The organism is Acinetobacter sp. YH16031 (assembly GCF_013417335.1).
GTDB lineage: Bacteria > Pseudomonadota > Gammaproteobacteria > Pseudomonadales > Moraxellaceae > Acinetobacter.
Genome location: NZ_VPED01000007.1, coordinates 57,672 through 115,342, shown reverse-complemented (window position 1 = coordinate 115,342; position 57,671 = coordinate 57,672). Strand labels below are relative to the sequence as shown.

Annotated in this window: 57 protein-coding genes (2 of these 57 cut by a window edge); 22 read left to right on the top strand and 35 right to left on the bottom strand. The window is 41.1% G+C overall.

Translation table 11 applies throughout. The features are described 5' to 3' along the window. Positions 1 to 220, bottom strand: the 5' portion of a protein-coding gene (gene crcB, locus FTV31_RS05445; protein ID WP_180013501.1) for a fluoride efflux transporter CrcB. The gene continues 161 nt to the left of window position 1, outside the view; the window shows 220 of its 381 coding nt (coding positions 1–220); the start codon lies at positions 218 to 220; the stop codon falls past the left edge of the window. Positions 221 to 384: 164 nt separating this feature from the next. Here crcB and FTV31_RS05440 point away from each other — a divergent pair, with 164 nt between their 5' ends. Further along, positions 385 to 717 (top strand): HopJ type III effector protein, encoded by a 333-nt coding sequence (locus FTV31_RS05440; protein WP_180013499.1) that lies wholly within the window; start codon positions 385 to 387, stop codon positions 715 to 717. A 221-nt stretch (positions 718 to 938) separates the two neighbouring features. Here FTV31_RS05440 and FTV31_RS05435 read toward each other — a convergent pair whose 3' ends face one another. Then, complete coding sequence (locus tag FTV31_RS05435; RefSeq protein WP_004787012.1) at positions 939 to 1,502, bottom strand: hypothetical protein; 564 nt, start codon at positions 1,500 to 1,502, stop codon at positions 939 to 941. A gap of 180 nt (positions 1,503 to 1,682) precedes the next feature. Between FTV31_RS05435 and FTV31_RS05430 the strand changes: the two genes are divergently transcribed. Next, positions 1,683 to 2,309: a class I SAM-dependent methyltransferase gene (locus tag FTV31_RS05430; RefSeq protein WP_180013512.1), complete on the top strand. Its 627-nt coding sequence runs from the start codon at positions 1,683 to 1,685 to the stop codon at positions 2,307 to 2,309. On the opposite strand, the gene FTV31_RS05425 is transcribed toward FTV31_RS05430, so the two are convergent. Then, positions 2,306 to 2,890: a hypothetical protein gene (locus FTV31_RS05425; protein ID WP_180013497.1), complete on the bottom strand. Its 585-nt coding sequence runs from the start codon at positions 2,888 to 2,890 to the stop codon at positions 2,306 to 2,308. The genes FTV31_RS05430 and FTV31_RS05425 overlap by 4 nt on opposite strands. A gap of 26 nt (positions 2,891 to 2,916) precedes the next feature. Next, positions 2,917 to 3,384, bottom strand: coding sequence for a Holliday junction resolvase-like protein (locus FTV31_RS05420; protein WP_004787020.1), 468 nt, complete (start codon positions 3,382 to 3,384; stop codon positions 2,917 to 2,919). 123 nt (positions 3,385 to 3,507) lie between these two features. Between FTV31_RS05420 and FTV31_RS05415 the strand changes: the two genes are divergently transcribed. The 5 genes from FTV31_RS05415 (at position 3,508) to FTV31_RS05395 (ending at position 8,817) form a co-directional block, all read left to right on the top strand. Next, positions 3,508 to 4,152 (top strand): ParA family protein, encoded by a 645-nt coding sequence (locus tag FTV31_RS05415; protein WP_180013495.1) that lies wholly within the window; start codon positions 3,508 to 3,510, stop codon positions 4,150 to 4,152. A gap of 132 nt (positions 4,153 to 4,284) precedes the next feature. Beyond that, on the top strand, positions 4,285 to 5,433 hold the full coding sequence (locus FTV31_RS05410) for an AI-2E family transporter (RefSeq protein WP_034701496.1): 1,149 nt from the start codon (positions 4,285 to 4,287) through the stop codon (positions 5,431 to 5,433). Positions 5,434 to 5,543: 110 nt separating this feature from the next. After that, complete coding sequence (sodC, locus tag FTV31_RS05405; protein WP_180003255.1) at positions 5,544 to 6,086, top strand: superoxide dismutase family protein; 543 nt, start codon at positions 5,544 to 5,546, stop codon at positions 6,084 to 6,086. A 142-nt stretch (positions 6,087 to 6,228) separates the two neighbouring features. Continuing rightward, the gene (gene yccS / locus FTV31_RS05400; RefSeq protein WP_180013493.1) at positions 6,229 to 8,394 is read left to right on the top strand and encodes a YccS family putative transporter; all 2,166 of its coding nucleotides are present in this window, start codon (positions 6,229 to 6,231) and stop codon (positions 8,392 to 8,394) included. Between the two features lie 126 nt (positions 8,395 to 8,520). Then, positions 8,521 to 8,817, top strand: coding sequence for a DUF3817 domain-containing protein (locus tag FTV31_RS05395; RefSeq protein ID WP_004787034.1), 297 nt, complete (start codon positions 8,521 to 8,523; stop codon positions 8,815 to 8,817). A 205-nt stretch (positions 8,818 to 9,022) separates the two neighbouring features. Here FTV31_RS05395 and FTV31_RS05390 read toward each other — a convergent pair whose 3' ends face one another. The 4 genes from FTV31_RS05390 to FTV31_RS05375 all read right to left on the bottom strand — a co-directional run bounded on the left by FTV31_RS05390 (position 9,023) and on the right by FTV31_RS05375 (position 13,280). Next, on the bottom strand, positions 9,023 to 10,252 hold the full coding sequence (locus FTV31_RS05390) for an MFS transporter (RefSeq protein WP_180013491.1): 1,230 nt from the start codon (positions 10,250 to 10,252) through the stop codon (positions 9,023 to 9,025). Positions 10,253 to 10,430: 178 nt separating this feature from the next. Next, positions 10,431 to 11,276, bottom strand: a complete 846-nt coding sequence (locus FTV31_RS05385; RefSeq protein WP_180013490.1) for a hypothetical protein — start codon at positions 11,274 to 11,276, stop codon at positions 10,431 to 10,433. A gap of 74 nt (positions 11,277 to 11,350) precedes the next feature. After that, entirely contained in the window at positions 11,351 to 11,728 is a 378-nt protein-coding gene (locus FTV31_RS05380) for a hypothetical protein (protein WP_125279696.1), read from the bottom strand. A gap of 142 nt (positions 11,729 to 11,870) precedes the next feature. Beyond that, positions 11,871 to 13,280, bottom strand: coding sequence for an FAD-binding oxidoreductase (locus tag FTV31_RS05375; RefSeq protein WP_125279697.1), 1,410 nt, complete (start codon positions 13,278 to 13,280; stop codon positions 11,871 to 11,873). A 354-nt stretch (positions 13,281 to 13,634) separates the two neighbouring features. Between FTV31_RS05375 and serA the strand changes: the two genes are divergently transcribed. Together serA and FTV31_RS05365 are read left to right on the top strand one after the other, a co-directional pair. Then, positions 13,635 to 14,867 carry a phosphoglycerate dehydrogenase gene (gene serA, locus FTV31_RS05370; protein ID WP_180013488.1) on the top strand — a complete coding sequence of 411 codons (1,233 nt, stop codon included), beginning with the start codon at positions 13,635 to 13,637 and terminating at the stop codon, positions 14,865 to 14,867. A 126-nt stretch (positions 14,868 to 14,993) separates the two neighbouring features. Beyond that, entirely contained in the window at positions 14,994 to 15,860 is an 867-nt protein-coding gene (locus FTV31_RS05365; RefSeq protein ID WP_180013486.1) for a DMT family transporter, read from the top strand. A 46-nt stretch (positions 15,861 to 15,906) separates the two neighbouring features. Here FTV31_RS05365 and FTV31_RS05360 read toward each other — a convergent pair whose 3' ends face one another. Continuing rightward, positions 15,907 to 17,055 (bottom strand): hypothetical protein, encoded by a 1,149-nt coding sequence (locus FTV31_RS05360; RefSeq protein WP_180013483.1) that lies wholly within the window; start codon positions 17,053 to 17,055, stop codon positions 15,907 to 15,909. A 332-nt stretch (positions 17,056 to 17,387) separates the two neighbouring features. Here FTV31_RS05360 and FTV31_RS05355 point away from each other — a divergent pair, with 332 nt between their 5' ends. Further along, positions 17,388 to 18,272 (top strand): DMT family transporter, encoded by an 885-nt coding sequence (locus tag FTV31_RS05355; protein ID WP_180013481.1) that lies wholly within the window; start codon positions 17,388 to 17,390, stop codon positions 18,270 to 18,272. Positions 18,273 to 18,334: 62 nt separating this feature from the next. On the opposite strand, the gene FTV31_RS05350 is transcribed toward FTV31_RS05355, so the two are convergent. The 3 genes from FTV31_RS05350 to truB form a co-directional block, all read right to left on the bottom strand. Beyond that, on the bottom strand, positions 18,335 to 18,802 hold the full coding sequence (locus FTV31_RS05350; RefSeq protein WP_180013479.1) for a hemerythrin domain-containing protein: 468 nt from the start codon (positions 18,800 to 18,802) through the stop codon (positions 18,335 to 18,337). 127 nt (positions 18,803 to 18,929) lie between these two features. Continuing rightward, positions 18,930 to 19,697: a TSUP family transporter gene (locus FTV31_RS05345; RefSeq protein ID WP_004787054.1), complete on the bottom strand. Its 768-nt coding sequence runs from the start codon at positions 19,695 to 19,697 to the stop codon at positions 18,930 to 18,932. Between the two features lie 15 nt (positions 19,698 to 19,712). Then, entirely contained in the window at positions 19,713 to 20,618 is a 906-nt protein-coding gene (truB, locus tag FTV31_RS05340; protein ID WP_180013477.1) for a tRNA pseudouridine(55) synthase TruB, read from the bottom strand. A gap of 153 nt (positions 20,619 to 20,771) precedes the next feature. On the opposite strand from truB, the gene FTV31_RS05335 reads away from it, so the two are divergent. From FTV31_RS05335 to FTV31_RS05325, 3 genes are all read left to right on the top strand, one after another. Further along, complete coding sequence (locus FTV31_RS05335) at positions 20,772 to 21,800, top strand: lipase secretion chaperone (RefSeq protein ID WP_180013475.1); 1,029 nt, start codon at positions 20,772 to 20,774, stop codon at positions 21,798 to 21,800. A 508-nt stretch (positions 21,801 to 22,308) separates the two neighbouring features. Next, positions 22,309 to 23,319, top strand: a complete 1,011-nt coding sequence (locus tag FTV31_RS05330; RefSeq protein WP_180013473.1) for a triacylglycerol lipase — start codon at positions 22,309 to 22,311, stop codon at positions 23,317 to 23,319. A gap of 169 nt (positions 23,320 to 23,488) precedes the next feature. Next, on the top strand, positions 23,489 to 24,469 hold the full coding sequence (locus FTV31_RS05325) for a triacylglycerol lipase (protein WP_180013510.1): 981 nt from the start codon (positions 23,489 to 23,491) through the stop codon (positions 24,467 to 24,469). Between the two features lie 62 nt (positions 24,470 to 24,531). Here the strand turns inward: FTV31_RS05325 and rplS are convergent, their stop codons facing one another. The 12 genes from rplS to ispH form a co-directional block, all read right to left on the bottom strand. Next, positions 24,532 to 24,903 carry a 50S ribosomal protein L19 gene (gene rplS / locus FTV31_RS05320; RefSeq protein ID WP_004787066.1) on the bottom strand — a complete coding sequence of 124 codons (372 nt, stop codon included), beginning with the start codon at positions 24,901 to 24,903 and terminating at the stop codon, positions 24,532 to 24,534. 171 nt (positions 24,904 to 25,074) lie between these two features. Beyond that, a complete protein-coding gene (gene trmD / locus FTV31_RS05315; protein WP_180013471.1) occupies positions 25,075 to 25,824 on the bottom strand; it encodes a tRNA (guanosine(37)-N1)-methyltransferase TrmD in 750 nt (249 codons plus the stop codon). A gap of 42 nt (positions 25,825 to 25,866) precedes the next feature. After that, positions 25,867 to 26,415: a ribosome maturation factor RimM gene (gene rimM / locus FTV31_RS05310; protein WP_004787070.1), complete on the bottom strand. Its 549-nt coding sequence runs from the start codon at positions 26,413 to 26,415 to the stop codon at positions 25,867 to 25,869. Positions 26,416 to 26,436: 21 nt separating this feature from the next. Beyond that, entirely contained in the window at positions 26,437 to 26,688 is a 252-nt protein-coding gene (gene rpsP, locus FTV31_RS05305) for a 30S ribosomal protein S16 (RefSeq protein WP_180013469.1), read from the bottom strand. Positions 26,689 to 26,830: 142 nt separating this feature from the next. Next, a complete protein-coding gene (locus FTV31_RS05300; RefSeq protein ID WP_180013467.1) occupies positions 26,831 to 27,289 on the bottom strand; it encodes a type IV pilin protein in 459 nt (152 codons plus the stop codon). Further along, positions 27,283 to 27,729 carry a type IV pilin protein gene (locus FTV31_RS05295; protein ID WP_180013465.1) on the bottom strand — a complete coding sequence of 149 codons (447 nt, stop codon included), beginning with the start codon at positions 27,727 to 27,729 and terminating at the stop codon, positions 27,283 to 27,285. Before FTV31_RS05295 ends, FTV31_RS05300 begins: the two co-directional genes overlap by 7 nt. A gap of 10 nt (positions 27,730 to 27,739) precedes the next feature. Beyond that, positions 27,740 to 31,279 carry a PilC/PilY family type IV pilus protein gene (locus FTV31_RS05290; protein ID WP_180013463.1) on the bottom strand — a complete coding sequence of 1,180 codons (3,540 nt, stop codon included), beginning with the start codon at positions 31,277 to 31,279 and terminating at the stop codon, positions 27,740 to 27,742. Between the two features lie 15 nt (positions 31,280 to 31,294). Continuing rightward, positions 31,295 to 32,062: a pilus assembly protein PilX gene (locus FTV31_RS05285; protein WP_180013461.1), complete on the bottom strand. Its 768-nt coding sequence runs from the start codon at positions 32,060 to 32,062 to the stop codon at positions 31,295 to 31,297. Further along, positions 32,059 to 33,081 (bottom strand): PilW family protein, encoded by a 1,023-nt coding sequence (locus FTV31_RS05280; RefSeq protein WP_180013459.1) that lies wholly within the window; start codon positions 33,079 to 33,081, stop codon positions 32,059 to 32,061. Before FTV31_RS05280 ends, FTV31_RS05285 begins: the two co-directional genes overlap by 4 nt. A gap of 1 nt (position 33,082) precedes the next feature. Then, positions 33,083 to 33,589 carry a type IV pilus modification protein PilV gene (pilV, locus tag FTV31_RS05275; protein WP_373686976.1) on the bottom strand — a complete coding sequence of 169 codons (507 nt, stop codon included), beginning with the start codon at positions 33,587 to 33,589 and terminating at the stop codon, positions 33,083 to 33,085. Further along, the gene (locus FTV31_RS05270) at positions 33,589 to 34,035 is read right to left on the bottom strand and encodes a GspH/FimT family pseudopilin (protein ID WP_180013455.1); all 447 of its coding nucleotides are present in this window, start codon (positions 34,033 to 34,035) and stop codon (positions 33,589 to 33,591) included. The genes pilV and FTV31_RS05270 overlap by 1 nt, the downstream gene beginning before the upstream one ends. A 162-nt stretch (positions 34,036 to 34,197) precedes the next feature. Next, a complete protein-coding gene (gene ispH / locus FTV31_RS05265) occupies positions 34,198 to 35,148 on the bottom strand; it encodes a 4-hydroxy-3-methylbut-2-enyl diphosphate reductase (RefSeq protein ID WP_180013453.1) in 951 nt (316 codons plus the stop codon). Positions 35,149 to 35,283: 135 nt separating this feature from the next. On the opposite strand from ispH, the gene gmk reads away from it, so the two are divergent. The 6 genes from gmk (at position 35,284) to bfr (ending at position 40,155) form a co-directional block, all read left to right on the top strand. Then, positions 35,284 to 35,907, top strand: a complete 624-nt coding sequence (gene gmk, locus FTV31_RS05260; RefSeq protein ID WP_180013452.1) for a guanylate kinase — start codon at positions 35,284 to 35,286, stop codon at positions 35,905 to 35,907. Between the two features lie 77 nt (positions 35,908 to 35,984). Further along, complete coding sequence (rpoZ, locus tag FTV31_RS05255) at positions 35,985 to 36,266, top strand: DNA-directed RNA polymerase subunit omega (protein WP_004650579.1); 282 nt, start codon at positions 35,985 to 35,987, stop codon at positions 36,264 to 36,266. A gap of 217 nt (positions 36,267 to 36,483) precedes the next feature. Then, positions 36,484 to 38,589: a bifunctional (p)ppGpp synthetase/guanosine-3',5'-bis(diphosphate) 3'-pyrophosphohydrolase gene (locus FTV31_RS05250; protein ID WP_180013450.1), complete on the top strand. Its 2,106-nt coding sequence runs from the start codon at positions 36,484 to 36,486 to the stop codon at positions 38,587 to 38,589. A 75-nt stretch (positions 38,590 to 38,664) separates the two neighbouring features. Then, positions 38,665 to 39,048 (top strand): RidA family protein, encoded by a 384-nt coding sequence (locus tag FTV31_RS05245; RefSeq protein ID WP_005233608.1) that lies wholly within the window; start codon positions 38,665 to 38,667, stop codon positions 39,046 to 39,048. Positions 39,049 to 39,269: 221 nt separating this feature from the next. Then, a complete protein-coding gene (locus FTV31_RS05240) occupies positions 39,270 to 39,464 on the top strand; it encodes a bacterioferritin-associated ferredoxin (RefSeq protein WP_004787097.1) in 195 nt (64 codons plus the stop codon). 226 nt (positions 39,465 to 39,690) lie between these two features. Further along, the gene (gene bfr, locus FTV31_RS05235) at positions 39,691 to 40,155 is read left to right on the top strand and encodes a bacterioferritin (RefSeq protein ID WP_175966220.1); all 465 of its coding nucleotides are present in this window, start codon (positions 39,691 to 39,693) and stop codon (positions 40,153 to 40,155) included. 54 nt (positions 40,156 to 40,209) lie between these two features. Here bfr and FTV31_RS05230 read toward each other — a convergent pair whose 3' ends face one another. The 4 genes from FTV31_RS05230 to FTV31_RS05215 all read right to left on the bottom strand — a co-directional run bounded on the left by FTV31_RS05230 (position 40,210) and on the right by FTV31_RS05215 (position 44,371). Then, positions 40,210 to 41,844: a PglL family O-oligosaccharyltransferase gene (locus FTV31_RS05230; protein WP_180013448.1), complete on the bottom strand. Its 1,635-nt coding sequence runs from the start codon at positions 41,842 to 41,844 to the stop codon at positions 40,210 to 40,212. Between the two features lie 61 nt (positions 41,845 to 41,905). Beyond that, positions 41,906 to 42,652 carry an SDR family NAD(P)-dependent oxidoreductase gene (locus FTV31_RS05225; RefSeq protein WP_180013446.1) on the bottom strand — a complete coding sequence of 249 codons (747 nt, stop codon included), beginning with the start codon at positions 42,650 to 42,652 and terminating at the stop codon, positions 41,906 to 41,908. A gap of 6 nt (positions 42,653 to 42,658) precedes the next feature. Beyond that, entirely contained in the window at positions 42,659 to 43,954 is a 1,296-nt protein-coding gene (locus tag FTV31_RS05220) for an FAD-binding oxidoreductase (RefSeq protein WP_180013444.1), read from the bottom strand. Positions 43,955 to 43,963: 9 nt separating this feature from the next. Continuing rightward, positions 43,964 to 44,371 carry a GtrA family protein gene (locus tag FTV31_RS05215; protein WP_180013442.1) on the bottom strand — a complete coding sequence of 136 codons (408 nt, stop codon included), beginning with the start codon at positions 44,369 to 44,371 and terminating at the stop codon, positions 43,964 to 43,966. A 26-nt stretch (positions 44,372 to 44,397) separates the two neighbouring features. On the opposite strand from FTV31_RS05215, the gene FTV31_RS05210 reads away from it, so the two are divergent. Genes FTV31_RS05210 through FTV31_RS05200 form a run of 3 tightly spaced genes read left to right on the top strand, consistent with a single transcriptional unit; the run spans position 44,398 to position 47,314 of the window. Further along, positions 44,398 to 45,276, top strand: coding sequence for a decaprenyl-phosphate phosphoribosyltransferase (locus FTV31_RS05210; RefSeq protein ID WP_180013440.1), 879 nt, complete (start codon positions 44,398 to 44,400; stop codon positions 45,274 to 45,276). 11 nt (positions 45,277 to 45,287) lie between these two features. Continuing rightward, positions 45,288 to 45,698, top strand: coding sequence for a divergent PAP2 family protein (locus FTV31_RS05205; protein WP_180013508.1), 411 nt, complete (start codon positions 45,288 to 45,290; stop codon positions 45,696 to 45,698). A 14-nt stretch (positions 45,699 to 45,712) separates the two neighbouring features. Beyond that, positions 45,713 to 47,314 (top strand): hypothetical protein, encoded by a 1,602-nt coding sequence (locus tag FTV31_RS05200; protein WP_180013438.1) that lies wholly within the window; start codon positions 45,713 to 45,715, stop codon positions 47,312 to 47,314. Positions 47,315 to 47,362: 48 nt separating this feature from the next. Here the strand turns inward: FTV31_RS05200 and FTV31_RS05195 are convergent, their stop codons facing one another. The 7 genes from FTV31_RS05195 to gltB form a co-directional block, all read right to left on the bottom strand. Beyond that, entirely contained in the window at positions 47,363 to 49,222 is a 1,860-nt protein-coding gene (locus tag FTV31_RS05195) for a hypothetical protein (protein ID WP_180013436.1), read from the bottom strand. Positions 49,223 to 49,274: 52 nt separating this feature from the next. Continuing rightward, a complete protein-coding gene (locus FTV31_RS05190; RefSeq protein ID WP_373686977.1) occupies positions 49,275 to 49,709 on the bottom strand; it encodes a pilin in 435 nt (144 codons plus the stop codon). A gap of 219 nt (positions 49,710 to 49,928) precedes the next feature. After that, a complete protein-coding gene (locus FTV31_RS05185; RefSeq protein ID WP_180013432.1) occupies positions 49,929 to 50,489 on the bottom strand; it encodes a TPM domain-containing protein in 561 nt (186 codons plus the stop codon). Continuing rightward, entirely contained in the window at positions 50,483 to 51,526 is a 1,044-nt protein-coding gene (locus FTV31_RS05180) for a TPM domain-containing protein (protein ID WP_180013430.1), read from the bottom strand. Before FTV31_RS05180 ends, FTV31_RS05185 begins: the two co-directional genes overlap by 7 nt. A 36-nt stretch (positions 51,527 to 51,562) precedes the next feature. Then, a complete protein-coding gene (locus FTV31_RS05175) occupies positions 51,563 to 52,156 on the bottom strand; it encodes a LemA family protein (RefSeq protein ID WP_004787108.1) in 594 nt (197 codons plus the stop codon). 271 nt (positions 52,157 to 52,427) lie between these two features. Next, positions 52,428 to 53,849: an FAD-dependent oxidoreductase gene (locus tag FTV31_RS05170; RefSeq protein ID WP_104425619.1), complete on the bottom strand. Its 1,422-nt coding sequence runs from the start codon at positions 53,847 to 53,849 to the stop codon at positions 52,428 to 52,430. Between the two features lie 72 nt (positions 53,850 to 53,921). Beyond that, a protein-coding gene (gene gltB, locus FTV31_RS05165) for a glutamate synthase large subunit (RefSeq protein ID WP_180013506.1) crosses the window boundary here: on the bottom strand, positions 53,922 to 57,671 show its 3' portion. 726 nt of this gene lie beyond the right edge of the window; only the last 3,750 of its 4,476 coding nucleotides appear in the window; its start codon lies beyond the right edge, outside the window — the gene reads right to left on this strand; its stop codon occupies positions 53,922 to 53,924.

The window sequence follows — 57,671 nt, the reverse complement described above, 5'->3', positions numbered from 1 at the left end:
CGCCCAAGATGCCTACCATCAAAAATAACCGTGCTTCAGTTTGCAGGAAACTGTATTTCTGGCTAAAGGCAAAGAAAATCCCGGCAAACAGACAGCCTATAATATTGATCCACCAGGTCGGCCACGGAAATAGCATGTGTGGCTTGGCAATTAGCATTCCTGTTCCATAACGCAGTGTTGCCCCAATCGCGCCGCCCATTGCCACCAAAAGCCAGTTCATATCTACACCATCCTTATCCGATCTTAACTTTCGTCAGCCACCATGGGGGACGAGAATAATGAATAACATCATGCACCTAAAATTGCAGAATGAACATGGATCTTTGCCAAAAAATTGGTATATTCGACGCCATTCAAATTGATTTAAGTCTAGAGGGAATCCACATGGCTCAGGAATTACTGGCTCAATTTGCTGCGGGCGAAGCTAAATTTGTAGATGTGATTGCATATATCGATGCGCGCTATGCTCATACACCCACTGCTTTTAAAAATGGCCAACAGGTTAATGCTGCCACTGAAAACCAAGGCAGTGCCAAAGTATTTTCATTTGCCCAACTGAATGGTCTGGATCAGGCACAAACCTTGAGCCTGTTTGCAGAACACTATGCGGCTGTACTGGCTACACCAGAAGCAACGGATCACCAGAATATCCGCCAGTTCATGCAAAATGGCTGGGATGGCATTGCCTTTGAAGGTGAAGCACTGGCTGCCAAATAAGTTATTCTGCCAAATAAAAAACCGCCTATTTCTGGCGGTTTTTTATATCAAAATAACAGAACAAGATGACATTCATATTTAAGATTAAATTTTTTTTGGAAGAAGTAATTCACTTTAAAAATGAAAAACTATAAGGCTAAAAATAAATTAAATATCAATAAAGCCTGGTCACCCTGAAGCACTCCAAGCAACCCTTTCAGAAAGCCATAAGTTTTCCAGTTTTAACCTTTACCCACTTTCTCAATCCACTTGATTGAGCTGACCCGAAACACTTCACAAGCACCATCACCGGTATCGGTTGGAGTTAAAGAAGATTTCCAGACAAGGTCTTTATCACGTACCTCAACCAGTTCACCTTGCAAACGTACCAGATCACCACGTTTCACCTGTTTAATCGCTTTGGCAATTTGTGGATTGGCAGGAATGATGTGCATATTGGATACCATCTGTTTGGCCTGTTCAATGGGCACTGGCACGCGATCCATTTTCCAATTCAAATAACGGTTATACTGGTTGACTGTAATGTGCCGGGCAATTTCAGGCTGTGCAAACAGCCCCCAACTCACCGCATAATCGATCGGAGAGAACTTGGCCTGCTCATCGTCGGTATAAATTTTTGATCCCAGAATGCGGAAATCACCTTTAAACGGCTGCAAGACTGAAATAGATTGGTCTTTAGCCATCGGTGGCAGTCCTTTGGCAACATTATGGTCTACAGAAGTGTGACCATAAAGCGGTAGTAAAAGACTGGCCGCCAAAGCATAGTATCGAAGATGTTTGAACATAATTCTGTCTTTATTCCATCAAATCTTTTCAAGAATATCTTGTTTGATAGTACGATTTTTTTAATGAATAAATAGTTGAAATTAGTAACAAGTTGATCAATTTTGGTGAGCAGAGATCTTTAGCTAATCTAATTATTTTCGGTTAATCTAGGCTTGTCTAAAAATCATTTGAATGCGACCATGCTGTATAAATTCTATCAACAACATATTTTTCCGCATCTGCTGAATCAGGTCATGCAGACTCCATCCCTGATGGATTTACGCCGTGAATTATTATTACCTATTACAGGTGAAGTTCTGGAAATTGGCTTTGGTACAGGATTGAATCTGCCTTTTTATCAGGCCGTCGATAAAGTCTATGCGCTGGAACCTAATCCGGACATTTTTAAACTGGCTGAGCAGCGTATCAGTCAAAGCCCTTTTGCAGTCGAACAGATTCAGGCTCGTGCAGAAGCCCTGCCTTTCGCAGAAAATAGTCTGGAAAATATTGTATCAACCTGGACCTTATGCAGTATTCCGGATCTGCATCAAAGTCTGCATGAAATTTACCGGGTTCTGAAGCCAGACGGCCATTTTCATCTGGTTGAGCATGTATTAAACCGAGAGCATCTCAACATTCAGCGCTTGCAGCATTTACTCACCCCGATTCAGAAGAAAGTGGCAGATGGCTGTCATCTTAACCGGGATATTGAAACCGCTCTTTTAGAGGCCGGGTTTGAACTGGATGAAGTTCATTATATCGATGCAGAAGGTATTCCAAAGATTGGTCAGCGTATGCTGCTGGCACGAGTACATAAACCGCTTTAATCTAGCACTTTTAAATCAGTTATTCTAAACAGCCGGCATTGGGCTGATCTTGGATTGCCTTTTCCAACCTGAAATTCTTGCTGGCTGGCCGCTGATTTGACCTGTACCCAGTCCCCTTGCAGCCAGATCCGCTGATCTGCTTTTAAACGGCGAACCTTATTGGCAACAGCTTCGCTGGCGGCAATCACACTCAGGTTCAGCAGATGAGGTTGAATATTCGCAGGATTGGCCTGTGCGTCTGTAGCGGTCATATTAAAACAACGCCTGTCCTGCTCAAGCTTGAATGGTTTAAATACAGCACTGGATACTTCCGGTACTGCCAGTAACAGATCAATATTGCTGACATAGGCTAGATCATTAAAACTTCCCACCACCGGACTGGCTGGATGAATGGTACGGCGCTCAGGCCCATAATACTGTTTGGCCAGTACGCGATATTCAGCCTGATGCGGCTCAATCGATTCTACTTGAAAATTTTTGAGTACTCCGGCCTGCTCCAGATTCGGAATCGCCCGAAAGTATTCCGACCAGATCCATAGTCCAAGCGCAAACAGTGCTGCGGCAATAATCAGTTTATCCATAGTGTAGAGTTGAAGCTTGCTGTCCTTCAATCTTCAAAATCAATCCGGATGGTCTCAAAACGTACCCGCCCTTCCTGAATGGCTTGAGCAATTGCCATCTGGCCTTTGGTCAGACGTGCACCCCCACTTTTAATATCAATCAAAACCACTTCAATATCTTCAGCCAGCCCTTCACCATCACGAAAATCGGTATAACCATCAAAAACCACATAATCTACCGGATCGCCCAGAAATTTGGCATCACTAGGCAGATATTGAAACTCTGGCATGATCGGTGCCAACTGCTCGGCCATTTTGCCTTTGAGTACCGCACGACTGGTATTCACACTGCGTTTTTGTGCAGCAACTAAAGCTTGCTGATGTTCCAGCTCCAGCTCGGCAATATATTGTTCATATTCTGCTTTAATTCGACCATTTCGCGTCTGGCCCAGAATCAGGGTAGTTAAAACTACTCCAATACAGGCACCAATCAGCATAGCCATTCCAATGGACATTCAATCTTCCTAATCTGCTTTATTTTTCTGCCTACCTTCGACTGAAGTTGAAAGGGTCTGCCATCCAGTAAGCCTGCAAAGAATGATATGCTAGGCGGGAGCAGAATTAAATCATTCCGGGTCATGAAAACTATTTTAGTTGCAAATCAGAAAGGTGGCTGTGGTAAAACCATTACTGCGATTAGCCTGGCAGCTGCCCTGGCACAAAAGGGTTATAAAGTTGCTCTGGCTGATGCGGACAGCCAGAAATCGACCTTGCAATGGCTGAAACATCGCCCAAAAGATGCCGCACCGATTCAGAGTCTGGACTGGCGAAATGCCAAATCGATTGGGGATGCGCCTAAAAACTTGGAATATCTGATTATCGATGCACCCGGAGCGCTGAATGAAGATCATGCCGAACAGCTAATTAGTGAAGCAGATGCCATCATTACCCCGTTGCAGCCTTCATTTTTTGATATCGATTCTACCCGCCGTTTTCTCAAGCACTTGCAGGATATTAAACGCATCCGTAAAGGCAAGGTTGAAATTCTGCTCCTCGCGAACAGAACCAAACCTAATGCAGCCAGTAATCAGGACATTCAGCAATTCTTTAATAAAATTAATCAGCAACCGGTTGCCTGGATTTCTGAACGTGCACCCTATAGCCGGCTGGCCATGCAAGGCCTGTCTATTTTTGATAAACAGCAGAAGATGTACCGGGAATTACAGGATCAATGGCAACCTTTATTGAATGCCATTATTGACGATCCAAGCCAATGGTTCTAGTTCTGTTATTTTTAGCCTCTTCTTTTTATTCTTGGGAAAATAATCGTACTACTTCCTGCACTATCGTTTTCGATCGCTTTTTTTTCAGTTAATATGCCTGACACGACCTAAAAAAATGAGCTTCTAAATTCAGTGCAACAATACGCGCCTACACTACAAAAAGTCTTATTATTTGGACTATTTTTCATTCTGATTTTCTTGAGTTTTCACATACTCAAGTATTTCATCATTCCTGTAGTTTGGGCAGCCATTATTGCGTACATGACCTGGCCGCTGTATCAGTCGATCTTAAGAATGAGTGGCAATCGGCCGACACTGAGTGCAACCATTATGATTCTGGGCGTGATTCTGGTATTTGGTTTGCCTTTTATTTTTGCCATTTTTATGTTGCAACATGAAGGCCGGAACCTATATTTTGAATTGCAGAAACAGGTGTTCTCAGGTCATCTCAGCGTTCCAGATTTTATTCGTGGCCTGCCGCTTGTGGGTAAAGAAATTACCCGCACCCTGAATGAGATTAATGCCGATCCAAACAGCATTGCACAGACCATTTCCGTCTGGATTCAGGGTCATCTGAATTACGGTAAAGTTGTGCTGAATGAAATCAGTAAAAATGTCTTCAAGCTGTGTTTTGCCGTGCTATCATTATTCTTCTTCTACCGTGATGGACATACCATTCTGAATCAGGTGCGTAAAGCCTTTGAGATGGTAGTCGGTCCACGTATTCACCATTATCTGGCGACAATTTCAGATACCACACGTGCGGTGGTCTATGGGGTAGGTTTAACGGCGATTGCCCAGTCTTTACTGGCAGGTATCAGCTACTTTGTAGCTGGCGTACCGAACCCGATGGTACTGACCATTATCACCTTTATTTTTGCTTTAATTCCTTTTGGTCCTCCAGTCGCTTATGGTGCAGTTTCGCTATGGCTGTTCTCGCAAGGACAAACCATTGAAGCTGTTGGCGTCATGGTCTGGGGTGTCTGTATTGTGAGTACAGCGGATAACGTGATTCGTCCACTGGTCATTTCAGGTGCAACACAAATTCCATTCCTGCTGATCATGTTTGGTGTCTTAGGTGGCATTGCCAGTTTCGGTCTGGTCGGTGTCTTTATTGGACCGGTGATTCTGGCCGTACTACTGGCCATCTGGCGTGAATGGCTGCATGAAAGCAACCTGAATGAACCTTTGATGATGCCTAAAGCCACTATGGCGCATGAGGTTGAACCAAAGAAAAAATTCCGTCTGCGCCGCAACAAGACACCGAAATCACAAGACTGACTGGCTTAAACAAATTAAAACATTTAAGTACCGATTTTCCATAGTGCTTTTGGTCTTGCTCTGTTTCAATAGATTCCGAAAAGCAGAATAAAGATCAAGGTGTGATAATTATGTCTTCATTGTTTAAACTTACAGCTTTGTGCGCAGTCAGTGCCGCACTTTTTACCGGTTGCGCTTCAACCTCTACTTCGACTGAAAATGTTAAAACCGTGACCCTGAATGCAGTCTCTGCACAGGGCGTCGGTGAATCAATTGGTACCGTATTATTGAGTGACAGCCCGGCGGGCCTGGTGATTCGTACTAACCTGAAACAGCTTCCTGCGGGTGAGCGTGGTTTCCACATTCATGAAAATGGTTCATGTGCACCGGGTGAAAAAGATGGCAAACCAGGTGCTGCACTTGCTGCCGGCAGTCACTACAACCCGAATCAGGCACCTCATCATGGCACACCCATGACGGGTCATCTGGGTGACTTACCAGCCCTTAAAGTAAACACTGATGGTACAGCACGTGTGACTCTGCTTGCGCCACGCCTGAAACTGGCAGATGTTCAGGGTCGTGCCATCATGGTCCATGCAGGCGGTGATAACTATTCAGATGAACCGCAGCCATTAGGCGGTGGCGGTGAACGTATTGCATGTGGCGTAATCTGATTTATTACAGATTATTAGCATTTAAAAACGGGCTTATTGCCCGTTTTTTAGTAGACATTTCTTCTGAAATTGGCGCTTAAATTGCATTCAAAACCGGCAGTCAAATACCACGGATCATATTCTTGTGAATAGCTCAGATTCCATGTTGCATCCTCTTCATCACATACTTAAAAAAGCCCTGTTACCTTTTCAGTCCAGTGCTTTGATGACTTATTGTTTGCAGATGTTTATTGTGCTTTCAGGAACGACTTTTGGTCTAAAACTTCTCGGCTATGAGACTTTGATTGTTCCGGTTACTTTAGGAGCAATTGCCACTGCCCTGACCGATTTTGATGACCGTTTAAGTTTAAGGCTGCGTAATCTGGGGCTGGTCATGCTGCTGTTTTTTGCAGTCAGTAGCATGCTGGAATTTCTGCATCTCTATAAAATCTGGTTTGCACTGTGGTTATCACTTTCTAGTGCCGTATTTATCTTGATGGGGGCTTTGGGACAGCGCTATGCCACCATTTCTTTTGGCACTGTATTGCTGTCCATTTACACCATGTTTGGCTTGGGAGAATATGGACACTGGTATGAGCAGCCGTTGTATTTTGTAGTTGGGGTGCTGTGGTATGGCCTGACTTCGATTCTGTTTTACCTGATTCGCCCAACTTTACAGGTTCAGGAAAATCTGTCCATCAACCTGCAACAGATGGCGGAGCTGCTATCGACCAAAGCCAAATTATTTGATCCCGATAATCAGAATAATGTCGAGCCGCTGCTCTACGAGCTTTCCTTAAAAAATACCCAAGTCATTGAAAGCTTTAACCGCACCAAAGATTCTTTACTGACCCGACTCAAAGCCTCACGTCCGAATCATAAAACTATTTACTGGCTGAATCTTTATTTTCTGACCCAGGATATCCATGAGCAGGCAACTGCCAACTATCTACATTATGAGCAGATTCACCAGCATTTTAGCCGTACCGATCTGATCTTTCGGATTCAGAAAAATATCCATTTACAGGCACTTGCCTGCCAGCAATTGGCTGCTTGCGTATTGCGTAATGAAACTTATCAGCTTCCTGAACAGCATCAGCTGGCACTCAAAGCATTAGAAGCTTCCATGCAGGACTGGATTGCCCAGCATCCACAGAATATTGAGGTAAAAAACTTACAGCTCATTCTGAGCAATCTGCTGAGTGTGCATGAGCAGCTGCAACATTTGCAGGATGGACAAGCCATTTACCGTCCAGATTATCCAAAGCATTTTGATGATTCCAGCCTGTTTGATGATGATCTGCGTGGACCTGCGGATTTCTGGCTGAAATTAAAACCCCATTTGGGACCGCAATCGGCGCTGTTTCGTCATGCGGTGCGGATCGCTTTGGTCTTTCTGGTTGGCTATGCGATTTCCCTATTACCCTTTGCCAAAAATGGCTACTGGATATTGCTGACCAGTCTGTTTGTCTGCCAGATCAGTTATTTCGCTACCAAAAGCCGTTTAAAACTGCGGACTTTGGGTACATTGCTCGGCGTCATTCTGGGCATTCCAATCCTGTATTTTGTGCCAAGTATTGAAGGCCAATTGCTGCTCACAGTTATTTTCGGTGTCGGCTTTTTCTATTTGCGTTCCAAGAAATATGCCATGGCCACATTGATGGCAACCTTAGTGGTACTGCTGATTTTTAATCTGAAAGGTGCAGGCTATGCAGTCATTTTGCCAAGAATTATCGATACCCTGATTGGCTGTCTGATCGCCTGGCTGGCGGTCAGTTGTATCTGGCCTGACTGGAATTTCCGTAATATTTCCAGCAATATTAAAAAGTCTTCCCAAGCGACGCTGAACTATTTACTGGCTATTCTGGAGCAATATCAGCATGGCAAAAATAACAGCATTGCTTATCGGACAGCACGTCGTTTGGCCCATAATGCCCAGATTGACCTTTCCAATATGATTTCCAGTCTGAGTACCGAACCAAATCCAGATCCAGTGCTGATTCGTAATGCGTTTCGCTATCTGGTCTATAGTCACAGTCAGCTCAGTTATATTTCCGCATTGGGTAGTCATCGTGAACAGGTATCTGATCCACAAATTCTGCAACTGCTCTCTGCCTGTCAGCAGACCTTAACCTCTGCCCTATCAAATCCTGAAAATGTATCGCAGCAGGACATTCAGGCTCAACTGGTTGAAATCCGGCAACTGAGCCAGCAGGAACATATTTCCACCCACTTGCTGCTGGTGCTTAAACAGATCAGTCTGTTACTGGAAACCTTGCCTGAATTATTGTCTTTAAGACAGCAATTACTAGCTGTTGAAATCAAATAACCAAGCAGATTACTAGGATATAAGTATTTAAAATAATTCATTTTATTCTATAAATTTCTTTTGCTTAAATCGGCAGATTGGGTACACTCAAGCCTGATTGAATAGAACATAGAAGAGTGAGCGCGCGTGAATATTAAAACTTTACGTCTGGTTGGATTGCTTGAAGGTATTTCATTTCTGCTGCTGTTATTTATTGCGATGCCGGTTAAGTACATGATGGATAACCCGATTCTGGTGAAATATATCGGCATGGGTCACGGCGTTCTTTTCGTGCTTTTTCTTGTGGTGTTATTTGCGGTCTGTGAAAAACAGAAATGGTCTCTGAGTATGTTTATTCTGGGCTTGATCGCGTCGATTCTGCCGTTTGGACCATTTATCTTTGATATGAAATTAAAGAAGTTGGAGCAGCCGGCTGAAGCTTAACTTTTGGATTCTAATCATTATTAAATCAATCATGGATGTTTTCTCTCCTTTTAGGAGATGAGTAGCACTGCTGCGCAAAGGTAAGGTTATTTTATTGATATTTCCCTCTCTCTCCCATAGGGAGAGAGAACATTCAATACTTTTATTTGAGGCAAATAAAGTAAATAGCTTCATTCGATTAAATATTTAAGAGAAAGGAATTCTTTTAAAACTCCCCTCGCCCTTTTCTTTCCAACATCACCTGTTTCAGCTGCATACGTGGCAAGCTAAACCACAGCGCAATTAAAATAAACGAGGCACCGCAATAAGCCCAAAGATCAAAAGCTTCATAAGCGATTCTGACCACTTCAATCACGATAAAGAAACTCAGCATCATCAAGATAGATACCGTTGCCGCAACCGTGCCTTTAGACACTTCAGATGACATCAGCGCAAAACGGTACAATACTGAGAAGCTGATCCCTTCACCCAGACTGATGCAAGTCGTACCGATAATCAGGCAATGCAGAAAATAATCCGGAATCAGCATCCCCACTAAAAGCAAAATGGTTCCAAACAACATCAATGGCACACCCAGCATCACTGTTTTACCGAGCGGCATCTTGTCGATAATTCTTAGCAGAATGATATTGCCCAGAATCAGGCCACCCAATACCGGAAACTGAGCCAAGCCATATTGCATGCTGCTCAAGCCCAATTCTTCAACCAGAATCACGGGAGATAAGGCAATCCATAGCATCAATGGCAAGCTCACCAGTGGCAATGCCATAGACATGATCACAAAACGCTTATTTTTCAGAACCTGTTTAAAGTCATCGATAATATAGCTAAGTGGCTGTTTGGGAATACTGATGTTCGGATTCGGCATTTTCGCTTTCAGTCCAAACCAGCTCAAAAAAGCTAGACAGGCAATTCCGATAAAGCCCCAGTGCCATGAAACATGATCAATCATAAAGGCGCCAACCACCGGCCCTAAAAGTGGTGCCAGCAAGGAGACATTGGCCATAAGAGCCATGACTTTAATGGCATCGCGTTCTTCAAAATTTTCCTGAATCGCGGCATACCCCACAGCAGCAATAAAGGACAAGCCAAAACCTTGTAAAAAGCGCAGGAACAGAAAGCTTTGAATATTCGGTGTGAGTAAAATTACCAGACAGCAGATTACAAAAAATGCCACGCCACCGAGCAGAACTTTTTTACGGCCTAAACGGTCTGATAAGGGTCCTAAAATTGCTGCGACAAATGCTCCACCCAACAGGAAAAAGGACATGGAAGATGGTGCCCAGGAACTGCTCACGCCAAAATCACGGGTAATGGCCAACATGGCCGGCTGGATCAGGTCATTACAGATATAGACGGAGAATTCAAACAGCACCAGTGCCAGAGGGAACATGAGTGTGGCACGGGTCAGTTTGTGGGTTTGGACGTTTTGCATGAGAGGCTTTTATGCTCAATTACTCTTTTTAGAATTTTAAAAGAGCTAGATTTCAATAAATGAGGGCAGTTTAGCAGAGTTTGATTTTGAAGTCTGCGAGGATTACTGTGAGCTAAAAAATCAACAATTTCTCAAAATATTAATAAAAATTAATTTACTAGAATGCAAATATTTTCATTTAATTAACATTAAAAACTATCTTTTTCTGACCTTTTATTTCAATTTCAAATTGAAAATCTTGAAGGTTATCAAAATTAAAGTCTGTAATTTTAATAAACAAATTTTCATCTTCTAATGGATAACTTAACTTTAATTTATTTATTTCATCATTAATGATTTTCTCAACATCTAGACAAATATCGTCATATTTCATCATAACCTGGATTGAACCATAGAAATTAAAAGCTGATTCCGAACAATATGTAGAATCATTAATCTTAATAAAGTAGTTTATTGATTTATTTCTAAAGAATAAAATTTCATCATCCGTTAAGGTAGAGCCTTGTATACCATTTACTTTTCTATGGGAAATTAAATCTGGTCTTTCATTGTCTAAAATCTCCAAACTGTTTTGTAAATGCCACTCTCCATGTACTGCCGATCTAATAAAAAATATTTCTTCTTCATTTATATAAGCAAATATAACTGTCTTTGTCCCTTTTACCATTTTTTTATGTTTAGGATCTTGATAGACACCTAAATGTAAATGATGAATACCGAAGTCATAAAGCATTAAGTCTCTTGCATTTCCATTAAATAACTTTCGACTTTGATGTTGATAAATTCCTCCTTTACCATGAATAAACTTCTCTATTAATAATTTGAACCCAGCTTCATTCTTAATGGGTATTGAAAAATCTTTAGCAAAGCTAATTTTTCTTGGTTTATCTTCTATAAACCAATGTTTCAATTTCAAAAGCTGTTCAAAAGCGCTATTATTTTTAGATATTTTATATTCTATATTTTTTAAAAATTTTGTCGCTAATTCATCTAAATCCTTCGATACTAATTTACGAATATCCATTATTTTTCCAAAAACAAAAAAGCGTATCAATAAGATACGCTTTTAACGAAGTTTTGTTTAAAGATCAAACATTATTATGGACAGACTGCTTTCTGGAAAGTTTTGGTATTTGAACCACGAGCACACTGATAGAACTTTTCAGTATTGTGCATTTTCCAGTTTTTCTCTTCTTTCCTAAAATGATAAATGGTCTGAATCGATCTCACCGAGTCATCCATCAAACCTGTTTCAGTCACTTTTACCTGTCCAACTGTCGGTGACTCAACACGATTAAAGAACTGACGAATCTCGACTGTTGCCAGTTCTTCACGCAGGTCAGGCCTCATTTTAAGCACCTGATCCAAAGGTGTATCTGAAGAAGACTGCACTTTTGCAATCACTTTCTGGGTAGTCGTACAACCTGATGTCATCACACCCAGACCTAAAATTGTAACCGCCAATAACCGTAACATATTGTTTAACCCAGATTATCTTTATTATGCAGAAATTATCATGCCGGGCTTTTCAGCTTAACGCTATTTAGACTCTGTAAGCCCAGTTACAGAGCAATAAAAAAAGCGCACCTTTCGATGCGCTTTTGTAAATCTATTCCGATTAAAGATCAAATAGTTTGCCTGGGTTCATGATGCCATTTGGATCGAACACTTTTTTCAAGGCTTTCATGTATTCGATTTCTTCAGCTGAACGGGTGTATTCAAGATAAGGTTTCTTGGTCATACCCACGCCATGTTCCGCAGAAATTGAACCGTCATATTTTTTCACAGTATCAAATACGTACTTGTTCACGACTTGGCATTTCGCAAAGAATTCATCTTTGGTCAGGTCAGCCGGTTTCAGGATATTCAAGTGCAGGTTACCGTCACCGATATGACCAAACCAGCAGATTTCGAAGTCTGGGTAGTTTTCATTCACGATTGCATCGATTTCTTTAATAAATGCCGGTACGTGAGTGATCAGTACAGAGATATCGTTTTTGTATGGAATGAATGGAGCGATTGACTCAGAGATGTCTTCACGCAGACGCCATAAGCTATGTACTTGCTCAAGACTTTGGCTCATCACGCCATCCAGCACCCAACCCTGTTCCATACAGTGCTCGAAGATTTCCATCGCCTTGTCCATAATCGGCTCAAACGGCGCTTCAAATTCAAGCAATACATAGAATGGACATTCAGTTTCAAATGGACGCTGTACATGACCATTGGCCAATACTTTTTGCATCGCCAGCTCACCGAAGAACTCGAATGCAGTCAGGTCGATTTTTGCCTGGAAGGCATGTAACACTGGCATGATCGCATCAAAATCAGGGACGCCTAGTACCAGCACTTGCAGGTCGTGTGGCTGACGCTCAAGTTTGATTTCTGCTTCAGTGACTAAACCTAAAGTACCTTCACCACCGATGAACAGGTGTTGTAACGCATAACCAGTCGCGTTCTTGATCATGCCCTTGTTCAGACGCAGCACATCACCTTTACCAGTCACTACAGTCAGGCCAAGCACCCAGTTACGGGTCATGCCGTATTTGATCACTTTAATACCGCCGGCATTGGTGCCGATGTTCCCGCCGATCTGGCTTGAACCAGAAGAGGCAAAATCTACCGGGTAATACATGCCCTGCTCTTCAGCATAGTTTTGCAGCTGTTCAGTCACCACACCTGCCTGTACGCGCACCATACGGTCTGCCGGGAAGAATTCCAGAATCTGGTTCATCTTGTCCATGCTTACCACAATCTCGCCATTCGCAGCGACAGCGCCTGCAGATAGACCTGTACGGCCACCTGATGGTGTTACTGCAACATTGAACTGGTTGGCAAGCTTCACAATTGCTTGAACCTGTTCAGTCGAAGATGGGAAAACGATGACCGATGGGTTTGGATCAAAGTGTTTGGTATGATCACGACCCCAATTCTGGAGGCTGTCCGCATCAGTTTTAATACGGTTTTCACCCACAATTGCAGTCAATTGGGTCAATAACTCTGGGGTTAAAGCGACTGGAGCATTCATCGTTTGCAGACCTAGCATGAATTAAACAAGAGAGACCTCGCCGGTTTATTTGTATATTTTTCAGGCATTAAAACCTATATACAAAGCAGGCGAAACATGATGATTAAAGCACCAAAACTGGCAGCTTAAACAGCATGGCGCAATATTATAAGCTATTTTTGGGGCTTTCCCTTAAAAAATGACAATTTTGATAATATACCTTTGAAAATGATAGTTTAATTCAACCAGTTCTATCATTTTCACTACTATCACTTGCAAAAATAGCTGATATTGTAGTCATCAAGGAAATGTATAACCGCCCCATTCCTGTGCTATTATACCGCGACTAAATTTGGCCTTTGTAGCGGAGCCGTAATGAGCCAACATCTATCTCTACCTAAAGATAAAATCCGTTTTCTATTGTTAGAAGGCGTTCACCAGAACGCAATCGATACATTGAATGCAGCTGGATATACCAATATCGACTATCGCAAAACAGCGCTTGAGGGTGAAGCACTGAAAGAAGCGATTAAAGATGCACACTTCATTGGTATCCGTTCCCGTACTCAGCTCACTGAAGAAGTGTTTGAAGCTGCGAACAAACTGATCGCGGTAGGTTGTTTCTGTATCGGTACCAACCAGGTGAACCTGGATGCAGCAATGCGTCGCGGTATCCCAGTATTCAACGCACCATATTCAAATACACGTTCGGTTGCTGAACTTGTACTTGCTGAAGCGATTCTTCTTCTTCGCCGTGTACCTGAAAAATCTACAGATACACATGCAGGCGGCTGGAACAAATCTGCTGTAGGTTCATTCGAAACTCGTGGTAAGACTTTAGGTATCGTTGGTTACGGTTCAATTGGTTCACAACTTTCTGTCCTTGCTGAAAGCCTGGGTATGAAAGTGATCTATTTCGACACAGTGACTAAATTACCACTCGGTAATGCACGTCAGGTCGGCACAATGGGCGAACTTCTTGCAAATGCTGATGTTGTTTCTATTCATGTTCCTGATGTTCCGTCTACACGTAACTTCATAACCAAAGAACAATTCGCGCAAATGAAAGAAGGTTCAATCTTCATCAATGCGGCACGTGGTACATGTGTTGTGATCGAAGATCTGGCTGAAGCGTTGAAATCTGGCCACCTTGCAGGTGCTGCGGTTGACGTATTCCCTAAAGAGCCTAAAGCAAATGGTGAAGAATTTGTTTCTCCATTACGTAACATTCCAAATGTGATTCTGACTCCACACGTGGGCGGTTCTACCATGGAAGCTCAGGCGAACATCGGTCTGGAAGTTGCTGAGAAGTTTGTGGCTTATTCAGATAAAGGTATGACGCTTTCTGCGGTGAACTTCCCAGAAATCGCGCTTCCATTAACTGAAGGCAAACACCGTCTGCTTCACATCCACAAAAACATTCCGGGTGTGCTGTCTAAGATCAACAACCTGTTTGCTGAACACGGCATCAACATTTCTGGTCAGACTTTAATGACCAAAGGCGATGTGGGTTACCTAGTGATGGATGTAGACGCGACTGCATCTCAGGAAGCACTCGATACTCTACACAACCTTGAAGGTACAATCCGCGTTCGCGTATTGTTCTAATTCAGGTTTTTAAAAAGCCACAGTCTTCGGGCTGTGGTTTTTTTATTGCTTAAAGGTTTTTATTTTTAAGCCTTACTCAGCTGATGCTGTTCTTCCGCTCTTCGAGAAATCGAAACAAATTTAGTCATGCCAAATCTTAAAATTGCACCCATGGTGCAAGCGCCGCTGATTCTGCTGATCGCGATGATCAGCATGCAGAGCAGCGGCTCCTTTGCCAAATATCTGTTTGGCCAGTTCCCGATCTTGACCGTTTCTGCAATGCGACTGCTATTGGGCGCATTAATTTTGGCGCTCATTTTTAAAATCTGGCAGATCAATTTCCGCCAGGTCAAATGGCCCGCCATTATCAGCTATGGCTTGGCACTAGCTGGCATGAATATGCTGTTTTATCTGGCCATTGACCGGCTACCCATCGGGATCGCAGTTTCTTTTGAATTTATTGGCCCCCTAAGTGTTGCCCTGTTTTATGCCCGGCAGAAATTTGATTTTATTTGGGTGGGATTGGCCATTCTGGGGCTGGTTCTGTTGTTTCCCTTTGATCAGGCTGCACAACCGCTTGACCCGATGGGTATCCTGTTTGCCTTAGGTGCAGGTTCCTGCTGGGCACTATATATCGTGGCCGGACAAAAGCCTTCGGGTGTATCAGGGAATCATACCGTGTGTCTAGGCATGTTCGTGGGCATGCTGGTGCTGATGCCGATTGCACTGTTCGCGGGAATGCCTGCTCATGTGTTTGAGCCAAGCAGCCTCATGTATTTTGTTATTTTGGCTGCACTTGCCAGTGCCTTACCCTTTACTTTGGAAATGATTGCACTGCGTAATTTAACCGCATTGAGTTTTGGCACTCTAATGAGCCTGGAACCTGCTGTTGCAGCACTCTCCGGTTTTGTATTCTTAGGCGAAACTTTATTGTGGACACAATGGCTGGCACTGGCCACCATTATCAGTGCGTCGATTGGCTGTACGGTGACGACGCAAAGAAGAAAACACTAAATAAAAAAGGCGCTCAAGCGCCTTTTTTAAGGTAATTGATTTAATTTTAGCGTGGCGCTGCATCTTTAATAGCTGTATTTAATGCAGTAGCTGCTGTCATATTATAACCATCACATGCCGAAGCAAGATGGTCATACAGGTAATCTGTCCATTTGAGCATTAGAGGAGTTGCACCCTCTTCCCTTAAGTCGTCCAAGGCAGCTTTTCTTGCTTGAGCAATATAATCGGCATGATCAATATGCTCCCCATGTTCCGAGAAAGAACTTGTATAAATTTCACCCTGATATTCGATCGCCCCAAAGTATTTGTAATATTGCTGAGCATCGTCTTTATATTCGGCCTTTTTAAATTTCAGATTAGCCATCGTGCCATCTAAAATGGTTTTCGCCATCTCTTGAACAGACTCGCCTGTCTGCCATTCAGCCAGTGTACGATAGCCTGTTTTGATATCCGGATCAAATTCAATAAATTCTTCTTCAGGATGTTCCGCCAGAATACGGAAACATTTAGATCCGTTCGGGAAAGTACGTGCCTTCTGCAAACCGACAAAATTGGTAGCAAACTGATTGTAATATTTACGTTCAGCATCCGTGGTATCAGTATCAAAGAAAACTCTGGTCTCGGTATCGTCATACATCTTCACGATAGCAATATTGGTACGTTCAGTTAATGCTTTACCTGACAGGTCATACCACTCCAGGTGTCGATGATTGCTGATGTTATTTTCCGGAATAGTGACAGGACGACTGGTAAATTGTTCAGAAGTATTTTCCAATACCTTTTCCAGTTTATAGCCTAATGCTGTACGGGCACGATCTGCAGGGAATACGCCTTTCTCTGTAACATAAATTGGGAAGGTCATATCTTCATCAAGATCATATTCAGTATCAACAGCCCGGTTATCATCTGCATATAAGATGCCGTCAGTAATTTTATTTTTATGACTGGCCAATAGAAGCTTTTCCGACTCCATATCTGAAGCATCAATATTCGGCAGGTTGAACTGATAGGTATAGAATTCAGAAATCGTATCTGATGTTCCATCACCATTATCCGGAGTTCCAGGATTGCTCGGATTACCAGGATTGGTTGGGATTGGTTGACCTGCGACTGGCTCGTTATTATCAGAATCAGAGCCACCACATGCAGTCAGCATAAGGCTCAAGACAGCACAAGAGAGTAATCTTAATTTCATTATTATCTACCTTATTATTTTTTCATCGTTTTATTTTTCATTGTTATTTTAAAGTTGACCCAAATCATGAGGTCTAAGCCATTTTAATAAATATAAAATTAAGATCAAATTAAAAATTGATTAATTTGTAACCACAATCTCATCAACAATTAACGTTGAATTTAATTTTTTCGGTGGGGGACGAAATCAAAAATTCAAATTCACTGATCCAAAATCTGTTTTGCATTCACAAAATATTCGTCTGCCCTACTCATCAAAAATTAACCAGTTTGGTATACTTCCGCTTTCTTCTGTATCTCGATTATACCCTTCTGGTATAAGTAGTTTCTCCCATGCCAAACGTCCAACTTCTTGCTGTGTTGTACATGGTTCTTTCCATGACTTCATACCAGATCAGTGCATCCTTCGCCAAGCAACTTTTCCTGGTGCTTGACCCGATCACTGTCACTATTTTAAGACTCTGTTTTGCCGCTATTATTGTCTGTGTCATGTTCCGTTCCTGGAAAGTTATTCGACGTTTACAATTCCTGAAATGGCGGGATCTGCTCTGCTATAGTGCTTCTCTAGGCGTGATGAATATTCTGTTCTATATGTCGCTCGGGAAACTTCCTCAAGGCATTGCAGTCGGATTGGAATTTATTGGCCCGCTAGGACTGGCCTTAATTTCGATTCAGGACCGTAAGGACTATGTCTGGGTGCTATTGGCAATTTTAGGTATCGTGTTGATGGTGCCTTGGGGGGAAGCCAATAGCAGTAACTTTGACCTGTTTGGTGCAGCCTGCGCCCTAGGGGCTGGCCTCTGCTGGGCGCTGTATATCTATTTTGGGCAACGCGTAGTACAGCAAAATATCGGGATGCATGCACTGACGATTGCCATCAGTATTTCAGCCCTGTGTTTGTTGCCAATCGGACTGTATAACAATGCCCCTGCTTTGATTGATACTCAATATTGGGGCAAGGCCATTACTATTGCAGTGCTGGCAACAGCCATTCCTTATGCGCTGGATTTAAAAGCGCTTCAGCACTTGAATAAAACCAGTTATGGTACGCTTTCCAGTCTGTCTCCAGCTCTGGCGGCACTGGTAGGTTTTATTTTGCTGGGTGAAAAAATTACGCTACTTCAAACCGTCGCACTGGTTTGTATTATGCTGGCTTCAGTTGGCGTGACCATGCGGGAAGCACGACAGCAATATAAAACCCGGAAAATAAAAAGCTGAATAAATAAAAAAAGATGGCACTCTGGCCATCTTTTTTTGTCATGAAAATTTGAATTTAAATATTAGCTTTTAACCAGCATGTCTTTTTTCATTTCTTTATAACTCTGATATTCAGTTTTGTACTGATCCGCTAAAGCCTGTTTTTGTTCATCTCCCAGAATTTTTCCGGCCTGCTGGAAGAAAGCATGCTCTTCTTCTTTCAAATGATGATGTACCTTATCTGACAGTTTCTTGGCAATTGCAATCCAGCTTGGGCTACTAAATTCAGTTTCAGTCAGTTCCTCAATCATTTCATCCATTTCATGATGTTCTGCCAAAGCATGACGGGTAATGTTCAAGCCGGGATCTGTCATCATCAAGGGAATATAAAAGTAACGGTCTTCTGCCGTTTCATGCGCAAACAGTTCATTCTTCAGCTGCTTGAACAACTCACGACGTTCTGGCGAATCCCCCGAAGTTTGCAGTAATTTTTCTGCCAGATCACGTTGGATTTCATGGCTTTCCCTGAGTGCTTCAAAAATGGTGGTCATGTAATTTTTCTCCTGTTTTTGTCATGCCTTTGCTCCAGCATAGAGTGAAACCGGCAAATGGTCAGGAATATTTATAAGGCGAATTTGTATAAAAAACTTTAATATTGAGAATAGTTTACATCTATTTTTAGGCTAAAAACATCTGATAAGCCATACGGCAAATCAGCAAACTGACCAGGATCAGAAACAGAATCCGGATAAAACCGCTGCCATATTTAAAGGCCAGTTTAACTCCTAATAGCGAACCGCAAATATTGGCAGCCGCCATCATGGCACCGACTAGAAACAGCACATGACCTGTAGGAATAAAGAAGCTGAGTGCCGCGAGATTGGTAGTGAAATTGGCAATTTTCGATAAAGCTGAGGCATGCAAGAAATCCACGCTCAGATAACGGATAAAGAAAAAGATAAAGAAACTGCCCGTGCCTGGGCCAAAAATTCCGTCATAGAAACCGATAGCCAGGCTACCTAATGCTGCCAGTATCAGCATCTTTTTATTCAGCTTTTGCTCGACATGTACCCGTCCGAATTGCTTTTTCATGAAGGTATAAATCGCAATCACGATCAGCATGATCAGCACAAAAGGCTTGAGAATATCCACCGGAATCAAGGTGACACTGGCTGCTCCAATAAATGAGCTAATAAAACTGCACAGCGCAATTACACCAAGTAAAACCCATGGCAGTTTAACCTGTCTAAGATAGGAAAAGGCTGCCGAGCCTGTACCAAAAATAGAGGCCAGCTTGTTAGTGCCAAATACTGTGGCAGGTTGCAGCTGCGGCAGACTGCTCATAATCGCCGGGATCTGGATCAGACCACCCCCACCGACGGCAGCGTCAATCGCTCCGGCCATAAAGGCAAAAAGCACCAGACTGAGGATAATCTCGATGTCCATTGTTATTCAACGCGCCTAGAGATTAAGAACACGTTTAGGTACCAGACGTTTTTTATCCGTGATTTCAGCCAGGCCTAAACATTTCTCGCCATCAAAAACCAGCACCTGTGGCTCTGCCGGATGGTCGATATTACTTTCCATACCCCGGCTAAAATATTCTGCACGGCCTTCCGGTGCCTGAATCTGCGGGAAATGCTGCACCGGTGCATAAGCTGGCAGTAATAGTGCTTCACGTTCTGCCTCAGTCAAGCTTTCCAGATATTCAATGGTATAGCTGGGGATAAGGTCAAAATGACCAGTTTGAATCCGGTGCAGATACGTCAGATGACCATAGGTACCGAGAGCTTTGGCAATATCTTCGCCGAGTACCCGGATATAAGTGCCTTTGGAACAGGTCACATCCAGCGTAATGCTATTTTCAGTAAAAGATAAAAGCTCAATTGCATAAATGGTAATTGGACGTGCTTCACGTTCGATCTCAATGCCCTTACGCGCCAGCTCGTACAGCGGACGGCCTTCTTTTTTCAGGGCTGAATACATCGGTGGCACTTGCTGGATCTCACCAACAAACTTGGCAATTGTCTCCTGAATCAACTCTTCATTCAGTTCAGGGACTGGTTTTTCCAGCAGAACTTCCCCTTCGACATCACCTGTAGTGGTGCTATGTCCCAGAAAAACTGTGGTCTGGTAACGCTTGGTTGAATCCAGCAGATAATGCGAAAACTTGGTCGCTTCACCTAGACAGATCGGTAAAAGACCGGAGGCCAAGGGATCTAAAGCACCAGTATGTCCAGCTTTTTGCGCACGATATAACCAGCGTACTTTTTGCAATGCAGCATTCGAGCTGATGCCTAGAGGCTTATTTAATAGAAATACACCGCTGATATGACGACGCTGAATTTTAGGAGATGAAGATTTCATGGCAAAAAGTCAGACATTTTATAAATTGGCGCAATGGTAAAACCCCTGCCAATTATTTACAACTTTTCTACAGCATATAAGGTGCAATATCTCCTATCCTGCCGAATGCAAAATTTAAAATAATCCGATAATTAAAATAAAGGTGCATAGGATATGCAGAAATATAAACTATGGATCGTGATTGCGCTCATCATCTTGTGCTTGATTACTCTGATTCTATGGCTTGCTCCTAGGGATGAAGCACAGGCACGTGTCTCAGGCCCGCAATCCACCAATGAAAGCAGCGCTCAACAGGCAGCAGCACTGGCCAATGGCCCCGTAAATAATATATTCCCGAGTCCAAGCCAGCAGGATACGGAAATTAATTGCCAGATGCAGATGGATGCCAGTAACCGTCTGATCGTTAATGAGCAGACCCGTAACTGTTTCGAATATTTTATTACCCAATATGGGGAAAAAACCCTCGAACAAATCCAGCGAGATTTTAAAACTTATATTCAGCAAAATTATCAGGATCCTGCACTTTCACAAGTTCTGGATCTCTGGGAGCGTTATATCCAGTATCGTCAAGGTTTGGGAGAATTGACTCCACCTGCAGGTCTGGATCAGGAAGATCCAGCTTACTACCGCAGTATCTATGCCAGTACCCAGAATCTGCGTAAGCGCTTTTTCTCTGATTATGAAATTGAAGGACTGTTTGGCACTGAAGATACCTATCATGAATATACCTTAGACCGTATGGCAGTCATGGCGGATAGAAAATTGAGTGAAGCAGAAAAAGCCCAGAAACTAAAAGAGCTGTTTGCGCAGTTACCGCAGGACTGGCAAGAAAATCTGGAGCAACTGAATAAACTGGAAGATCTGCGTAAACTTACGGCTGATATTAAAGCCCGAGGTGGTTCTGCGGAAGAAATCCGTCAGATGCGCTTGAATCTGGTCGGTCCTGAAGCGACCCAACGTCTGGAAAAACTCGATGATGAACGTGCGACTTGGAAATCGAACGTGACTCGTTACTTAGGCGAGCGCGATAACATCCTAAAAAGTGGCCTGAGTGAAAATGCCAAACAGCAGGCAGTTGATCAGTTGCGTCAGAAACATTTCCAGCGCCCTGAAGAACGGCTTCGTGTAGGAACATTTGAACAGGTACATGATCAGGGTGGGACCCTACCCTTTGCCAATTAATTTTTTAGCTAAAATTTTTCATTGACGCCGTAGCTACACAATACTGCCACGGCGTCGAATATCTCCTGCTACGCTCTTTCTTTTTACCTCATCTTTTCTATAAAAAATAATAACACTGACCATCTATTTTGAGAGTTTGACAGAGTCATTTCCCTTTGAAAGCCTTGAATTTATTGGGCTGATTACTTTTTTTAACATTGTTATTTGTTTCCAACTATTTCAGTCCAAAAATTTATCAATCTTAGATTTCAAAGAGTTAACAATAAAATACATACGTATATAAATTGCAAATTTATGAACTCATAAATGCTCACCGGGCATGGCCCAAAATGACATGGAATTGGCTCATCAGCATGAAAAAATGCTTCTGCTTCAAAATAATAATTTTTGCACGTGATTGAAGATTAGGTCTGCACGATCGAGACATCCAACTTCAATATTTATCGCGCATCAATACTCCCGAGCAATGATTGCTTTTTATAACAATAAAATGAACAAAGGAACGGTTATGCGTACTTTTATTAAAACAACACAGATGCTGGCACTTTCCTTGGCAGCAGGCCTCGGTTTTGGCTTTTCAACACAAACCCAGGCAGCAGCAAGTGCAGTTCAGGTCACTGAAAAAGCCAAATCAGACTATGCCAAAACCAAATATCCTATTCTGATGGTGCATGGCTGGCTAGGTTGGCAACGCATAGGTACCGATACCATTGGTTTAGATTACTGGTATCAGATTCTGCCGGATATGGCTCGTAATGGCTCGACCGTGTTTGCCGCCCAATTGTCGCCTGCCAATACCACGACTCACCGTGGTGAACAGCTCATTCATCAGGTCGATGAAGTGCTGGCAATTACAGGGAAGGAAAAAGTTAATCTCATCGGTCACTCACATGGTGGTCCGACAGTACTTTATGTAGCAGCAACTCGACCGCAGCAGATTGCATCCATTACGGGGGTCGCAGGTACCTATCATGGCTCTAAAGTAGCCGATGATATTCAGAACAATACCCTCACCCGCACTGCTTTTAATGTTCTCGGTGATTATATTATTGGGCCACTGATCGCACTGGGACAGTTCAAACCTGAACTGGAAATTGATTTCGATGCCTCCATGAAATCCCTGACCCAAACTGGCTCCAGCTCTTTTAATGCCAACGTGGCCAAACAGATGGTGCAGGATGGTGTCTTAGCCTCAACAGAAAACTGTAATAAAAACCTGAAACCCAAAGACCGCAACGGTATCTATTATTATTCTTGGACCGGTGTGGCTCAAGCGACCAATGCACTGGATATCGATACCATCCTGATGCAGCTTGGCCCTTTATCTTATGGCAATAAAGACAATGATGGCATGGTTGCCCGTTGTAGTGCATTTATTGGTAAGGTGATTAATGACCAGTACAAACTGAACCATACCGATCTGGCCAATATGATGTTTGGTCTTAAAGGCTTGTTTGCTCCAGATCCGGTGGCGATGTACCGTCAACATGCCAATCGTTTAAAACTTCAGAATCTATAATTTTCATCGCCCTTATATCTACGGATATAAGGGCTTTTCGTTATTTTCACTTTAAAAAACTAAGGAGATAAAAAACTCAAAACGCTTAATGGGTCGGCTTTTCAGCTGGCTATTCCCCACATTATGGCGAGGATCGCCTTAACACAACAACAAGAATGAGGAAATAATGATGAAATATGGAGTATTAACGGCAGGTCTGCTCATGGCAGCGACCTGTTTCACGGCTCATGCTTCCACTCAGGCCAGTCAGGTGACGTCGAAAGCCAGTTCACAATATGCCAAAACCAAATATCCGATTGTATTTTCACATGGTATGGCGGGTTTCATCCGGGTTGGCACTGACCAGTTTGGACTGGATTACTGGTATCAGATTTTACCTGATCTGGCCCGTAATGGTGCGAATGTCTGGGCAACACGGGTCTCCCCTTTTAACTCATCTGAAATTCGCGGTGAACAACTTTTGGAGCAGGTCAAGGAAATTGCCGCAATTACAGGGGCAGATAAAGTCAACCTGATCGGACATTCACATGGTGGCCCAACGATTCGTTATGTAGCTGGTTCAGAACCTACACTGGTAGCTTCGTTGACCACAGTAGGTGCACCGCATAAAGGTTCGCCGGTTGCAGACCTGATTCTAAAAGCTGAAGGGACTGCTATTGAAGCGCCACTGGTCAGTACGATAAATCTGGTTTCTAAAGCTATTACCTGGGCTCAAGGCCTGGACCCAAACTCTTATCCGCATGATTCACTTGCGGGTGGCAGCAGTTTAACAGCATCAGGTTCTGCGAAATTTAACCAGAGATATCCAATTGGTATGCCCACCACCGCCTGTGGTGAAGGTGAATATAAATGGAAATATGGTAATAAAGAGATCTATAACTATTCCTTTACTGGCGTAGGAACAGTCACCAATCTTCTGGATCTTGACTCTGCACTCAAAGTCACGAGCCTCTTAATTGATGGTGGTAAAGAAAATGACGGTTTAGTGGCTCGTTGTAGTGCTAAGTTTGGTAAGACGATTCGGGACAACTACAACTGGAACCATCTGGATGAAGTGAACCAGGTCCTCGGATTAAAGAGTATATTCGCTCCAGACCCTGTAGATGTTTATCGTCAACATGCTAATCGTTTAAAACTACAAGGTTTATAAAATTTAAACATAAAAAAAATGCGCCCAAAGGCGCATTTTTTTGCAGATAAGCAAGGCTAAAATTAACCTTGTTTACGAGCTGGCAATTTTTCACGAATACGTGCAGCTTTACCAGACAATTCGCGTAGGTAGTAAAGTTTAGCACGACGAACGTCACCACGACGTTTCACTTCGATTTTAGCAACGATTGGAGAGTGAGTTTGGAATACACGCTCAACGCCAACACCGCTAGAAATTTTACGTACTGTGAACGCAGAGTTCAGACCACGGTTTTTCTTAGCAATGACAACGCCTTCGAACGCTTGTAGACGTTCACGGTCGCCTTCTTTTACTTTTACTTGGACAACTACTGTGTCACCTGGTGCAAAAGCTGGGATGTCTTGTTTAAGCTGAGCATTTTCAACAGCTTGTACTAAAGGATGCTTACCGCTCATGGGGTATCTCCAATATGTGCGAGTCAGAAGAGGTCTGATCATCGCTGGGTATAGAGGCTGAATCGCATAGACCCGATTGACTTTCCCTTTATGCTTGACCGCTTCAATGCATAAAGAGCCTATTTTAAATATTTAAACAACATTGCTTAAATACAGATTTGGACAACAAGCTTAGTTGTTGCCACTTTTTAAATCTTTTAGCCATTTCTTTTGCTGCTTGGTCAGTTCAACTTTTTCTACCAACTCAGGTCGGCGTTCCAAAGTGCGCTGATATCGCTGCAAAAACCGCCATTTCTCAATATTGGCATGATGTCCCGATTTCAAGATGTCTGGCACATCCATACCTTCAAAATGGTCTGGCTTGGTATATTGTGGGCAATCTAGAAGACCATCCACAAATGAGTCTTGCACATGTGATTGTTCATCTGACATTGCACCCGGAAGTCTCCGGATAATACTGTCTAATAAAACCATCGCAGGGAGCTCGCCACCCGATAATACGTAATCTCCAATCGACCATTCCTGATCAACATATTTCTGGATCAAACGTTCATCGACACCTTCATAACGTCCACACAGTACAATCAGTCCGTCATATTTAACGAAGTCCTGTACCGCAGGTTCATTTAAGGTTTTTCCTTGCGGTGACATATACACCACAGGAACGTTAACTGCACCCGCTTGCACTGCAAGCTCTTTGGCACGGTGAATTGCTTTCGCTAATGGTTCAGCCATCATCACCATACCGGGACCACCACCAAATGGACGTTCATCCACCCGTTTGTAGTTCCCATCAGCAAATTCGCGTGGATTAATACAATGAATTTGCATCAAATCACGTTTTGCTGCGCGCCCGCTAATACCGTAGGCTGTAATCGCTTCAAACATTTCAGGAAAAAGCGTAATGACTGCAAAGAACACCGCAGACTCCTCATTTTCCTGCTGCGTTAATCCTGTTAAGGATTAATAATCTACGCCCCAATTTACGTAGATACGACCAGCTTCGAGATCAACCCGCTGTACCACATCTTTATGCCATGGAATCATTCGCTCTTCGCCATCGACGCTGTCAGCAGTAGCGCGAACTACCATTACGTCATTGGCACCTGTTTCAAACATTTCATGGATTTGACCGAGATTCACTTCCTGTTCTTCTTCATCCAGACCTAATACAGTTAGACCTTTCAAATCAGACCAGTAATACTCATCCACGCCTGGTTGAGGCAGTTGCGATTTAGAGATCCAGACATTAGCACCAACCAGACCGTCTGCTGCGGTACGATCACTCACACCTTTTAGCGAAACAACCAGGCCCTTGCCATGTGGTTTCCAACGTTTTACATCGACAATTTGCCATCCTGCTTTGGTCTCAATGTACCAAGGAAGGTAGTCAAATATGTTGCTCATAGGTTCTGTATTGGAATAGACCCAGAGCCACCCATTTAATCCATATGCTGAACGTAACTGTCCAATCTGAATACGATCTTCGGGAACATTCTGTGTTGGTGTCATGGGCTACCTGCTACCTTAAAATTAAGCTGCAGCTTTCTTAGCTTGAGCAGCTAGAGAAGCAACACGTTCAGAAGGTTGAGCACCTTGAGAAACCCAGTGAGCAAAACGGTCAGCATCTAAACGAAGTTTTTCTGCTTTACCTTGAGCTGTAGGGTTGAAGAAACCGATACGTTCGATGAAACGACCGTCACGTGCATTACGGCTATCAGTCACAATGATTTGATAGAACGGACGTTTTTTAGCACCACCGCGTGCAAGACGAATAACAACCATGATAGAACCTTATAGTTTTTACGGATTATTCATGTACCGACCACCGGAACACTTCAAACCCCTTTCATAGAGGGCAATATTTTACGCGAAGTTTGCCCTGAATGAAAGATCAAAAGTTAGTTATCCACAATTTTGAATTTGGTTAGCGTCCGTCCCAAGTAGAGGTTTCACTCAAAATACAAGCAGAAGCGCCTTTAGCCCAAAATTTCTGATTTCTTTGATTCAAGCAAATGACCCCGTTATTTGCAACAACAGTACCTGACTTAGGCGTTGCCACAAGCGTCCATGTACTTAAACCCACATTGGTTAGAGCTACTGTATACAAAGTCTCACCTTGTGATGGAATATTTCCTGAGTGTTGAACATCTGCCAATGTAATAGCGGTGAGTATTCCTCCAACATCTTTCATATAAGAAAAATTTGCAATCTTATAACGTTGCATCCTTTGAGCAAGCTCCAACATTTCTGCTTGCGCCTCTGTTCTTTTTGTTTTTCGAACATACTCCTGATATGAAGGATAAGCAATTGCTGCGAGAATACCAATAATTGCCACTACAATCATCAACTCAATGAGTGTAAATCCTTTAATTTTATTTACCATTCTTCATGCCCCGCGCCACACGTCATGGTCGTAGTATTAATATTAGCCCAAGCCTTATTTTTACAGCGTAAACCTGTACTTGACATTAAGAAACTAAAGTTTCTTGTATCTTTGCTTTCAGCCGTTACAACCCATGTCTGTCCCGTTACATTAGGAACTAAAACAAAATTATATTTAACTGATGCCCCAGTTGCTCCTTTAGGTAATACCCTTAGATCTGAAGGAATACTAGCTCCCTCATAGCTAAAATTACGGGATTTATGCTTATCTAAGGCCATTGCTATTTGCTGCAATTGATCTTGTGCCTGAGCAGCTTGCCCACGCCTCACTATAGTTTGATAAGATGGAATTGCAATTGCAGCAAATATAGCCACAATTACAACCACAACCATGAGTTCAATTAAGGTAAAACCTCTTACCGGTGAGATATTTAAATTCATAAATCACCTATCAGCTTTTACGCGCTAGTTTTTCATACCAACGTTGAGGAATCAGACACATTTCTGTTGCCTCACCACCGCCAAAGCCACCAGTTACGGTTAGTGCAATACGACCACTCGTTTGGATACAGTAGTTTTTCGCACTAGAGTCTCCTTCTGCTTCAGGTGGACATGCTTCATCACTACAATTTTCAGGTGGACAACTATCGCCTTCACAATCTGGATCTGGATCCGGATCATCCTTTTGACCACCTACTGTCACGGTATGAATACCCACCCCAATTACATCACGTGCATCAGATAGCTCCGAAGCACACTGACCATATGGTAGACAGAAAGCTGTAATCATGCTCTCACCTTTCACACCAGCGCCGCAATCACCTGAAATACCAGGTTTACTTGCATCAAAAGTAGAGACATATAATTTATAGTTCATCGCCAACGGCGTACCAAATACTTTCTCACTTTGTTTTTTATAGCTACTACAATTTGTTAGTTCCCCATTTACCCCAGCTGTACAATTTTGGAAACGATAGAACCATCCCTTACCTGAATAAGGTGCAATTAAAGTAGTATTTGAAAAGCGATTCGTGTCCGTAATTTCTCCTAAATCTGCTTTCACTACGTTTTCAGTATTAAGTGCTGTTGTTCTATTAAATAGATCTCGTCGTGCTACATCTTTATCATAAATATTATAAATAGCGTCATAGTCATAAGCACTATCACCAGCGGAAAAATCTTGTAATGGCTGACTGCGGTTACCACTACCAATTGAAATCAATGCAAATGTTTCACCACTTGCATTATAGAGTGAGAAACTTGGCATATCATAAAAACGTGGACTTTTCTCTGCTGCATTTAAATTTAATAACCGAACCGGGGTTTTCGGCACAGCCCCAATCTTAGTTTGTTTATTATCTAAATCAATTCTAAATACTTGCCCGCCCAAATCACCAAAGTAAAGATGGTCTACGAGTTCATCTCCATCTCGGTCTACTGTACGAATTTGACTCGTGACACTATATTTCAAATCATTATGTTTAGTTGCAATTACACCTGATTCTGTTGTTGCCGCCGAAGTGCTTGATGCATTGGCACTTGCCCACCATAATAAATCACCATTGTCTGCATCAAACATATAAACACCTGCACCTTTTTTATTAGTCTGAGCATAATTATGGTTTTCATAACCAGCATAGGTACCTTTAACGCCATTAGTGCGTGCATCCCCATCATCACCGCCTGCATCGTAACCACCACCGACAAACATCACACGTTTACGAGTACCGCCCCAATTCACCCATGCAATTGAAGGCTTTGACCAACTCTGTCCCATGTATTGCAATTGAGTGAATGTCTTGCTTGATGATCCGCTATATACTTTTTGGCTAGCGGGATCAATATGGAATTTAAGCGTTGGACTATTTATATTGCTTAAATCCAAGGCATAATAACTACGCCCACCCATACGTAAGCCGCCATATGCAGTCTGCCAACCTTTTTGACTTACAGTTCGCCCATTGCCAACGGTTAAATTACCCGAAGTATCTACTACATAACGTGTATCAAGTGCCCATGATCCATCAACTCCATAATACAGATTTTGCATTCCACCGGTTGTAACCGTAGATTCTCTAAATGCATTTTTTTGATTTTCGACCATTTCATTAGGAACAAAGGCAAATTTTTCTGCGCCTGTTTTCGCATCTACTACATGAAGTAAACCTTGTGTTGTACCAAACAAAATATAATCTTCGCGTCCTGTAGACTCCATAGTCTTAGTAGATGTGTTATAGCTCAACTTACCTTTATTAGTAACTAATATTGGATAGGAATGCATGACAGCACCCATTTGACGCAATGGTTGCTGTGTAAGTAAATTGTCGATATTCGTTGGAGGATTGGCTACATCTAAGTTATAACCTAATAAAGAAACTAAATAAGCTCTATTGACATCATTTTTATAAGTTATATCTGTTAAATCAGTCAATTGAACTTGACGTAAAGTTCCACCTCCACTGAAAGTAGCGCTTGTTCCTGTACCGTTAGCAGTACGATTAGTCAATAATTTTCGCTGAGCTGTTTTATCTGCTTTCGCACCAAGTAGTAACTGTGACCAAGCACCACCGCGTGCAGCAAATTTACGACTGCCTACAGTTAGTTCATCACTATTTGCAACAGCGGCATCTATATCTTTCGCCCAATAATCATAAACTGCCGATGTAATATTTCCATTCGCATCATAGGTAGGCTCAACTAAACTGCCATTAGTATTAAAGACCCGAGATCCCCCCTGACCTTTCAAGATGCCATTTCCGTCAACTTTAAATTTTTTCAAATTTCCAAGCCAAAGTTGGTAGTTGGTATTTGGAGTCGGTTGGAAGGTCTGATAGTAAGCATCATCTTGCAATTCAGCAGGATTCAGCTCATCACGCGGTACAGTTGGAGAACCGGTTGTAACAGAAGGAATATCCCTAGATAAATTACTGATAAAATCATTAACACTATCTACAATATCTTGTGAGCTATTACCAGAGTACCAACCACCTTCTCCTAAAATCCCCCACTCAGCAGCATGTTTCACATTTGTATTTACATTCCCTAAAGATGCCAAATTCTGGGCTTGCGTTTTTGTCTTGTCATATGATGGAATATTATTAAAGGCTGATCCAAAACCGACCACTGCTGTCTTAAATTTTAGACCTTTAGCGTTTTTTTCTGGATCAAGTAACGCTGCACTAAGCTTTTTAATACAATCCCATCCAGGTGATGTACCTGTACAATTTGGAAATGTCGTTTTACCAATAGCCGCTTTTGATAAGTTTGTATCAGTTCCTTTATTTGGCTCCCCATCCGTTAATACATAAATTCCTTGACCGCTACACTTCTTAATTTCGTCCGTCTGAGTCAAAGAAGGTGGCGAAATATACTTATTACCACTTTTAGTCAGCGTATCAGATTCATTCCACCCCCCATTAGTAATATCTTTGGTCGAGGTTCCCATTAAATAGGAAATAGTAGTTGCATATGACTGACCAGTAGGCGTATTAGAGTTAGCAGATAATCCATTAATTCTTTCCCACAATATTTCACGCTGGGTTTTATTTACATTCTTACATTGAGTACTCCACCATGAGCTCGTGCACTCTTGTACAACTATCGTTGTATTTAAACGTCTTGCAGGCACCAACACTGCTCCCGACTCTGAATTAGTCGGTGAACCTAGTGTTGATAAACCAATAATTTTATCATCTGCTAATTTAGTAATACCTTTAGAAGCATTTCCGTTTAAAAGATCATCCATTGCTGTTTTTAAACGTGCTATTCGAGTCTGACCTGTACCATCATATGAACTGTTACCAGTCATACTTCCTGACACGTCAAGCATAAACATAAGCGTGATATCGCCAGACTTTGCATCCTGATAAATTTCAATATCACTTGCTTGAGTTACACTAGTCGTAACCAATACCGTTGAAAATGCAGCAACACTTGCAGCAAGCACTTTATAACGGCATGAACTTAGAAAATTATTTTTTAATTGTTTCATTTCATTACCCCAAATCTATACAAAGTCTTGAACAATGACATATTCAGTCACATGAGAAGTAAACGGAACATTGAGATCACTCAAACATTCTGTGACTGTTTTTCTACTTGTTGCTGTTAAACTTACCGGCGTTCCCACAGGAATTGTCACTTCACTCATATGATTCTTAAAACAGGTATTGATTGCTGTACTTGTTGCAGACGTAAGGTTAGGCATAATTGAAACCGCGAATACTTTTACTGCCTTACTGCGTTCAAATTTAACAGCTTCATCATCTGTACCAAATTGTGCACCAAAAAATGGGTCATTTTCAGAAATACTGGAGAACTTAACCGCTACTTGTGTCATCACCACTTTTCGCCCGCTAGTGAAAAAATTAGTAGTACTTCCTTTACTGGAATCACAGTAACCATCTGTACCCTCTTCATTATTTGTTGGTGCAGTCGTTCCAGCTTTCCAATAAATGATACTTGCACGATTAATATCAAAGAAACTTGGTTCAGCACCTCTATAGCAAAATACAAGTTCTTTATCTCTGTCATCCGCACCGCTAATATAACCAAACATCCCACTACCACTGAGTGCCTGAATAATATTCTCTTCCCTTTCAATATTGAAAAATGCAGAGTCAGAGTTCTGCAATAATAATTGCTGTGCCTGACTATTCGTTGCAATTCCTAGAGAAACCAGACCTTGTCTTACTGCGAGCGTTCCCAAAACAATAACAGCTAGCAATATAAGGAGAACCACAATAAGTGTTGCACCACGTTGTTTCTTAATCATTGCCCTCTTTCCCCAAATGTATTTCTCAAAGCAACTGTTTGTGTTACCACTTGACGAGCGTATTTAGGAGAGTTCGCTGCAGGTGTTTTAATTTTTACAGCTTGGTCTAATACTTGAAAAACTTGGTCGTCTGAGAATGCGCTGTCATTCCCCACCGACTGATTAGAGCGTCCAAGAATACCTAATTGAACTAATAAAATGCGAGGTCTTGGTGTTGGCAACGCCAAATACGTAGCAGCATCTACATAGCGAAAATTTGCCCCGTTTTGAATTCCATACAACACTCTAAAGTGATCGACACGTTTTAATATAATTTCTCCAGCATCACCAAATCCCGTAATGGATGCTGGATTACCATTCAAAGGATAATACCCGGCATCACATGCAAGTGCTAAAGGCAGATTTGGCTCATTGCTGCTTTTATTACTATCTACTCTCAAGAAGTAACGTTGAACTACCACCTGCCTCCCTTGTGCCAGGGTAAACTCCAGACTATTACCTTCACAATCAAACCCGCCATACCAAACATCATCGGTAGTCGCGGGGGTGCCCTTATCGTCTTTAATATATTGGGGTAAGTACTGAATTGTTAATTGGTCACTAGAAAAAGTATTTACATTTGAAATACCAGACCACTGAGGAGCACTTCCTGCTGTCTGGCCATGACTTCTAGATAATAAATTCTGTGCCACAGTATTCCCAATAAGTGTAATAGGCAGATTAGCTCTATCTGTTCCTGTTACAGTTACTGCATTTGCACTTGACCTAAATACGATGCCGCCATAAGTACTAAGATCATTGACACTCGATTGCACAGTATTCAAATTACCTAATCGAATATCTTGAATAATTGTATTTAAACCAAAATTTGCATCATCCTGTAAACTTGCCTGCCCTTGTTGTAATGCTTGACTTCTTGATGCGGTTAAAAAAAGCATCAAAGCTGCTGCACTAATTACTAAACCAAGTGCTAATGCAATCATTAATTCAATCAAGGTAAAGCCTACTTGTTTATTCATATCAGTAGACCTCCATAATTAAACAGGTTGAAGCAGGATCATAAACGGTGCTTGAAGTACAATTTCCTTCGCCTTCAGTTCCATGTGTGGCAGCAGTATCTCCCCATGCCACATAGATACATCGACGGCCATCATTATTTCCTTGACATGGTAAATAATTAACGGTCATTCCGACAGAGTGAGCTTTTTTAGCAATTTGTGATACATCAAAGTCTGCAAAGTCAGTACTAGAACAATCTGTTGCAGTAAAACAGTTTTTTGCATCAAGCTGCTTACCTGCAGTATTTAACTGATACTCATATACATTTTCTGCGCCACGATTGACTCTCATTCTTTCAGCTAAATCACGCCCTAAATTAATTGCTTGGATTCGAGAACCACTTTCAACAGTTGCTTCAATTGCCCTATATTGCAAAGCAATAAATCCCATAACCCCGATGGCTAAAATCAGTAAGGCAATTAACACTTCCATTAATCCGACCCCATCCTGAGTACTCATTTTATTCATCAGCATGTTCCCTTCACAACTTGTTGAACTGTACCCATTTTTGACACATTAATGGTTTGAGCAGTTCCACTCACATCATCACATAAGGTAAATGTAGTATCTGTTGTCGCACCAACAACCCCCCCATTAAATCCATAGGTGATCTCTGTATCACTTCCCACAAGCAAGGTGGTCGAACCATAAGGCATCCACTGCATAAGAGTTTCTGTATTTGCAATCAAAGAGATTGTTTCCGCTGATTGTAATTCTATTTTCACATTACGACGCTCTAATACCGCTTTTGAACGCGCCTGATTTAAAACCCCAAGCAACTCATTTGTACTTCTTTTTAAGTTTTGTTTTGCTACCATATCTCCAAAAGAAGGCGCAGCGATCGTTGCAATAATCCCTAGTACCGCAATCGTCACCATAAGCTCAATTAACGTAAAACCTTTATTCTTTTGCACACTCTTCCCCAGCTCCAAAACTTTCCCCTATTAAAAATAATATCTATAAATTTTACAAAACCTACACAGAGTAGATAAAAGGCATAAAAAAACAGATAACTGTCATATTATAGCTATCTGTTTATTTTTTAATGAAAAATAAATTGTTAAATAGTTAACAATTTACGCCTGTGTTACAGGAATACGTAACTCTTTTGGCAAACTAAATGTAATATTCTCTTCTCGCCCATCCAGTTCTTTTGGTGCCTGTGCACCCCAATCCTGTAAACGCTGAATCACCTGCTTAATCAAAATTTCCGGGGCGGAAGCACCTGCAGTTACCCCAATTTTAGAAATATTGGTAAACCATTCCTGCTTGAGCTCATCTGCATTATCAACCAGATAGGCCGCCTTCCCCATACGTTCCGCCAGTTCGCGCAAACGGTTTGAATTTGATGAATTCGGTGATCCTACAACCAACACTACATCACAACGTGCAGCTAAATCACGTACAGCATCCTGGCGATTTTGTGTTGCATAGCAAATATCATCTTTGCGTGGACCTTGAATATTCGGAAATTTTTTACGAAGCGCATCAATGACTTTCGCTGTATCATCAATCGATAAAGTTGTTTGAGTAACAAAAGCGACTTTTTCAGGATTATGTACCACTAAAGCAGTAACATCTTCTTCATCTTCGACCAGATAAATGTCACCGCCATTATTTTTATCATATTGCCCCATGGTGCCTTCAACTTCTGGATGGCCTTCATGACCAATCAGAATCGCTTCTACTCCCTCACGGGCATATTTGGTCACTTCAATATGCACCTTGGTAACCAATGGACAGGTCGCATCAAAGACTTTTAAACCACGGCGTTCAGCTTCCTGCTGCACAGCTTTAGACACACCATGTGCACTAAAAATCACGATATTGTCATCCGGAACTTCATCTAGCTCATCGACAAAGATCGCACCGCGCTGACGTAAATCATCTACGACAAATTTGTTATGCACCACTTCATGACGCACATAAATGGGTGGATTAAAGCATTCTAGGGCACGGTTCACGATCGCAATGGCACGATCCACACCGGCACAGAAACCACGCGGGTTAGCTAAAACAATTTCCATAGAAATCCTCAATACTCACTCAATTTATGGCGCTACAATTGAAATAAATGTAAAACAATCGACGTACAACTATTTAGTTTAAAGCCGGTCTACTCTAAAATAGAGAAGATATTTTATCATATCAGGAAAAATATCATGTCGGGTCTCTTGTTTGTCGTTTCTGCAGCGTCTGGAACGGGCAAAACATCCCTCGTTAAAGCATTACTTGAACGCGTCAACAATCTTCATGTTTCTGTTTCTCATACGACACGCGGTCAACGACCTGGCGAACTCGATGGCGTACATTATCATTTCTCGACTAAAGAAGACTTTTTAAACCTGGTCGAAGAAGGGGGTTTTATTGAATATGCCGAAGTCTTTGGTAATTATTACGGCACAGCACAAGCGACTGTAAAAGAACAACTTACCAAAGGTCATGATGTATTACTTGAAATCGACTGGCAAGGTGCGCAACAAGTTCGTCGACTTTTTCCTGAATCTAAACAGATTTTTATTCTTCCGCCAAGCCAGTTTGATTTGCGTCAGCGTCTTTCCAACCGTGGTACAGACTCTGTTGAAGTGATTGAACACCGTCTTAGCTGTGCAGTCGAAGACATGCAGCAGTATGTCAACTTTGATTATGTCATTATCAATGATGACTTTAATAAAGCATTACATGATCTTGAGTCTGTGATTATTGCCAATCGACTGGTGCTTTCCCAGCAAGCGACCCGCCATGAAAAACTGATCCAGGCTCTAATTACTCCAAGCGAACAGTGATTAAAACTTGAGTCTCCAGACAAAGCATTTTATACTGTGCAGTCTGTTGAAATTTACTATTCAAAACGAGAATTCTTATGGCACGCGTAACCGTTGAAGATTGTTTAGACCATGTAGACAACCGCTTTGAGCTTGTACTAGTGGCAAGCAAACGCGCGCGTCAATTGGCACGTCAAGGCATTGAACCAACTGTAGAATGGGACAATGACAAACCGACTGTAGTTGCTTTACGTGAAATCGCTGCAGGTCATGTATCAAAAGATATTTTGAAACAACGTGATCAAGATTATCAAACTTCTAGTTTAGACCTTGCTCTTTCTGCAAATAATCTAAATTTAGATGGTTTTTCTTTCCAATAAGAATAAACCATTCCAAAAAGCCTAGTTTTAAACTAGGCTTTTTTTGTTCTGTGACTTTTATATTTTGCGCAGAACGGTTATAACATAAGGGTTAGCTCTAAAGTCAGTGTAAATTTCTCACTCGTTGATATGAAAAAACTGACCCACTTTATGTTATACATTTCATACGAGCTTTCTCTGTTTTATTTGTTAAAAAATCCAGTTTTAAAGGTGTTTTATGCCAGGCCCACAGGTCAGTGAAGCTAAGCAACAGTTAAAAATCATCATCGACGCGTATTTAAGTGAAAGCGATGTCGAACGTGTGCTTGCGGCCTGTGATTATGCCGATATTGCCCATGATGGCATTACCCGTAAAAGTGGTGAACCTTATATTCTGCACCCTATCGCGGTGAGCTGTATTCTGGCCCATATGCGTCTGGATACTGAAACTTTAATGGCAGCGCTGCTGCATGATGTCATTGAAGATACCGACTTCAATAAAGATGACATTACTGAAAAATTTGGCAGCACGGTTGCAGAGCTGGTTGATGGGGTCACTAAGCTCAGCCATTCCAGCGATAAAGAGTATAATAAAGCAGCCTCTTTCCGTAAAATTCTGCAAGCGACTTTACAGGATCCACGTGTCATTATTGTGAAACTGGCAGATCGCTATCACAACATGACTACGCTGGAAGCGCTACGCCCAGATAAACGTGCCCGTATTGCCCGTGAAACCTTTGAAATTTTCGTTCCAATGGCACGCTTGGTGGGCATGAATGAAATGGCTGATAATCTGGAACATCTGTGTTATCAGAATCTAGATCTGGATATGTACAACGATGTTCAGGCTGCCCTTTTAGAAACCAAGCCTAAACGCTGCGAATATCAGGCCAAGTGGGAACAGAAACTTAACGAATTACTACAGCAATATGCGATTGAAGGCCGGGTTAAAAAGAAAAACAACAATATCGAGCTGTTACGCCATTTTGTAAAAAATGATATTGATCTACAGGAACTTACGCATAGCCACGCATTTGAAATTATTTTACAGAGCATTGCCGACTGTGACCGTCTCGCAGACATCTTGACTGAAAGTTTTACGGTTCAAAATTATCAAGATAATATCCGTCGCCCTCTGCCCGGCGGCAACCAGTCTTTGACGATGCGATTAAAAGGCGAAAAGACTACCCTGTCACTGACTATTCAAACTGAACTGATGCGTAAAGCCGCACGCTTTGGCGTCGTACTTGGTGAAAATGCCCCTCAAGCCTGTCGCTCTGCCATTCAGGCATCCATGCAAAACCTGAACGTACTGGTTGATGGTGAATGCGCCAAAACTACGTTCAGCGAATTACTGGATTATCTGCATCAGGAAAAAATTTGGGTTTATACCCCTCATGGTCATCTGCATGAATTGCCGCAAGGTGCGACTGCTGTTGATTTTGCCTATGCCGCCAGCCTGTTCCTCGGTAACCATGCTATTGGCGCCAAAATTAATGGCGAAACCAAACCACTTTCTACGCCATTATTGAGTGGTCAGGTGGTTGAAGTCATCACCGATGTTCTTGCAACCCCAAACCCGGACTGGCTCAGTTTTATTAATACCCAAAAAGCCCGTCGTGCGATTCAGAATATCCTGCGTGATCAGGATATTGATGAACAGCGCCTTGTGGGTCAACAGGCGCTCAACCGCGCCTTAAAACTTTTCCAATGTTCTATTCGTGATCTGACCGAAGTTGACTGGAAAAATGTACTGGAATGGCGTCATGTTCCCACTAAAGAGCAACTATTTGAACAGATTGCTGTAGGTGACTTATTACCACAACTGGTTGCTAACCATTTATTTGCACATGACCAGCATCAAAATGCGAATAGTTCAGGTCGTCTTATTCAGGGTACAGAAGGTGTAGATGTTAAATACGCCCATTGCTGCAACCCGGTACTTGGTGATCCAATTCAAGGTCATCTGACTCGTCGTGGCCTGATTGTACATCGTGCCCGTTGTCATAATTTATTGCAGGAACAACATATGCATCCTGAAAATATTATGCCTCTACAATGGACGACTGAAGATCTGGATGATGTCAGCTTTACTGCCTATCTCTGTATCGATCAAGCCATGGACGATGAACAGATTTCTGATCTGATTTATCAATGTCGTAAAGGCCATACAGGTGTAGAGATGGTACGTAATTATGATGGCAAAACTTATGTCAATATTGTGGTGCATAACCGTAAACAGATTGCCAAGATTATTCGTGATTTACGCATGCATTTTGGTTTTCCGCGCATTACCCGCTTAGAACAGTCGCTCAATATTGCTGAAACCTCTAAAGCCAGTTAATCATTTAAAACGATAATGCTTTTGTCAGTTGAATTGATCTAATATGATGTATGTTGATGATAAAAGGAGAAATTGATGTCCCGCCAAGTGATCCATACTGAAAATGCCCCGGCTGCCATAGGCACCTATTCACAAGCAATTCTAGTCGGGGATACGCTTTATTTATCCGGCCAGATTGGTCTGGATCCATATAGTATGGAACTGGTTGAAGGCATCGAAGCTCAGATTCGCCGTGTGTTTGATAACCTGAAAGCAGTTTGTGAAGCAGCGGGTGGCTCATTAGCCGATATTGCGAAACTGAATATTTTCTTGACTGACCTTTCTCATTTTCAACTCGTCAACCAGATTATGGGTGAATACTTTGCTCAACCTTATCCAGCGCGTGCTGCTTTAGGTGTTGCAAGTTTACCGAAAGGTGCTTTAGTTGAGATGGATGGCATCGTCGTTATCAATCAATAAGTTATAAAAATCACCAAATCTCCAGCCTGCAATATTTAATTCTAAATTATAAATCGCTCTTGCGCAGAAATCCGAGTAGCACTCGGATTTCCGCTCAGGTGTTATTTTTTTATCTGAATCATCAATCATTATCAAAAGCATTTTCAAATGATTTTTATTGACAAACGATAACAATTATCAATAATATCTCTTATCTTATTTATTCACTGTGGTTGTATCCTATGTACGTTTGTCTATGCCGTGGCATTACAGATCAAGACATTAAAGATGCTATTGCAAATGGCGCCGAAAGTTACCGTGATGTACGCGAAATGCTTGACTTAGGCACGTGTTGTGGCCGTTGTGCTCCTGAAGCCCGTATGATCATCAGTGATGAAATTTCCCAGATTGCTGCCCGGCTAGCGGTTGCTGCCTAAAGCGGATAACGATAATTATAAAATCAATGGTCTCGTATCATTACTCCTCCCCCGCCTCTGACTCTGGCGGGTTTTTATTGCTTTATATTTCACCTGAAGCTTTTTGATTGCGATTTTCATTTGCAGTTCAATAAATTACTCGCCATTGCTCGCTCGATTGATTTAAGATAAGTTATTCAAAAACCCATAGCGATAAATGGGTCAACAGGCTATATGGAGTGATACGATGAAAGGCAATCGTGATGTAATTAATCAGCTGAACCAGGTGTTGTATCACCACCTTACAGCGATTAACCAGTATTTCCTGCATTCACGCATGTTTAATGACTGGGGCATTGAAAAACTGGGCTCAGCAGAATATAAAGAATCCATCCGCCAGATGAAGCACGCCGATAAAATCATTGAACGTATTTTATTTCTGGAAGGCTTACCAAACCTACAACATCTTGGCAAATTGTATATTGGCCAGCATACTCAAGAAGTACTGCACTGTGATGTACGCAAAGTAAAAGAAAATATTGAAGTCATTCAGCAGGCTGTGGCTTTGGCAGAAACACAGATGGATTATGTGACTCGAGACTTAGTGCGAGAAATTCTGGAAAAAGAAGAGGAATATCTGGACTGGACTACGACTCAGCTAGATCTTATCGAAAGTGTTGGTATCGAAAACTATATTCAAAGCCAGCTCTAAACTTAGAATGAATCAATAAAAAAGCCAGCTCTTGCTGGCTTTTTTATATGGAATTTATCTTGGCATATCCTGAATCAATTCTTCATAACTGAGTTCGGTTTTTTGAATAACTTTTAAGCGTTGCAGCTGATGCTTGGCTTCATTTTCATAACCATTAAAAGCTAGCAGTTTGGCATATTTAATCAGATTAAATTTAGTTGGATAACTTAATACCATCTGCTCACCTGCTTGAATCTGTTCAGGGGATGCTTTGCTATAAGGGTTAAGACGAATCCAATCAATACGACGATTAAACTCTGTTAATAAATAGATTGGCTGCTGATTGGTGATTTTTTCAGGCTGTTGCTCATAACGAATACTTTGACCAAGTTTTGGCACAGCGACATCATAATCCCGATAGATCACAATCAATAACAGTAGTCCAAACCCAAAAATGATTTTCATTGCTATAGCGGGTAAGGTCACGGTTTTGATATTCGGATTTTGGGCTAGAACAGTACCTAAAATAAAACCTACTGGTAAAAGGAAATAGGCATAGTGCTGCGGAAACTCAAACATGGCATGCGTAAGAAAAGTCCCAATCATTAAAATACCAATGACCGACTCAGGGGTCTTAACCCATCGCTGCATTTGATAACCCAAATAGCCGAAATAGGCTAAGAAAGGCAGACCAATAACTAGCCCATTCCACAGCAAGAAATCAATAATTAAGTTATGTGCACTGCGAATCCAGACCGGACCCTGCACTGTATCACTGATCGAGACAAAGGCAACACTGGTCTGATACCAGCCATAACCAAACCATGGCTGTGCCTGAATGGCCGCTAGCATTTGCTGCCAGATTGCTAAACGAGACATATCCCCTGTAGCACGAGCAACTACATCACGGCTTTGCACTACATCTGCATCTATCGCTTGAGCAGCCAACTGACCGAGTAATGGAAAAGCGACAATACAAGCCACAAAGAAGCCAAACCACAGACTGCTGTAATACCATTTCAGGCGAATAATACCTTTATATTGATAGAAAGCTAAATAAAGGATAATCGCACTCGCAGCAACCCAAGCAGTACGCGACTGACTTAAAGCAATTCCAATAACGATAGCTAAGGCGCAAGCCACTAACCATTTAGTCTGGATTTTTTTCTTCTCATACAGATATAAACAACTCATTAATGCCATAACTAAAAAAGTTGCCATATTATTTGGCTGGGCGAAGTTGGCATACGGCCGCTGGCTACCGCTGATATTAACTATGCCCGGCAAAGTTGCATCTAGGTTTGTCCATTGGCAAAGTGCAATAATACCAGTGACAGTACCTGAAGCCAAAAACACATAACTCAAGTTAGTAAAAGTTTCTTCCCGATTATAGTTTCCTGTTGAAAGGTTATAGCCCAGTACGCTTGCCATCCAAAAACTAAAAACATAAATTGTTCCCATCATGGCAGTACTAAAGAAAAACACCTGCCCTACTAGCAACTGGATTAAGGGAATAATAGCCAGTGCTAATAAAGGTAAACCGAAAGTAGGTAATTTAATTTTTTCTTTCAGAAAAATCGCAGTTAATGCAAATAGCGCAAAAAATGAATAGAGTTCACCTGTATACGTTACCCAAGGGCGGTAATGAATAGGCATGAGCCATGCGAGGGAGATTAAGATTGCTGCTATAAGTGCGAGCGTGAATTTCATTTGATATTACATAATTTAAATGTATTCCAATTATACAAAATTCTAACTTATCTTTCGCTTATCAAATGTTTATCTTTTTAAAAATAAAGAATGGCAAATGACGAATGATCAACATAATGATTCGCCATATTTTCGGAGCATAAATCGTGCTTTTTCCACGCTGCATTCCGTTCACAATTTGTTGGGCCACATCTTCGACTTTCGCAAGCTTCTTCCCTTGTGCAATCAAATGTTTAGTCATTTCTGACTGTGTTGGCCCGGGTTTAATCAGAGAAACCGTGACGGCGGATCTTTCTAATGCAGCGCGATGCTGTAAACCTTCAGCATAGGTGGCGATGAATGCTTTACTTGCCCCATATAAATAATTGGCATTGCGTCCACGATCTCCCGCGACCGAACCAATCACGCCAATTTTTCCAGTCCCTTGCAAGTGCATATACTTGTATATTTCAGATAATAGTGTCGCCGTGCTGGTCATGTTGACATTGATCATGGTTGTCAACTCGTCTAAATTGATTGCTCTTTCATCCTGAAACATCATCCCCTGTGCCAATAACGCCTGATCTATTTTTTGAGCAAAGCATTGCTCCATGGTCAAACGCAGCAAGGCCAAATTATCAAAGGCAATACTATGATTGTCGATACAGATTTTGGGATAACGAATTGAAAAATCTTGCGTAAACAGGGCTAATTTTTCAGGATTCCGTGCGATACATATAAAACGCTGTACTTGCCCTGTTTGCGCCCATTCATGCATACATGCTTGGGCTATTGAGGAAGTCGCGCCAACAATTAAAATGGTTTGCATGTTTTACTATCCAAATAAACGTTTAGACATATCCGATGAAATAGCAGGATCTCGATAATTTTTAAATTGTTCTGCTTGAGGATACGTTGCAAAAAACAGATCACGACTCATCCGTGCATCTTTGGCCAAATATAAGCGGCCCTTGGCTTCTGCTACGACTTGGTCAAGTTGGTTAAATAAAGCAAGGGTCTTCTCCCCCAAATTTGGAAAATCCAAAGCCAAAGTCAATCCCTCCATTGGAAAACTCAACATTCCCTCACTGGCAAGATTGCCAAAGGATTTCAACACCACCAAGAACGATCCCTGTTGTGCGGCATAAATCAGTTTTAACATTTCTTCAATGGCATCTTTTGCATACTGCATCGGAATGACACATTGATATTGATAAAACCCTTTTCGTCCATACAAGATATTCCAATTCTCAATGGCATCTAAAGGATATTGAAATTGATAAAGGTGCTGCTCAATTACACGAGGTGTTTTATTAATGTGATAATACAGCTGATTAAATACCTTTAAGCTCAATGTATTGATACACGAGATAGGCGGTGTAAATGGAATTTTTTTTGTTTTGTTGCTTAAATGATTTAAATGCGTGTTCGAATCTGAATTTGCTTGATGATTGGCACGCATAAAGATGCCTCTGACATTTTTCCCACTTAAACAATCAATCCAAGACACGGTGTATTCCCAAGGTTCGGATTGTTTAGCAAGGTCGATAAATTCAGAAACACCACGAAAATTTAGATATTCCACATCAAGCAGATCTGATTGTAATGGTAATAATTGTATTTTGACCCTCAAAATTAGCCCAGTTAAGCCAATGCCACCTAAGGTTGCAAAAAATAATGCGGCATTTTCTTGTCGTGAACATTGAATGACGTTCAGATCGGAACGTAAGAGTTGCAGCGAGACGACATGATGACCAAAGTTACCGCGGACATGATGATTTTTGCCGTGAATATCATTGGCAATTGCGCCGCCCACACTGATTAATTGAGTACCCGGTGTGACAGGCAACATCCAACCTTGAGGAATAAAGGTATCTTGAATGTCCTTTAACAAAACCCCAGACTCACACTCCAAAATACCTGCAACTGGGTCAAAGGCATGAAAATATCGATAATTGTCTGTCAGAATAGTTTGCGCATCTGAAGCTAAGTTGACATCGCCATAGCTACGTCCCTGCCCTCGAATCAAACATGGGCGCTGTTGGGCAAAAGCCAACGCTGGATTTTGACGATCTAAAAAAGAGACTGATGTTTCAGTTTGGTACAATCTTCCCCAACTGGATAAATGCATGCCCACATCCTAATGTACGGTAAATACATATTTTTTATCTAAGTAATATTTACTGATATAGCCAATCATCAGTCCGATGATGCCACCGAGATAGCGCATTTCTTTGCCTTCAAAGATAAAGTGAAAGCCAAACTCAAAGCCCCAAAAAATAGTGGTGGTAAAGAACCCCATAACAGTATACAACACAAAAGTCCTGCGGTTATGCTGTGAATTTTTAGTTTTATACTTAAAAATATAACGTTTATCTAAAATATATTTCACCACCAATCCGACCAAAGTTCCGCTAAGTACCGAAATGAATAGAGAAAAATTTGCGCTAAACAAATGAATAGAAATTTCTTGTGCTAGTATATTGCACAAGGTCGCAATCACTGCAAACAGTGCATAAAGTAGCGCCAAGTTAAATAACTGATTCATTAAAATTTAATAATGTTGTTGATCAAATGAATATTAAAGTAGCGCGTATTTCATTACTAGGGGAAATTCAAGGTCTGATCAAATTGATTAGACCGAAGCAATGGGTCAAAAATGCTTTTATCTTTGCACCTTTAATTTTTGCAGGTGAGTTTTTAAACTTAGCTTCCGTTTATACAACCCTATTGGCTGCGTTTTTATTCTGTTTAGCTGCCTCCGCAGTCTATATCGTCAATGATTTAAAAGACATTGAAAATGATCGCGCGCATCCGGAAAAATCTAAAAAAAGACCGCTTGCCTCGGGTGAAGTTCAGCCTAAAAGCGCCTACATGCTATTAACCTTGATTTATGTCTTGCTCAGTTGTGCCTGGCTAATTCTGCCTCAGGTCATCTATGTCATTGCTGTGTATTTAGCCATTAATTTGGCCTATACATTTAGACTCAAAAACGAGCCTGTTATTGAAATTTTTATTGTGGCATTTGGCTTTGTGCTTCGTGTCTATGCAGGGGCTTTGGCGCTGAATGTACCAGTATCGCATTGGATGTTTATTACCACCTTAAGTATTTCACTGTATTTGGCCGCCATTAAAAGACGTCAAGAGCTGATCCAAAGTGGCAAACAAAGCCGTGGGGTATTGGCGCATTATTCAGTAGGCTTAATTGATCGTTTTGCTGAAATGTCTGCAGTCATTAGTGTGGTGTTTTACAGTCTTTACGTGATGGACAAACAACCAGATCTGATTTTAACCGTCCCCTTTGTCATTTTTGGCTTATTTCGCTATTGGTATATTGTGGAAACCCTTAAAGGCGGAGAATCGCCAACCGATGTTGTGATTCAAGACAAACAGATTCTTATCACTGTTTGTTTATGGTTGATGTGCTGTTTATACGTTTTATATCCGCATTAATTAGGACCATCATGCAAATCACTTCCCCCTATTTAATCACCCCATTTCTCGCTTGGTTATGTTGTGGCCTGTTAAAGTTTTTAATTAACAGCCTAAAACAAAAAAAATTGGCGTTTAATTTAATTGGCTATGGCGGCATGCCCAGTAACCATAGTGCCATTGTGAGCAGTATGGCTAGCCTGATTGCATTTAAAGAAGGGATAAATACACCTGCTTTTGGGGTGGCACTAACACTGGCGTATATTGTGATGCTTGATGCCAATGGCTTAAGAAAAAAAGTTGAAGCACAAGCCATTGAAATAAATAAGCTAAAAAATTACACCGCCCCTGTTCTACGCGAGAGAGTTGGTCATAGCAAAATTGAAATTTTAGCGGGACTGTTATTGGGCATTATTTTGGGTAGACTGATTAGCTCCCTATAAATTGGATCTTAAAAATGAATTTAACTAAAAAACTGACATTTCCTTTCATCATTCTTGTATTTTCTATTTTATATTTATTTTCTGCTTGGGTCGCAGATGATGCCTATATTACCTTTAGAACCATTGAAAATTTTCATAATGGCTATGGATTAAGATGGAATATTGATGAACGTGTGCAGAGTTATACTCACCCTTTATGGATGCTCAATCTGCTGATTGGCAAATATATTATTGATGATTTGTATTATCTTGTCATTATACTTGGTTTTAGCTATACCTTACTTACTCTTTACATTCTTTATCAACTAACTAAGCATCATCTGAGTCTTTTTATTTTAACCAATCTGATCTTTTTTAGCTCAAAAGCGGTATTAGATTTTTCATCTTCAGGCTTAGAGAATAGCTTAAGTTATTTTTTAATTTCTTTGTTTTTTTATTTAGTAATTAAACTTAAAGAACAACAATATTTTTACTTGTATTTAAGCTTAACGCTGTCTGCAATGTTCTTAAATAGAATGGATTTAATTATTACATTCTTACCCTTAGCTTTATATTTTTTCTTTTATGTACCTTACCAAAAAAATAAACTCAGAACCTCGATTGTTATGGGTCTGATTGGCTTTATTCCTGTTATAATATGGAGTAGTTTTTCAATTTATTATTATGGTTCATTTTTTGCCAACTCTGTGATTGCAAAAACAAACCTAGGCTTACCTTCTACACAGTTGCAAATACAAGGATTAAAATACTTATATGCTAATTTAATTTATGATCCATTTACGTCTATTTTTATTTATTCAATTCTTATATATACCATATTTTCAAAAAAAATTTTTAATAAACTGCTAGGAATAGGTTTATTTTTATATTTAATCTACTTGATTAATATTGGGGCTGATTATATGTATGGGAGATTCCTTACTACTGCATTTGTTACTTGTTTATTTATTGTTGTTATAAATAATAAAAAAATATTGAATAGACTTTTCCCTCTATTAATAATTCTAAGTATTTTTAATCTATATCAATATACGTTAAAAGATATTAAAAAATTTGAAATTAATAGTACTAATTTTACAGATGAACGAGCTTTTTATTACAAAACTACAGGGCTATTACTAGTAGTTAAGAATAAAAATTTACCAATTTCAGATCATTTTGATGAAACATTAACTTTATTTAATGAGCCTATTTCCAAGCCCACTATACTTTATACCATGGGTTTCAATGGTTATATTATGAGTAAAACATATCCAGAAAAGCATATTGTAGATCTATTAGCTTTGACCGATAGCTTTTCAGCAGCACATCCTATGAGTTATGGATATTGGAGAATTGGACATTTTTATAGAGCTGTCAATGCTGAATACTTAACAAGTATTGAACATAAAATAAATGCTATTACTTTACCTGAAGATCGTTATGTCCTTGATCAAGTATGGTTAATGAGTCGAGCTCCATTAACTGATAAAAAAAGATTAGATGCAATACTGAATTGGCATACAGGTAAAACTTTTAATTTAGCAAAAAAAGCATTTGAAAAATATCCACATGAGCAGATTTACAAAAATTCGCATCAGTATGGAAATACTCTGTGGTATCCAAATCAAAAATAAATATAAAATGAACATCTTTCAGTAATTATTAAAAGATGTTCATTTTTATTAAATTTTTAATTTATCATTTTTCCACTTTTCACATACTTTTTCATCACTATATTTACTGCAATACTTATTTATAAAATTTAAAGTTTTTAACCGTTCACCAGTATTAAAATTACTCTCTGTTTTACTTAGAAATTCTGAAAGAGCACTTTCCTTATTATTGATTATATAATCAATAATAAAATCATTATGATTAGATCTAGTCGCTAGGTCTGAATTATGGTACCAATTACTAATAATATAATATTTTTTTGCCTTATCACGATCATTATTAAACATCAGAATTGACATAGCATAACTAGAATAAACAGAAGATAAATTTTGTGTTGTGAGTTTTGTTTGAGCATAAACTTTTAATGAGTTAATCTCTTTTAAACTACTAAAATCTTCATGATATTTAGGCAAGCTATCGACTAGTCCCTCATAATATAAAATACCTTCTTTATCATCTAGATTCACTAAAACAAGTGCATATAACGCTTGTTCATCTGGACTCATATTAACGTTATTCTTTTGAAGTATTAATTTAGCTTCTTTAAACATCCCTATATCCACAAGTGTTTTAATATAATTATATTTATTGATACTATATTCTGGATTTACTAGATATGAGGTTTTCCATAAAGAATATTCATTAGCCCAAACTTTTACACTTTGATTAAAATTTTGAACCATAACTATTAAGAATAAAATATAAATCATCCCTACTGAAATAAATGCTGTTCTCTTTCCTAACCTAGATAAAAAATAACAAAATAAGTCAAAATATAACTTAATAAACAATATAGAATAAAATGTCAAACCCAATGTCATGAAACGCATATTCCCAATGCTCGAACCATTATTAAATGGAATTAAATATAAAGTCAAAATAACTGTAAAAATTACAGAAAACATTAACCATAGTTCATTTTTTCTTTTTTTAATAAAATATAGAATACAAAAAATAAATGAAATAAAAATAGAACATAACTTAATTTTATTTAAAAAAGTTAAATCCCAGTTAATAGGATGCACAGGGATAACATAAAAAACTGGTAATAAATAATTCTTTAAATAAAAGAAAAAAGCTTGCAATGGAATTAAATCATTAATTAAATAATAGTAATCTACTTCATTATTAGTCGTCGACCCGATAACACCTAGCGAATTATATCTTAAAAAGAAATAAATTATTAAAACAATAAAAATACTTATAATTAACAATGAGTTTTCTCTAGAAAAAATTATATAACCTTTCCAGTCATTTATTATTAGTTTATTTTTAAATGCCCATAAAAAAAACAATAAAAAAGGAAAAATAATTGCTAATTCCTTCGATAATAAACCTAAGAAAAATAATATCGGAATAGCAATATTTTTTATACTCTTACTTACATTTTTTGAAAAATATAAGTTTAATGAAATCAAAGTAAAAAAAGTAACAAAAAGATCGAATCTTCCTGATATCCAGACTGTCGACTCTATTAATACGGGATTTAAAACATAATAAACAAGAACTAAGGTAGGTAGAACTGAAGAGTATTTTTTTAAAAATTTAATTGCTAGTAAATATGTAAGCCATGCATTTAAACTAAATATTATAATATTAATGATATGTGAGATTCTAGCACTCTGACCAAAAATATTAAACTCTAAAAACCAAGTATAAAAAACAAAAGGTCTAAAATAAGCACTACCTTCAATTACTGGTCTTGAAATTAATTGCCAAGAATAATCTTGCTCACTCAAGGATGTATTATAAACAAATAAAATTAAATCATCCCAAACATAATCATAAAATATTACTCTAAAATATAATAAGATAGTTAATAGAATTAATAAACATAGATTTAAAAAATTATAATATTTAGCTTTCATAATTTACCCAAAAAAAAATGGGACATACGTCCCAATTTTTATGTTTTAAAATTTACTGTTTACAAGCATTTGGACGGTATTTTGCGTCTACGTTACCACCAGTACAAGTCCAAGTAGAACCACCATCACCTGTAACAAACAACATAGTTCCACCAGAAGCTTTACCAGTTTTCATTGTAACTGTTACTGTTCCTGCAGGATATGTACCACCAATTGTTGTCGTTACAGCAGCATATTGACCACCAAGTGTTGCATTCATTTGACCAGCAGTAGGAGTTACTGTTGGAGCAACTAATGCTGAAGGCCATGCATTTTTGTCTGCACCATATTCAGATAAAGGTGCTTTTAAACCGCCGCCTAAAGTTACCGCTTCAGAAACTTGTGAACGAGTAATATAATCTTGATAAGCAGGAATCGCAATCGCAGCTAAAATACCGATAATTGCTACAACAATCATTAACTCAATAAGGGTGAAACCCTTTTGCATAGTTTTCATAACATTCTCCACAAATGTTTTTTTGTTTATTTATAAGCTTAAGCAAAAGCTCATTTAGTCTATTTTGTATTTAGCACTAAATGTGCCAACTTTTATTATAATAATTTTTACAGAAAAAACAGCAGTTTAAAAAAATATTTTTCAATTTGTTATTTTTAGGTTTCATTTTGTGTAGATAACTGACAAAAATTGTCATTTATTTGACTAAAGTTACCCTAAAATGATGGGTTTATTTCCCAATTCATTCTTTAAATCATCCATTTTACGATCATAGTATTGATTTAAAATTTCTCCAATCTGCTTAACCCCAAAAATCACCCCATTCTTATACTTCCGTTGCTTCAGCTGCTGAATAATATTTTCACAAATCTGATCCCATACTTCTTGTGTAGTGGCCTGTTTAATTCCCCGATCAATCACAATTTCAACTTTATGATCACAAAGATTCAGATATAAAAGCACGCCACTATTATGCTCTGTATCCCATACACCCAATTCAGCAAAGAGTTGTCGGGCACGACAAAGCGTATCTTGATAATAAGCAGAACGAGAAGGCAGACACCCTTCAATCACGACTTGAATTTCCCCCACATGCCCATGCTCGGCTTCTTCTACAGCTAATGCAATCGCATGCTGGTCCTGCTTGGAGAAAAACCGCTTGGTTGCAGGCATATAAAAAAAGTGCTTAAGCCAGCGCTTTAAACTTGGTTGGGCATGTTCTTCCAGCTTCGGCTGCGTGACAATATCTGTTGTATCTGTAGTTGTTACCATGAGCCTGATGCTCCTCCCCCACCAAAACCACCGCCGCCTCCACCGAAGCCGCCGCCTCCAAAACCACCACGTCCACTACCACCGCCACGACCTCCACCTGCCATGAAAGCATGCAGGATCAACTGAGCAAGTGAGGTCACGAGCAAAAAGAAAACTCCAGCACCAATTAATAGGCTAGTGACCAATCCCATACCATTGACTAACCCGGCTGCGGTACCCGCTACTGCAGCAGTGGCCGCACTCAGCTTCCTGCCAAAGATCATGGAACCAATGACACCAGCGACGATAATAAAAATAACCGAACCAAAAGTCGCTTGAGATGCTTGCTGCGCTTTATAAGCTTGCTCCTGACGCTCTTTAAGCTCAGCCGCTGCTTGAGCTGCAATCTCAGGATCCAGATTTAGAATACGCTCTATTTCTGCCAGCCCAGCATCTATCCCTTGTGCATACTGACCCTGCTTAAACAAAGGTGTAATTTTGTTATTAATAATCCGTCCAGCCACAATATCCGGCAGAACACCTTCTAGCCCATAACCCGTTAAAATCTGGATACGATGGTCATTTACCGCAATGGTCATTAACAGACCATTATCATGTTCTTTTGATCCTAGTTGCCAGCGATCTGCCACACGCATGGAATAGTCAAAAATATCTTCCTGTCCAGTAGTAGGGACAATCACTACTCCGATCTGAGCCTTACCCGCCTGATAAAGATTGATGATTCGTTGACTAAGTTGCTGTTTTTCTTCTAACGTTAATAAATTTGCCTGATCAATCACCGGCTCATTCATGCTGGGCAAGTCGCGCTGAACCTGTCCTTCTGCCATATCATTGGCAATTTGTGACTGCGGTGCTGTATCTGCAGATTCTACATTTTGGTCCGTAGTATTCGTTTTAGGCTGCAAAATTTCACGTGCAACAATGACTTCTTCTGTATCAGTTGCCGTTGCTGTTTCACTCCAAGCAGGATTCATCAGGCTTATAATGAGGCTGAGAAATATCCCTGTACAAAGTTTTACAGCGCTTATATGCATCATTGCAGCCACCTTATTAGTGATTACCCAAGATCAAGCTTAATCAAATGAAACCTTAGGTGCCTGTTGTGCACTCTGCTCTGCACTAAAGTTTGGCTTGGTATCCATCCCAATGACTTTGGCAGTCATCACCTGCGGGAATTGACGTGCATAAGAGTTAAAATCTTGTACAGTCGTAATATAACGGTTACGCGCTACCGCAATACGGTTTTCAGTACCCTCAAGTTGTACCTGCAGGTCACGGAACTGCTCATTAGCTTTCAAATCAGGATAATTTTCGGTTACGGCCAATAAACGCGATAAGGCACTAGTCATTTGTGCTTGAGCTTCCTGATAACGCTGGAACAATTCAGGATCTTCCAGCACTTCACGGTCAACTTTCAAACCTGCAACATTGGCACGTGCCTGAGTCACTTCAGTCAATACCTGCTCTTCATGCGCCGCATAGCCTTTGACGACATTCACCAGATTCGGCACCAAGTCAGCACGACGCTGGTACTGGTTTTGCACTTCAGACCATGCTGCAGTCACCGCCTCATCCTTGACTTGTAAGGTGTTATAGCCACAACCTGTAAGTGTCAGGGTACTGGCTAGCATCAGAGCAATGAAAGATTTTTTTAATACAGGGATCATCTTTTATCCTCAATTCTTTATTGATATTTATTTAATTAATTTGATTTTAAACATATTTTTCTCATTTTTTGTTAATTTTTATAATTTTTTACTTATATCGTTTTTATTCCTTCTGTTTTGCTTCAAAGCTACGACTTAATATTAGATATATCTATAAATTCAAATCCATATTTATTATAAATTCTTAGAACTAAGCTGACTGAATGAATAAAATGAAGAAAAACAAAAAACCCGCCGTAGCGGGTTTTTTTAAACAAATGATTAAACTAAATTAAACATCAAGGTAATCCAGAATACCTTCTGCAGCCTGACGACCTTCCCAGATCGCTGTCACGACCAGATCAGAACCACGGACCATGTCACCACCGGCAAAGATTTTTGGATTTGAAGTCTGGAATTTGTATTGCTGCTGCTCGGCTGCAAGTACGCGACCCGAACCATCCAAGTTGATTTCTACGTCAGTAAACCAGTCTGCAGGACTAGTACGGAAACCAAATGCCAGCAATACTGCATCTGCAGGTAGAATTTCTTCTGAACCTGGAATTGGTTCTGGGCTACGGCGTCCACGGCTGTCTGGTTCACCCAGTTGAGTGGTTACCACTTTTACGCCAGTCACTTTACCATTTTCACCCACGATTTCGATAGGCTGACGGTTGAACTGGAATTCTACACCTTCTTCACGTGCATTTTTTACTTCACGACGTGAACCCGGCATGTTCGCTTCATCACGACGATAAGCACAAACAACAGACTCAGCACCTTGACGGATTGAAGTACGGTTACAGTCCATCGCGGTATCACCACCACCTAAGACAATCACTTTCTTGCCTTCAACACTGATGTATTCGGATGGATCTTTTTCCCAGCCCTGGCAACGGTTCACGTTAGCAATCAGGAAATCCAGTGCATCATACACACCATCCAGATCTTCACCAGCAAAGCCACCTTTCATATAAGTGTATGTCCCCATACCCATAAAGACAGCGTCATAGTCAGCGAGTAACTGGTCGATAGTGACATCGGTACCAATTTCAGTATTCAGACGGAATTCAACCCCCATGCCGGTGAAAATTTCACGACGGCGTTTCATCACGTCTTTTTCCATCTTGAATTCTGGGATACCGAAAGTCAGCAGACCACCAATTTCAGGACGTTTATCAAATACAACTGGCTTAACACCATTACGTACCAGAATATCAGCACAACCTAGACCTGCAGGACCTGCCCCAATGATAGCCACTTTTTTATCAGTCCATTTCACATGAGACATATCTGGACGCCAGCCTAAAGCGAAAGCGGTGTCATTGATATATTTTTCAGCATTACCAATGGTGACTGCACCAAAACCATCATTTAAGGTACAAGCACCTTCACACAGACGGTCTTGGGGACAAACACGACCACAGACTTCTGGCAAAGTATTGGTCTGGTGACAAAGTTCTGCCGCCTGGAAAATACGGCCTTCTGCAAGTAACTTCAACCAGTTTGGAATGTAGTTATGAACTGGACATTTCCATTCACAGTACGGGTTACCACAACCTAGACAACGATGTGACTGATTTGCAGCCACTTCAGTTGTGAAAGGTTTATAAATTTCCACAAATTCTGCTTTGCGGACGTCAATCTCTTTTTTCTCTGGATCTTGGCGTGCGACATCCAGGAATTGAAAGTCATTATTTAGGCGCTCTGCCATCTCTCTCTCCGTGGGTAGACCTAAGGCTTTATTCGCATTACCTTAGGTCTGCCTATATCTGCAGTAGTGGAATTATTGTGGATCAGCTTGAGTTGTTTTCAACAAGGTCAATAAGTTAGCTGCTTTTGGTTTTACCAGCCAGAACTTACGACTATAGAAATCAAACTCATGGCGGATCTTGTACGCCCAAGCACTACCTGTTTCTGCAATATGTTCATCTAAAATGCGAAGCAAGAAGGTCTGATGTTCTTCCATCGCTTCAGTTGAGATACGGTTCAGTTCAATCAACTCATGGTTGTAATGATCTACGAAATCATTGTCCAGGTCCAATACATAAGCAAAACCGCCGGTCATACCTGCACCGAAGTTATGGCCTACTTTACCCAGGACAGTCACAATACCGCCAGTCATGTATTCACAGCAGTGATCGCCTGCACCCTCAATCACAGCGAAGGCACCTGAGTTACGAACTGCAAAACGCTCACCTGCAGTACCTGCAGCAAACAATTTACCACCAGTCGCACCATACAGACAGGTATTACCAATGATGGCAGTATTTTGAGTCTGGAACGGAGAACCTTTTGGTGGGAAAATCGAGATACGGCCACCTGCCATACCTTTACCCACGTAGTCGTTCGCATCACCTTCCAGTTTGAGATGCAGGCCACCGGCATTCCAGACACCGAGTGACTGACCCGCTGTACCAGTCAGATTTACTTTAACTGGATGTGCTTCCATACTCAGGTTGCCATAACGTTTGGCAATTTCACCTGACAGACGCGCACCAATTGAACGGTCACAGTTACCTACTGTGAAGCTGTATTCACCACCTGTACCTGCTTCGATTGCTGGCAGAATTTCTTCTACCATCTTCTCAGCCAAAATACCTTTATCGAACGGTTCATTACCCTGTACTTCACAGTACTGTGCTTTGCCTTCTGCTGCTGGATGTGACTCAAGCAGTTTGCTTAGGTCAAGGTGAGCATGTTTGTCAGTTTCACCTGGCAGGATTTCCAGCAAATCTGTACGACCAATCAGGTCTTTCAGGCTAGATACACCCAATGCAGCCAACCATTCACGAGTTTCTTCAGCAATAAAAGTGAAGAAGTTGATCAGCATTTGTGGTTCGCCGATGTAGTGCTCTTGGCGCAGATGATCCTGCTGAGTCGCAACACCGGTCGCACAGTTATTCAAGTGACAGATACGCAGGTATTTACAACCTAAGGCAATCATTGGAGTCGAACCGAAGCCGAAGCTTTCTGCACCCAAGATCGCGGCTTTTACTACGTCCAGACCAGTTTTTAAACCACCATCAGTTTGAACGCGTACTTTGCCACGCAGGTCGTTTACACGAAGTGCTTGATGCGCCTCACTTAAACCTAATTCCCATGGAGAACCCGCATGGTGAATCGAAGACAATGGAGATGCTGCTGTACCGCCGTCATAACCAGAAATGGTAATAAAATCGGCATACGCTTTCGCAACACCTGCTGCAATCGTACCTACACCCGGCTCAGATACCAGTTTCACCGATACCATTGCTTGCGGATTGACCTGTTTCAAGTCAAAGATCAACTGCGATAAATCTTCGATCGAATAGATATCATGGTGTGGTGGTGGTGAAATCAGGGTCACACCTGGAACTGAATAACGTAAACGGGCAATCAAGCCATTCACTTTACCACCTGGCAACTGACCACCTTCACCTGGTTTTGCACCTTGAGCTACTTTAATTTGCAGTACTTCTGCTGATGTTAAGTACGCTGGAGTTACACCAAAACGTCCGGATGCAATCTGTTTGATTTTCGAGTTACGGATGGTGCCATAACGGGCTGGATCTTCACCGCCCTCACCAGAGTTAGAACGACCGCCAATGGTGTTCATGGCAATCGCAATCGCTTCATGTGCTTCAGGAGATAACGCACCCAAAGACATACCCGCAGAGTCAAAGCGAGGCAGAATATCTTCTACAGACTCAACCTGATCCACTGGAATTGAGTTGTCAGTTTTCAGCTTGAATAAGTCACGAATGGTTGCAATGGGACGATTGTTTACCAGCTCTGCATATTCTTTAAAGTCCGCATAATTACCAGAACGTACTGCTTTATGCAGTGAGTTAATCACATCCGGGTTAAACGCATGGTATTCCTTGCCGAAGACAAATTTCAGCATACCGCCCTGATCGATTGGCTTACGGTTTTTCCAGGCCAAATCTGCCAGTTGCTTCTGGTCATTTTCAAGGTCAGCAAAAGTTGCACCCTGAATACGGCTCGGAACACCTACGAAGCATTTGTTCACAACTTCATTAGATAGGCCGACTGCTTCAAATAACTGACCGCCACGGTAAGAAGCCACAGTTGAAATACCCATCTTAGACAGGACTTTCAGCAGGCCTTTTTCAATCCCCTTACGGAAATTGTTTTGGGCATATACCGGATCACCCAGCAACTCACCTTTAGCCACCAGATCATTGATCACATCATATGCCAGGTACGGATAAATTGCTGTCGCACCAAAGCCAAGCAAAACGGCAAATTGATGTGGATCACGTGCAAAACCGGTTTCAACAATCAGGTTCGCATCAGTACGCAAGCCAGTATTGATCAGATGATGGTGTACTGCACCAGTGACCATCACAGCATTGGCTGGCAAGAAACCTTCACGGATTTTCTTGTCTGAAAGTACCAATAAAGTTTTGCCGTCACGAATCGCTTGCGCTGATTCTTCGCAAATACGAGCAATCGCAGCTTCCAGACCTTCAGTTTCAGCATAGTTCAGATCAATATCCGCAATCTCATAACCTGTACGACCTAGCGTACGGATCTGATGCATTTTTGAATTAGACAGGACCGGACTTGAAATAATCAGACGGTCTGCATGTTCTGGACCCTGTTCGAAAACGTTTTGTTCACGACCTAAACAGGTTTCCAGCGACATCACAATCGATTCACGTAATGGATCGATTGGCGGGTTGGTGACCTGAGCGAACTGCTGACGGAAATAGTCTGATACATGACGTACCTGACGTGACAGAACCGCCATCGGGGTATCATCACCCATAGAACCCACAGCTTCCTGACCGCTTTCAGCGATTGGACGCAGTAACTGGTCACGTTCCTCGAAAGTCACCATGAACATTTTCTGTGCCGCTTTCAGGTTGTCACCTTTCAAGCCTCGCTCACATAGATATTCTTCCAGTTCAGGGCTGCCTTGTAGACGTACAGCATTTTCACGTAACCATTCACGGTACGGACGCATACGTTTCAGGTGATTATTCACATCCTGAGTATCTAATACTTTACCGGTATAAGTATCGATCACCAGCATTTGGCCAGGACCCACACGTCCTTTAGAAATGACATCTTCAGGTTCATAACCCCATACACCGATTTCTGACGCCAGTGTGATGTAGCCATTTTTAGTGATGACCCAACGTGCCGGACGCAAGCCGTTACGATCCAGCATACAGATCGCATGACGACCGTCTTGGATAACTAAACCAGCAGGGCCATCCCATGCTTCCATATGTTTAGAGTTGAACTCATAGAATGCACGTAAGTCAGCATCTAAAGTTTCAACGTTCTGCCAAGCAGGTGGAACCAGCATACGTAGCGCACGGAACAGATCCATACCACCACCCACGAGGATTTCCAGCATGTTATCCAGACTAGATGAATCTGAACCAGTACGGTTTACGATTGGATTCAGCTCAGTCAGACCTGGCAGTAATGGGTTTTCAAATTTAGGCGTACGCGCCATTGCCCAGTTACGGTTAGCCGTAATAGTGTTGATCTCACCATTGTGCGCCAGGTAACGGAATGG

What these genes read in the sequence shown, in the direction of transcription:
- FTV31_RS05440 (WP_180013499.1), top strand. Translation starts at nt 385, where the DNA reads ATGGCTCAGGAATTACTGGCTCAATTTGCTGCGGGCGAAGCTAAATTT.
- FTV31_RS05435 (WP_004787012.1), bottom strand. Translation starts at nt 1,502, where the DNA reads ATGTTCAAACATCTTCGATACTATGCTTTGGCGGCCAGTCTTTTACTA.
- FTV31_RS05430 (WP_180013512.1), top strand. Translation starts at nt 1,683, where the DNA reads ATGCTGTATAAATTCTATCAACAACATATTTTTCCGCATCTGCTGAAT.
- FTV31_RS05425 (WP_180013497.1), bottom strand. Translation starts at nt 2,890, where the DNA reads ATGGATAAACTGATTATTGCCGCAGCACTGTTTGCGCTTGGACTATGG.
- FTV31_RS05420 (WP_004787020.1), bottom strand. Translation starts at nt 3,384, where the DNA reads ATGTCCATTGGAATGGCTATGCTGATTGGTGCCTGTATTGGAGTAGTT.
- FTV31_RS05415 (WP_180013495.1), top strand. Translation starts at nt 3,508, where the DNA reads ATGAAAACTATTTTAGTTGCAAATCAGAAAGGTGGCTGTGGTAAAACC.
- sodC (WP_180003255.1), top strand. Translation starts at nt 5,544, where the DNA reads ATGTCTTCATTGTTTAAACTTACAGCTTTGTGCGCAGTCAGTGCCGCA.
- yccS (WP_180013493.1), top strand. Translation starts at nt 6,229, where the DNA reads ATGTTGCATCCTCTTCATCACATACTTAAAAAAGCCCTGTTACCTTTT.
- FTV31_RS05390 (WP_180013491.1), bottom strand. Translation starts at nt 10,252, where the DNA reads ATGCAAAACGTCCAAACCCACAAACTGACCCGTGCCACACTCATGTTC.
- FTV31_RS05385 (WP_180013490.1), bottom strand. Translation starts at nt 11,276, where the DNA reads ATGGATATTCGTAAATTAGTATCGAAGGATTTAGATGAATTAGCGACA.
- FTV31_RS05380 (WP_125279696.1), bottom strand. Translation starts at nt 11,728, where the DNA reads ATGTTACGGTTATTGGCGGTTACAATTTTAGGTCTGGGTGTGATGACA.
- FTV31_RS05375 (WP_125279697.1), bottom strand. Translation starts at nt 13,280, where the DNA reads ATGAATGCTCCAGTCGCTTTAACCCCAGAGTTATTGACCCAATTGACT.
- serA (WP_180013488.1), top strand. Translation starts at nt 13,635, where the DNA reads ATGAGCCAACATCTATCTCTACCTAAAGATAAAATCCGTTTTCTATTG.
- FTV31_RS05365 (WP_180013486.1), top strand. Translation starts at nt 14,994, where the DNA reads ATGCCAAATCTTAAAATTGCACCCATGGTGCAAGCGCCGCTGATTCTG.
- FTV31_RS05360 (WP_180013483.1), bottom strand. Translation starts at nt 17,055, where the DNA reads ATGAAATTAAGATTACTCTCTTGTGCTGTCTTGAGCCTTATGCTGACT.
- FTV31_RS05355 (WP_180013481.1), top strand. Translation starts at nt 17,388, where the DNA reads ATGCCAAACGTCCAACTTCTTGCTGTGTTGTACATGGTTCTTTCCATG.
- FTV31_RS05350 (WP_180013479.1), bottom strand. Translation starts at nt 18,802, where the DNA reads ATGACCACCATTTTTGAAGCACTCAGGGAAAGCCATGAAATCCAACGT.
- FTV31_RS05345 (WP_004787054.1), bottom strand. Translation starts at nt 19,697, where the DNA reads ATGGACATCGAGATTATCCTCAGTCTGGTGCTTTTTGCCTTTATGGCC.
- truB (WP_180013477.1), bottom strand. Translation starts at nt 20,618, where the DNA reads ATGAAATCTTCATCTCCTAAAATTCAGCGTCGTCATATCAGCGGTGTA.
- FTV31_RS05335 (WP_180013475.1), top strand. Translation starts at nt 20,772, where the DNA reads ATGCAGAAATATAAACTATGGATCGTGATTGCGCTCATCATCTTGTGC.
- FTV31_RS05330 (WP_180013473.1), top strand. Translation starts at nt 22,309, where the DNA reads ATGCGTACTTTTATTAAAACAACACAGATGCTGGCACTTTCCTTGGCA.
- FTV31_RS05325 (WP_180013510.1), top strand. Translation starts at nt 23,489, where the DNA reads ATGAAATATGGAGTATTAACGGCAGGTCTGCTCATGGCAGCGACCTGT.
- rplS (WP_004787066.1), bottom strand. Translation starts at nt 24,903, where the DNA reads ATGAGCGGTAAGCATCCTTTAGTACAAGCTGTTGAAAATGCTCAGCTT.
- rimM (WP_004787070.1), bottom strand. Translation starts at nt 26,415, where the DNA reads ATGACACCAACACAGAATGTTCCCGAAGATCGTATTCAGATTGGACAG.
- rpsP (WP_180013469.1), bottom strand. Translation starts at nt 26,688, where the DNA reads ATGGTTGTTATTCGTCTTGCACGCGGTGGTGCTAAAAAACGTCCGTTC.
- FTV31_RS05300 (WP_180013467.1), bottom strand. Translation starts at nt 27,289, where the DNA reads ATGGTAAATAAAATTAAAGGATTTACACTCATTGAGTTGATGATTGTA.
- FTV31_RS05295 (WP_180013465.1), bottom strand. Translation starts at nt 27,729, where the DNA reads ATGAATTTAAATATCTCACCGGTAAGAGGTTTTACCTTAATTGAACTC.
- FTV31_RS05290 (WP_180013463.1), bottom strand. Translation starts at nt 31,279, where the DNA reads ATGAAACAATTAAAAAATAATTTTCTAAGTTCATGCCGTTATAAAGTG.
- FTV31_RS05285 (WP_180013461.1), bottom strand. Translation starts at nt 32,062, where the DNA reads ATGATTAAGAAACAACGTGGTGCAACACTTATTGTGGTTCTCCTTATA.
- FTV31_RS05280 (WP_180013459.1), bottom strand. Translation starts at nt 33,081, where the DNA reads ATGAATAAACAAGTAGGCTTTACCTTGATTGAATTAATGATTGCATTA.
- pilV (WP_373686976.1), bottom strand. Translation starts at nt 33,589, where the DNA reads ATGAATAAAATGAGTACTCAGGATGGGGTCGGATTAATGGAAGTGTTA.
- ispH (WP_180013453.1), bottom strand. Translation starts at nt 35,148, where the DNA reads ATGGAAATTGTTTTAGCTAACCCGCGTGGTTTCTGTGCCGGTGTGGAT.
- gmk (WP_180013452.1), top strand. Translation starts at nt 35,284, where the DNA reads ATGTCGGGTCTCTTGTTTGTCGTTTCTGCAGCGTCTGGAACGGGCAAA.
- rpoZ (WP_004650579.1), top strand. Translation starts at nt 35,985, where the DNA reads ATGGCACGCGTAACCGTTGAAGATTGTTTAGACCATGTAGACAACCGC.
- FTV31_RS05250 (WP_180013450.1), top strand. Translation starts at nt 36,484, where the DNA reads ATGCCAGGCCCACAGGTCAGTGAAGCTAAGCAACAGTTAAAAATCATC.
- FTV31_RS05245 (WP_005233608.1), top strand. Translation starts at nt 38,665, where the DNA reads ATGTCCCGCCAAGTGATCCATACTGAAAATGCCCCGGCTGCCATAGGC.
- FTV31_RS05240 (WP_004787097.1), top strand. Translation starts at nt 39,270, where the DNA reads ATGTACGTTTGTCTATGCCGTGGCATTACAGATCAAGACATTAAAGAT.
- bfr (WP_175966220.1), top strand. Translation starts at nt 39,691, where the DNA reads ATGAAAGGCAATCGTGATGTAATTAATCAGCTGAACCAGGTGTTGTAT.
- FTV31_RS05230 (WP_180013448.1), bottom strand. Translation starts at nt 41,844, where the DNA reads ATGAAATTCACGCTCGCACTTATAGCAGCAATCTTAATCTCCCTCGCA.
- FTV31_RS05225 (WP_180013446.1), bottom strand. Translation starts at nt 42,652, where the DNA reads ATGCAAACCATTTTAATTGTTGGCGCGACTTCCTCAATAGCCCAAGCA.
- FTV31_RS05220 (WP_180013444.1), bottom strand. Translation starts at nt 43,954, where the DNA reads ATGCATTTATCCAGTTGGGGAAGATTGTACCAAACTGAAACATCAGTC.
- FTV31_RS05215 (WP_180013442.1), bottom strand. Translation starts at nt 44,371, where the DNA reads ATGAATCAGTTATTTAACTTGGCGCTACTTTATGCACTGTTTGCAGTG.
- FTV31_RS05210 (WP_180013440.1), top strand. Translation starts at nt 44,398, where the DNA reads ATGAATATTAAAGTAGCGCGTATTTCATTACTAGGGGAAATTCAAGGT.
- FTV31_RS05205 (WP_180013508.1), top strand. Translation starts at nt 45,288, where the DNA reads ATGCAAATCACTTCCCCCTATTTAATCACCCCATTTCTCGCTTGGTTA.
- FTV31_RS05200 (WP_180013438.1), top strand. Translation starts at nt 45,713, where the DNA reads ATGAATTTAACTAAAAAACTGACATTTCCTTTCATCATTCTTGTATTT.
- FTV31_RS05195 (WP_180013436.1), bottom strand. Translation starts at nt 49,222, where the DNA reads ATGAAAGCTAAATATTATAATTTTTTAAATCTATGTTTATTAATTCTA.
- FTV31_RS05190 (WP_373686977.1), bottom strand. Translation starts at nt 49,709, where the DNA reads ATGCAAAAGGGTTTCACCCTTATTGAGTTAATGATTGTTGTAGCAATT.
- FTV31_RS05185 (WP_180013432.1), bottom strand. Translation starts at nt 50,489, where the DNA reads ATGGTAACAACTACAGATACAACAGATATTGTCACGCAGCCGAAGCTG.
- FTV31_RS05180 (WP_180013430.1), bottom strand. Translation starts at nt 51,526, where the DNA reads ATGATGCATATAAGCGCTGTAAAACTTTGTACAGGGATATTTCTCAGC.
- FTV31_RS05175 (WP_004787108.1), bottom strand. Translation starts at nt 52,156, where the DNA reads ATGATCCCTGTATTAAAAAAATCTTTCATTGCTCTGATGCTAGCCAGT.
- FTV31_RS05170 (WP_104425619.1), bottom strand. Translation starts at nt 53,849, where the DNA reads ATGGCAGAGCGCCTAAATAATGACTTTCAATTCCTGGATGTCGCACGC.